This is a genomic window from Acidovorax sp. SUPP3434, from assembly GCF_030159015.1.
GTDB lineage: Bacteria > Pseudomonadota > Gammaproteobacteria > Burkholderiales > Burkholderiaceae_C > Paracidovorax.
Window position 1 is genome coordinate 1 of the sequence record NZ_BQXL01000023.1, and the last position, 57,671, is coordinate 57,671.

At 66.0% G+C, this 57,671-nt stretch carries 46 protein-coding genes and 1 tRNA gene; 25 read left to right on the top strand and 22 right to left on the bottom strand.

Features of this window, described 5'->3' with window-relative positions:
* Positions 1–164 precede the first annotated feature (164 nt).
* From AVKW3434_RS22295 to AVKW3434_RS22320, 6 genes are all read right to left on the bottom strand, one after another.
* Positions 165–2,585, bottom strand: a complete 2,421-nt coding sequence (locus AVKW3434_RS22295) for a TonB-dependent siderophore receptor (RefSeq protein WP_284407564.1) — start codon at positions 2,583–2,585, stop codon at positions 165–167.
* Between the two features lie 173 nt (positions 2,586–2,758).
* On the bottom strand, positions 2,759–3,793 hold the full coding sequence (locus AVKW3434_RS22300; RefSeq protein ID WP_284407565.1) for a FecR family protein: 1,035 nt from the start codon (positions 3,791–3,793) through the stop codon (positions 2,759–2,761).
* Positions 3,794–3,804: 11 nt separating this feature from the next.
* Entirely contained in the window at positions 3,805–4,404 is a 600-nt protein-coding gene (locus AVKW3434_RS22305) for an RNA polymerase sigma factor (RefSeq protein WP_284407566.1), read from the bottom strand.
* A gap of 208 nt (positions 4,405–4,612) precedes the next feature.
* Complete coding sequence (locus AVKW3434_RS22310) at positions 4,613–5,911, bottom strand: lysine N(6)-hydroxylase/L-ornithine N(5)-oxygenase family protein (protein WP_284402374.1); 1,299 nt, start codon at positions 5,909–5,911, stop codon at positions 4,613–4,615.
* 11 nt (positions 5,912–5,922) lie between these two features.
* Entirely contained in the window at positions 5,923–6,972 is a 1,050-nt protein-coding gene (locus AVKW3434_RS22315) for a GNAT family N-acetyltransferase (RefSeq protein ID WP_284402373.1), read from the bottom strand.
* A 161-nt stretch (positions 6,973–7,133) separates the two neighbouring features.
* Positions 7,134–8,075 carry an alpha/beta hydrolase gene (locus AVKW3434_RS22320; protein ID WP_284407567.1) on the bottom strand — a complete coding sequence of 314 codons (942 nt, stop codon included), beginning with the start codon at positions 8,073–8,075 and terminating at the stop codon, positions 7,134–7,136.
* A gap of 424 nt (positions 8,076–8,499) precedes the next feature.
* On the opposite strand from AVKW3434_RS22320, the gene AVKW3434_RS22325 reads away from it, so the two are divergent.
* From AVKW3434_RS22325 to AVKW3434_RS22340, 4 genes are all read left to right on the top strand, one after another.
* On the top strand, positions 8,500–10,224 hold the full coding sequence (locus tag AVKW3434_RS22325; RefSeq protein ID WP_284407568.1) for a cyclic peptide export ABC transporter: 1,725 nt from the start codon (positions 8,500–8,502) through the stop codon (positions 10,222–10,224).
* Between the two features lie 21 nt (positions 10,225–10,245).
* Positions 10,246–11,112, top strand: a complete 867-nt coding sequence (locus AVKW3434_RS22330; RefSeq protein ID WP_284407569.1) for a formyl transferase — start codon at positions 10,246–10,248, stop codon at positions 11,110–11,112.
* A gap of 583 nt (positions 11,113–11,695) precedes the next feature.
* The gene (locus tag AVKW3434_RS22335; protein WP_502869160.1) at positions 11,696–13,270 is read left to right on the top strand and encodes an ABC transporter substrate-binding protein; all 1,575 of its coding nucleotides are present in this window, start codon (positions 11,696–11,698) and stop codon (positions 13,268–13,270) included.
* 100 nt (positions 13,271–13,370) lie between these two features.
* Positions 13,371–14,480: an ABC transporter substrate-binding protein gene (locus AVKW3434_RS22340; RefSeq protein WP_284407571.1), complete on the top strand. Its 1,110-nt coding sequence runs from the start codon at positions 13,371–13,373 to the stop codon at positions 14,478–14,480.
* Between the two features lie 62 nt (positions 14,481–14,542).
* Here the strand turns inward: AVKW3434_RS22340 and AVKW3434_RS22345 are convergent, their stop codons facing one another.
* On the bottom strand, positions 14,543–15,490 hold the full coding sequence (locus AVKW3434_RS22345) for a LysR substrate-binding domain-containing protein (RefSeq protein ID WP_284407572.1): 948 nt from the start codon (positions 15,488–15,490) through the stop codon (positions 14,543–14,545).
* 119 nt (positions 15,491–15,609) lie between these two features.
* Here AVKW3434_RS22345 and AVKW3434_RS22350 point away from each other — a divergent pair, with 119 nt between their 5' ends.
* From AVKW3434_RS22350 to AVKW3434_RS22380, 7 genes are all read left to right on the top strand, one after another.
* Positions 15,610–16,587, top strand: a complete 978-nt coding sequence (locus tag AVKW3434_RS22350; protein WP_284407573.1) for an ABC transporter permease — start codon at positions 15,610–15,612, stop codon at positions 16,585–16,587.
* Between the two features lie 38 nt (positions 16,588–16,625).
* Entirely contained in the window at positions 16,626–17,507 is an 882-nt protein-coding gene (locus tag AVKW3434_RS22355; RefSeq protein WP_284407574.1) for an ABC transporter permease, read from the top strand.
* Positions 17,508–17,521: 14 nt separating this feature from the next.
* A complete protein-coding gene (locus AVKW3434_RS22360) occupies positions 17,522–18,511 on the top strand; it encodes an ABC transporter ATP-binding protein (protein WP_284407575.1) in 990 nt (329 codons plus the stop codon).
* Complete coding sequence (locus tag AVKW3434_RS22365; RefSeq protein ID WP_284407576.1) at positions 18,508–19,560, top strand: ABC transporter ATP-binding protein; 1,053 nt, start codon at positions 18,508–18,510, stop codon at positions 19,558–19,560. The genes AVKW3434_RS22360 and AVKW3434_RS22365 overlap by 4 nt, the downstream gene beginning before the upstream one ends.
* Complete coding sequence (gene argE / locus AVKW3434_RS22370) at positions 19,557–20,753, top strand: acetylornithine deacetylase (RefSeq protein WP_284407577.1); 1,197 nt, start codon at positions 19,557–19,559, stop codon at positions 20,751–20,753. Before AVKW3434_RS22365 ends, argE begins: the two co-directional genes overlap by 4 nt.
* Before the next feature lie 22 nt (positions 20,754–20,775).
* Complete coding sequence (locus AVKW3434_RS22375; protein ID WP_284407578.1) at positions 20,776–22,407, top strand: methyl-accepting chemotaxis protein; 1,632 nt, start codon at positions 20,776–20,778, stop codon at positions 22,405–22,407.
* Positions 22,408–22,522: 115 nt separating this feature from the next.
* On the top strand, positions 22,523–23,431 hold the full coding sequence (locus tag AVKW3434_RS22380) for a glutaminase (RefSeq protein WP_284407579.1): 909 nt from the start codon (positions 22,523–22,525) through the stop codon (positions 23,429–23,431).
* A 218-nt stretch (positions 23,432–23,649) separates the two neighbouring features.
* Here the strand turns inward: AVKW3434_RS22380 and AVKW3434_RS22385 are convergent.
* From AVKW3434_RS22385 to AVKW3434_RS22420, 8 genes are all read right to left on the bottom strand, one after another.
* Positions 23,650–23,737, bottom strand: a tRNA-Ser gene (locus tag AVKW3434_RS22385).
* 48 nt (positions 23,738–23,785) lie between these two features.
* Positions 23,786–24,442, bottom strand: coding sequence for an urease accessory protein UreG (ureG, locus tag AVKW3434_RS22390; RefSeq protein WP_284407580.1), 657 nt, complete (start codon positions 24,440–24,442; stop codon positions 23,786–23,788).
* Positions 24,439–25,179: an urease accessory protein UreF gene (locus AVKW3434_RS22395; protein WP_284407581.1), complete on the bottom strand. Its 741-nt coding sequence runs from the start codon at positions 25,177–25,179 to the stop codon at positions 24,439–24,441. The genes ureG and AVKW3434_RS22395 overlap by 4 nt, the downstream gene beginning before the upstream one ends.
* An 11-nt stretch (positions 25,180–25,190) precedes the next feature.
* A complete protein-coding gene (gene ureE / locus AVKW3434_RS22400; RefSeq protein WP_284407582.1) occupies positions 25,191–25,850 on the bottom strand; it encodes an urease accessory protein UreE in 660 nt (219 codons plus the stop codon).
* A gap of 8 nt (positions 25,851–25,858) precedes the next feature.
* Positions 25,859–27,601 (bottom strand): urease subunit alpha, encoded by a 1,743-nt coding sequence (ureC, locus tag AVKW3434_RS22405; protein WP_284407583.1) that lies wholly within the window; start codon positions 27,599–27,601, stop codon positions 25,859–25,861.
* Positions 27,602–27,651: 50 nt separating this feature from the next.
* Positions 27,652–27,984 (bottom strand): urease subunit beta, encoded by a 333-nt coding sequence (locus tag AVKW3434_RS22410; RefSeq protein ID WP_284407584.1) that lies wholly within the window; start codon positions 27,982–27,984, stop codon positions 27,652–27,654.
* A gap of 48 nt (positions 27,985–28,032) precedes the next feature.
* The gene (locus AVKW3434_RS22415; protein WP_284407585.1) at positions 28,033–28,638 is read right to left on the bottom strand and encodes a HupE/UreJ family protein; all 606 of its coding nucleotides are present in this window, start codon (positions 28,636–28,638) and stop codon (positions 28,033–28,035) included.
* Between the two features lie 54 nt (positions 28,639–28,692).
* Entirely contained in the window at positions 28,693–28,995 is a 303-nt protein-coding gene (locus tag AVKW3434_RS22420) for an urease subunit gamma (RefSeq protein ID WP_092745910.1), read from the bottom strand.
* Between the two features lie 134 nt (positions 28,996–29,129).
* On the opposite strand from AVKW3434_RS22420, the gene AVKW3434_RS22425 reads away from it, so the two are divergent.
* From AVKW3434_RS22425 to AVKW3434_RS22435, 3 genes are all read left to right on the top strand, one after another.
* Complete coding sequence (locus tag AVKW3434_RS22425; protein WP_284407586.1) at positions 29,130–32,792, top strand: hybrid sensor histidine kinase/response regulator; 3,663 nt, start codon at positions 29,130–29,132, stop codon at positions 32,790–32,792.
* An 11-nt stretch (positions 32,793–32,803) separates the two neighbouring features.
* A complete protein-coding gene (locus AVKW3434_RS22430) occupies positions 32,804–33,865 on the top strand; it encodes a response regulator (RefSeq protein ID WP_502869161.1) in 1,062 nt (353 codons plus the stop codon).
* Positions 33,866–34,114: 249 nt separating this feature from the next.
* Complete coding sequence (locus AVKW3434_RS22435; RefSeq protein WP_284407588.1) at positions 34,115–35,602, top strand: hypothetical protein; 1,488 nt, start codon at positions 34,115–34,117, stop codon at positions 35,600–35,602.
* An 84-nt stretch (positions 35,603–35,686) separates the two neighbouring features.
* Here AVKW3434_RS22435 and AVKW3434_RS22440 read toward each other — a convergent pair whose 3' ends face one another.
* The 4 genes from AVKW3434_RS22440 to AVKW3434_RS22455 form a co-directional block, all read right to left on the bottom strand.
* Positions 35,687–36,508, bottom strand: coding sequence for a hypothetical protein (locus AVKW3434_RS22440; RefSeq protein ID WP_284407589.1), 822 nt, complete (start codon positions 36,506–36,508; stop codon positions 35,687–35,689).
* Positions 36,498–38,411 carry a potassium transporter Kup gene (locus AVKW3434_RS22445; protein WP_502869158.1) on the bottom strand — a complete coding sequence of 638 codons (1,914 nt, stop codon included), beginning with the start codon at positions 38,409–38,411 and terminating at the stop codon, positions 36,498–36,500. Before AVKW3434_RS22445 ends, AVKW3434_RS22440 begins: the two co-directional genes overlap by 11 nt.
* Before the next feature lie 221 nt (positions 38,412–38,632).
* Positions 38,633–39,322 (bottom strand): DUF3334 family protein, encoded by a 690-nt coding sequence (locus AVKW3434_RS22450; RefSeq protein ID WP_284402360.1) that lies wholly within the window; start codon positions 39,320–39,322, stop codon positions 38,633–38,635.
* Between the two features lie 61 nt (positions 39,323–39,383).
* A complete protein-coding gene (locus tag AVKW3434_RS22455; protein ID WP_272564733.1) occupies positions 39,384–40,061 on the bottom strand; it encodes a GntR family transcriptional regulator in 678 nt (225 codons plus the stop codon).
* Between the two features lie 464 nt (positions 40,062–40,525).
* On the opposite strand from AVKW3434_RS22455, the gene AVKW3434_RS22460 reads away from it, so the two are divergent.
* The 11 genes from AVKW3434_RS22460 (at position 40,526) to AVKW3434_RS22510 (ending at position 56,033) form a co-directional block, all read left to right on the top strand.
* The gene (locus AVKW3434_RS22460) at positions 40,526–41,293 is read left to right on the top strand and encodes a DUF969 domain-containing protein (protein ID WP_284407590.1); all 768 of its coding nucleotides are present in this window, start codon (positions 40,526–40,528) and stop codon (positions 41,291–41,293) included.
* Between the two features lie 2 nt (positions 41,294–41,295).
* The gene (locus AVKW3434_RS22465) at positions 41,296–42,252 is read left to right on the top strand and encodes a DUF979 domain-containing protein (RefSeq protein WP_272564729.1); all 957 of its coding nucleotides are present in this window, start codon (positions 41,296–41,298) and stop codon (positions 42,250–42,252) included.
* An 18-nt stretch (positions 42,253–42,270) separates the two neighbouring features.
* Positions 42,271–42,966, top strand: coding sequence for a pyroglutamyl-peptidase I (gene pcp / locus AVKW3434_RS22470; RefSeq protein ID WP_284407591.1), 696 nt, complete (start codon positions 42,271–42,273; stop codon positions 42,964–42,966).
* An 85-nt stretch (positions 42,967–43,051) separates the two neighbouring features.
* On the top strand, positions 43,052–43,819 hold the full coding sequence (locus AVKW3434_RS22475) for a LamB/YcsF family protein (RefSeq protein WP_284407592.1): 768 nt from the start codon (positions 43,052–43,054) through the stop codon (positions 43,817–43,819).
* Complete coding sequence (pxpB, locus tag AVKW3434_RS22480) at positions 43,819–45,438, top strand: 5-oxoprolinase subunit PxpB (RefSeq protein WP_284407611.1); 1,620 nt, start codon at positions 43,819–43,821, stop codon at positions 45,436–45,438. The genes AVKW3434_RS22475 and pxpB overlap by 1 nt, the downstream gene beginning before the upstream one ends.
* Positions 45,439–45,489: 51 nt before the next feature.
* Positions 45,490–47,232 (top strand): acetyl/propionyl/methylcrotonyl-CoA carboxylase subunit alpha, encoded by a 1,743-nt coding sequence (locus AVKW3434_RS22485; protein ID WP_284407593.1) that lies wholly within the window; start codon positions 45,490–45,492, stop codon positions 47,230–47,232.
* Positions 47,233–47,699: 467 nt separating this feature from the next.
* Positions 47,700–48,263: a cytochrome b gene (locus tag AVKW3434_RS22490; RefSeq protein WP_284407594.1), complete on the top strand. Its 564-nt coding sequence runs from the start codon at positions 47,700–47,702 to the stop codon at positions 48,261–48,263.
* A 98-nt stretch (positions 48,264–48,361) separates the two neighbouring features.
* A complete protein-coding gene (locus tag AVKW3434_RS22495) occupies positions 48,362–48,937 on the top strand; it encodes a YceI family protein (RefSeq protein WP_284407595.1) in 576 nt (191 codons plus the stop codon).
* A 76-nt stretch (positions 48,938–49,013) separates the two neighbouring features.
* Positions 49,014–49,592 carry a YceI family protein gene (locus AVKW3434_RS22500; RefSeq protein WP_284402352.1) on the top strand — a complete coding sequence of 193 codons (579 nt, stop codon included), beginning with the start codon at positions 49,014–49,016 and terminating at the stop codon, positions 49,590–49,592.
* Positions 49,593–49,739: 147 nt separating this feature from the next.
* The gene (locus AVKW3434_RS22505; RefSeq protein ID WP_284407596.1) at positions 49,740–50,234 is read left to right on the top strand and encodes a cupin domain-containing protein; all 495 of its coding nucleotides are present in this window, start codon (positions 49,740–49,742) and stop codon (positions 50,232–50,234) included.
* A gap of 447 nt (positions 50,235–50,681) precedes the next feature.
* Positions 50,682–56,033 (top strand): amidohydrolase family protein, encoded by a 5,352-nt coding sequence (locus tag AVKW3434_RS22510; protein ID WP_284407597.1) that lies wholly within the window; start codon positions 50,682–50,684, stop codon positions 56,031–56,033.
* Between the two features lie 251 nt (positions 56,034–56,284).
* On the opposite strand, the gene AVKW3434_RS22515 is transcribed toward AVKW3434_RS22510, so the two are convergent.
* The 3 genes from AVKW3434_RS22515 to AVKW3434_RS22525 form a co-directional block, all read right to left on the bottom strand.
* Positions 56,285–56,677, bottom strand: a complete 393-nt coding sequence (locus AVKW3434_RS22515) for a CARDB domain-containing protein (protein ID WP_284407598.1) — start codon at positions 56,675–56,677, stop codon at positions 56,285–56,287.
* Positions 56,678–56,954: 277 nt separating this feature from the next.
* Entirely contained in the window at positions 56,955–57,377 is a 423-nt protein-coding gene (locus tag AVKW3434_RS22520; RefSeq protein ID WP_284407599.1) for a hypothetical protein, read from the bottom strand.
* A complete protein-coding gene (locus tag AVKW3434_RS22525; protein WP_284407600.1) occupies positions 57,311–57,670 on the bottom strand; it encodes a hypothetical protein in 360 nt (119 codons plus the stop codon). The genes AVKW3434_RS22520 and AVKW3434_RS22525 overlap by 67 nt, the downstream gene beginning before the upstream one ends.
* Position 57,671: the final 1 nt, after the last annotated feature.

Sequence of the window (57,671 nt, forward strand, 5' to 3'; positions counted from 1 at the left end):
CGAGCAGCGGCCCCACCTGTCCCTAGAATACAAAACGCCCGATGCGGTGCACCGGGCGTCTCTTGCAAGCCAATTACGGCTAGGGTTCAGTCCCGCATAGGTGTCAACCTATTCCAGGACGGGTCAAGGAGCGGGCACGTAGCTGCTCCTCGATGTCCATCCACTTACCAGCGGTAGGTGGCTGTGGCAATCGCCTTGCGGGGCTCGCCATAGAAGCAGCCCGTGGTGCAGCTGCCGACATAGGTTTTGTCGAAGAGATTGGTGACGTTCAGGGCCAGGCGCCAGGGCCCCGTGGTGTAGCTGACCATCGCGTCGAACAGCGTGAAGGATGGCACATCGAAGGTGCCCACATTGGGCTTGGTCTCGCCCTGGTAGCGCATGCCTGCGCCCACCTTGAGGTTGGGCATTCCAAAGCGGCCGAAGTTGTAGTCACCCCAGAGGGAGAGCTGGTGGTAAGGGATGCCTGGTGACCGCATGCCGACCTGGGACGGCTGCAAAGGGCTGGCCTGCGTGGTGCGCGCATCGGTGTAGGCATAGGCTGCGATCAGGTTAGCGTTGCGGCCCACGCGTGTCCGGGCTTCCAGTTCGAAGCCCCTGGAGCGCACCTCACCAATCTGGGCCGAATACGTGGGGTCCACGGGATCGGCTACCGAAACGTTCTGCCGGGTCAACTGGTACAGGGCCGCGGAAATCAGCGTGCTCGAACCCGGAGGCTGGTAGCGGGTGCCGATTTCGTACTGCGTACCCTTTGATGGGTCGAAGCGTGATCCCAGGCGGTCCCGGCCCGAGGTGGGCTCGAAGGACTGGCTGAAACTGAAGAAAGGCGCCAAGCCGTTGTCCGCCAGGTAGACCAAGCCGGCGCGGCCCGTGAACGCCTTGTTCTTCTCGTTGTCGACGGCTTTTTCTCCCGTGAACAGGTTGCTCTGGTTGTCACTGGCATGGTCGTAGCGACCGCCGATCAGGGCCACCCATTTGTCGGCGATCTTCATCTGGTCCTGCGCATAGACGCCCAATTGCCGGGTGTCGGCGTTATAGGACCACCAGTTGTCACGGGTCGGCTCACCCAGGGCGCTGCCATATACCGGGTTGTAGTAGTCGATGCTGCCCGCCGTCCTGTCGTATCGCTCGGACTGATTCTTGGGCCGGGTGTAGTCGAACCCGACCAGCACCGTGTGCTCGACATTGCCGTGCTTGGCCTGGTATTGCAGCGAGGTGTCGGCGACCAGCGAGGAGGAGCGCTCCCAGCGCAGCGTACCGCCGCGGAAAGCGGAAGTGCGCTGGTCTGCCGCAAGCCCGGAAACCCAGACCTGCGGGAAGTCGCTGTTGGAATGGAAGTAGCGCAGGCTGTTGCGCAGCTTGAGGTTGTCGTTGAACGCATGTTCGAACAGGTAACCGATCGAATAGCGTTCCATATCGAACTTGCTGTAGCCGGGCTCCCCGGTGAAGCGGTTGCGCGGGATCTTGCCGTAGATGGTGGGGAAGATGGTGCCCTGCGCGGGCAGCCAGTAAACGTAGTTGGTCTTGTCTTTCTGGTAGTCGGCCAGCAGCGTCAGCGATGTCGATGCGTTGGGTTGCCACTTCAGTGCCGGGGCAACGAAGGTCCGGTCATCGCGCACATAGTCGACGAAGGTGTCGCTGTCGCGTTGGAGAAAAGTCATCCGATAGGACCATTCACCATCCTTGTCCAGCGGTCCGCCGAAGTCCCCGGAGATCTGCTTGCGGCCGAAGCTTCCCAACTCGAGGTTGAGTTCATGCAGCGGGGTCGACGTGGGCTGCTTGCTGACCATGTTGATGATCCCGCCGGGACCGGCAGACCCGTACAGGACCGAGGCTGCGCCCTTGAGCACCTCAATGCGTTCAAGGCCGTAGATTTCCTGCTTGCCGTTGAAGGCATTCACCGTGTACTTCGTGCCATCGCGGTAGACACTGCCCGTGCCGGCCTGCGCCTGAAAGCCGCGGATATAGATGGTGTCCTGGACCCGCGACAGGCCTTCGAAGCGGCTGACGCCAGCCACGTAACCGAGCGCATCCTGGATACTTTGAGACTTCAGCGTGTCGATCTCCTCGGCGCCGACCACCGAGATGGACTGCGGAGTCTCGATAAGGGGCGTGTCGGTCTTGGTGCCCGTCGCACTGCGGCTGGCGACGTAGCCCTGCACGGGGCCGGTGGCGGATTCGCGGAATGCGTCGTCCCGCACCAGCACGGTGGGAAGTGTTGAATCCTGGGCCGACGGGGGCGGACTGCGACGGATGGAAAAACCCCCACTTGCCATGTGCACAGCCTCCAGAGGGGTGCCCGAAAGCATCTGGTGCAGCGCCTGATCCAGCGGCAGTCGGGCGGCGACGGTGCGGGACTGCAGTCCGCTCACCAACTCGCCTGCGGCGAAGATGGGCAAGCCTGTCTGGCGCGAGAACTCGTTGAGTGCGCCCGCCAGGGGTTGTGCGGGCACATTGATGTCAAACACCTGTGCCGTCGCCTGTATCGGCGCTTGGGCGCTGGCGAAGGGGCTGTGGAGCGCCAGGGTGGACCCGAAGGCCGTGGCAAGGGCTGTACTGAGCAGAGGGTGGCGAGGCAGAGAACGCATGGTTGGAGGTCCGAGTGCATTGAATGAGAGCTATTCCTAAAGAGGCGCGGGCTCCCGTTCTCTATCGGTTGCCACATGCCGCACTGCGAAGACGTATGGGCCTGGAAAATGGAGACAGGCTGCCCCCATTTTTTTGGAAACTGGAAACTGCAGGATGGTCTCGGAGAAGCCGTTCAGAGCGCTTGTAACTGCACCTTGCCATCGGCCTGCATCCGCACCTTCAGCGGCAGGATCGAGGGCAGCACGGCCAGCAGGCCGGCGGAATCCTTGGCACGAAAACGCCCGGTGAGGCGCAGCGCCGCCACACGAGCGTCGGCCGCCTCGATGGGCTGTATGCGATAGGCGTTGACCGTGGCCAGGGCTTCGGCCAACACGGTGTCTTCGAAGACCAGCCAGCCCTCTCTCCAGGCCGACAAAGTCGTGGCATCCGCCTGGCGCACGGCTCCGGGCTGGCCATTGCGGATGTCCAGGATCTGCCCGGGCAGCATGTCGAGCACCGGTGCGGTTGCGGCAGCCGAATCCTGTGCGTCCTTGCCCATCACCCGCACCCTCACGTGGCCATGCTCGACGCCCACGGTGACCTGGCTGCCGCGGTCGCGCACGTTGAACACCGTGCCTATGACCTCGATGCGGGCCTCACGTGTCACGACCTCAAAGGGCCGTCCGGGATCGGGGGCCACGTCGAAACGCACCTCGCCCTCCGACATGGACACGCTGCGGCGCTGGCGGTACAGGGTGACGGCGATGGCACTTCTGGGCGCGAGCTCGACGCGGCTGGCTTCGCGAGAAACCTCGCCGTCGGCCAGCGTGACCTTGAGAAGCTGGGAGTTGCGAGTGGTGTAGGACGCCGTGTGCACGGGCTGATGCCAGTACCAATAGGTTCCGCGGCCTGCCAGTACCCCAGTGCACAGCAGTCCTGCAATGGATCGCAGCAGCTTGCGGCGCTGCCGCAAGCCCGCCGAGCGGGCGGCGTTGCCAGCCAGCATCGCGGACTCCTGGAATTGCTCACGCAGCCCGCTGGACATGCCGCCCAGCATCGTCCAGCGCAGGTGCGCCTCGTGCGCGGCGGCGTCGTGCCGGGCCGATTTCTCGCGCCATTCGCCAAGGATCAGGCGGGCCTGGTCGGCGATCGGGATGGGCGCAATTTCGCTTTGAACGATCAGCGTCAGCGCATGCTCGACCATGCGCTCGCTAGGTGCATTCGCCATGGGAAAGGGTGTCAGAAGGCATCGTCGCTCAGTGTACTGTTGTCGAAATCCATGGCACTGGCCATGCTTTGATCCTCCAACAGTTCCAAACGCAGCTGGGCGAGCACACGCGAGCAATCGAGCGTGGCACGCACCATGTGCTTGGCGACAGCCATTTCCGTGATGTTGAGCTGCTCGGCGATTTCAGCGCGCGTGTAGCCGTGGGCGCGGAACAGAATGAAAACTTCGCGCCGGCGCGGCGGCAGGCCTTCCAGCACTCCGACAACACGGTTCAGGATCTGACTTTGGGCGGCAAGGTACTCGCTCGAAGGTGCACTGTGCTGCAGCACCATTTGCTGGCGCGTCCATTCCTGAGCGGTCTTGCGCTTTCGCGCATCGTCGATGCACAGATTGCGGGCCACGCGAAAGAGCAGGGCGCGCGGGGATTCGATGCCTGCATTCGGCCTCGTTTTGGCCTGTCTGCCACTGCGCAGGCCCATGGCGTGGACATAGACCCGCTCGAAGCTCGATTGCGCAATGTCGGCTGCATAGTGCGGATCCCTGAGATCGCGCGTGAGCTGGCGGCGCAGATCGCCATAGTGAACCACGAGTTCCTGGATCAGGTCACGCATCCGGATACCTGCCTTTCTGCAAGGACGATGGGTTGGAACCCCTGGGTCCGTGCAGAGAAGGGCCTATCGGATTCTGCAGCTCCGGGCGAGCCGGAGGCATGCAGCAACGGATATGGAATTCAGCGGCGCAGGCGATTCAAATGCAAATGGTTTGCATTCAAATTATGGCATGGGAGATTCGTGCGCCCATCATGCCCCATGTGATCTTTCAGTCCTGCAGCGCCAGCTGTTCTTTGCGCGCAACATCTGGTCGTTCTGCTTGTGCCGCCAGCAGGGCTTCACCGATCTCTCCGGTGCGCACCGAGGTGACCGACAAAAGGGTGTCACTGAGCCCGTGGGAGCCTTCGCAGGCGCCCTGCAGGAAGATGGCCGGGCGAAAGTCCGGCGTGGTCTTGAGCTGGTAGTCACGGCTGACGGAAAAATCTCCCAGGTACGGTGCCAGCGGGTCCAGCAACGTCTTGTGGTGATCGCGCGCATAACCGGTGGCAAGCACCACCACGTCATAGCGTGACGCATGGTGGATGCCGCTGTTGAGGTCCCGTAGCCCGAGATGGATGCCATCGCTGGCGGCCCGTACGTCCTGCACCTCATTGCGGCGCAGGAAGCGGTGGCGCGTATCGCCTGTGACCTTCTGTTCGTAGAACACTTTGAAGATGTTCTCGATCAGTTCCAGATCGGGGCAGGCATAGTTGGTGTGCCAGAACTCACGCAGCAAGGCGCCGCGTTCGTCATGGGGGCGGCTGTAGACATGGTCCACGAAGTCGGCATTGAAGATTTCGTTGACGAAGGGGCTGTCGTCCGACGGACGGATGGAGCGGGCCCGCATGACGAGGTCGATCTCGGCGGTGGCGTAGCGGCCATGCAGATCCATGAAGATCTCGGCGGCGCTCTGTCCGGCGCCAACGACAGCGATGCGCAGTGGTTTGGGATGCTCGGCAATGCTGCGCAGGTAGGCGCTGGAGTGAAAGACGCGAGGGTTCCCGCGCAGGGGCTTGAACTGCTCGGGAATGCTGGGCGTGCCACCAATGCTCATGACCAGGTTCTGGCCCAGTCGCTCGTGCACATTGCCGGCCGCATCGCGTGAGCGTACGCGCAGCAGTTCGACCCTGCCGTCGCGCTTTTCGGGCAGCACTTCGATGACTTCCTGGCCGTAGACGCAGCGGTCCTCGAACTTGGAGGCAGCCCAGCCCAGGTAATCGTTGAACTCGTGGCGGCTGGGGAAGAAGGTCTTGAGGTTGATGAAGTCCTGCAACCGGCCCTTCTCATGAAGGTAGTTGATGAAGGTGAAGCGGCTGGTGGGATTGCGCAACGTGGCCAGATCCTTGAGAAAGGAGACCTGCATGTGGGCCTGCTCCAGCAGCATGTCCCTGTGCCAGGCAAAGCGCGGCTGCTTTTCGATGAAGAGAGGATGCATGGCATGCGTGGCGGATTCGCGCTCCTTGAGGGCGATGGCCAGTGCAATGTTGGAGGGGCCGAAGCCGATGCCGATCAGCGGGTGGATTTGCATGGAAAGTCCTTTCATTGGGTCGATGCGTCCGGCGCGGCTGCGTCAGACTGAGGTATCCATAAGGCGTCTGCGAAAAAGCGTTCTCTGAGCAGGACTCCCAGCACGGCACGTTTGTGCGGAAAGTCGAATTCCTTGAGCAGCGCATAGCCGCAGCGCGGCAGGTTCTTTCGCATCTTCAAGTTGTCGGAGCGTGGCTCGACGACGATGCGCTGCGTGCGGCAGTCGTCGAGGAACAGGTAGTGCGAAAGCGACGGCAGCCAAGCCGTGAGATAAGGCTGACCGCGAAACTCGGCCTCGCCCACCAGTGCATGCCAGCCGCGGTCGTGGTCGCCGGCGTCATAGAACGGCGCGATGCGGTCTTCCTTGGCCCAGTAGGCCTCGAAGTAGCCGAAGGGCTGGCCGTCGAAGCAGCCGATGAGGCCTACCGCATGCGGGTCACCGGCAATGCGCTGCAGATATGCGCGGTGATGGCCGAGGTCGCCGCTTTCCTCCCAGAAATGGGCTACCGTGGGATCGTTCATCCAGCGGTGGAAGGTGGGAAGGTCGGCGTCGGGATCCACGGTGCGCAGGCTCAAGGTTCGGCCCAGCCAGGGAATGAAGCGCCGATATACCGTGTTCTGGGGATGGGCTGGCCGCACCGGATGTCGCCGCTCTCCGGTCATCGTGTAATGCAGTGCATACGGTGGCCGAGGTTGCGGCAGCCATAGCCGTTGCTGCTGCCAAAGCACCGACCTGGCGACCCGGGGAGGGCGGCTGGGGCTCAAATCCACGATGCCATCACGCAGACCCGGTGCCAACTGTGGCATGGACAGCCTGAATTCGATGGCCTCGGGATGGAGTTGGAAGGCCGCCTCCAGAGCTGCCAGCGACTCGGTGGCGTTCGGAGCGGCGGAGCATGACCCCATCCATTGCAGGCACGGGGGGTGGGTTGTCGGGTTCAGTTTCCAGAGGCTTGGCGCGTGCCCATCCTTGAAATCCAGGCGCAGCTTATCGTCCTCGCATTGCACGATGGCCGTTTTTCCATCGGCATAGGCGATGTGCCGTTGGCTGGTCTGGCGCATTGGAGCTAGGGATGGAATGGATGGAGCTTCGACTGGATGCACATGGACTCTTTCAGGTGGAGTACTCCGATCGGGGTGAAACTGCTGCCTCATAAAGGACGAGACGCGCAAGGCTGCGAAACGTTCATGCCGCCGGCTGCTCCAGGCGGCGGACTGGATGGTTACCGAAAGGCCTGTGCGAGCGCTTGGCACAGGTCATGCCGCAGCGTGTCGGCCTCTTCAGTGATGCACCCCAGACGCGCGAAATCGTGGACCATGCCGTTATAGATATGAAGGCTCACACCGACGCCCGCGGCCTCTAGTCGCTCGGCATAGAGCTTGCCTTCATCCATCAGCGGGTCGTATTCGGCAAGGACCAGGTGCACTGGTGCCAACCGGTCCAGGTCTTCGGCCTCAAGCGGCGCGAAGCGCCAGTCCCGTCTGTCCGTATCGCTGCGCAGGTATTGGCCGAACATCCAGTCCAAGGTTTCGCGTTCCAGCAGGTAGCCGGACGCCAGGCGTTCATGGGAAGCGCTGTCTTGCCGGGCGGCCGTACAGGGGTAGAGCAGCATTTGGAGTATGGGCTGTGGGCGCTGTGCATTCCGCTCGGCAATGCACAGTGCGGTCGCCAGCGTGCCGCCCACGCTGTCGCCTCCGATGGTCAGCTTCCGGGCGTCGAGTCCATGTTCGGGGCCATGAACTCTCAACCATGCCAGGGCGTCCTGGGCATCAAAAAAGGCCGTGGGAAAGCGGTGCTCTGGAGCCAGTCGGTAATCGACCGCTATCACGTTGCAAGGGGTGCCATGCGCTAGATCGCGGCAAAGGCTGTCGTGGGAATCGAGGCCGCCCAGCACATAGCCACCGCCATGGAAGAACAACAGTGTTGGCGCTGGGGAGTCGGCCGCGCATCCGCGGTACAGCCTGGCAGGAAGCTCCGAGCCGTCGCGGGTCGGCAGCTCGAGCATCTCGATCGGCAGTTCATTGCCGGGTTGGTCCAGTGCGAGCGTGGAGCGGTCATAGGCTGCGCGCGCTTGTTCCGCCGTCATCTGGTGCATTTTTGGCCGTCCGGAGGATGGCGCATTGGCCAGTTCGAGGAATGCTTCGAGATCGGGATGCAGGGGCATGGTGTCCTTGGTCAAGCAGGCAAAGCCGAGGGCATTGCTTTCAGCCCTGATGACGCATCAGGGCTGGATTTGTTCAAGGTTCAAGGAGTTCTCGGTGCGGAGAGGGGCAGTTCGCAGATGGCCAAAAAGGGGCCGCTGTGAGTGGTGGTGAGATCGAAGCTCCTGTGCCGCACAACGCCTGCCAGGACTGCATAGCCTTGCCGTTCCATTGGCGGCAGATCGTGCGTCCGCAATGGCGTGCCGCTGTTCCTGCGGGGGCGGCTGAACATTCTTCGATCTCGAACGTCTTGCAGGAATGGGTTGCTCTGCGCTGCCGAGCGCTTGGCAGTCAGCCGTCAGTAGTTACCTGTGCATACCCGAGAACCGGTCCGTCGGAGGCTGGAGTCGCCAATCGATGCGTCCGTGAGGCGCCAAGGAAAACCGTATGGAAAACTCAACCAGCCGGACAGCGGAGATTACCCGCCTGCTCAAGCCATTCCTGCCATGGATCGCCTTGTCGGCGATCGCGGGCATTCTCGCGGGTGCTGCGACGGTTGCATTGCTGGCAACCATCAACCAGGTCCTCAATCGCCCAGGAGGGATGGCGGGCGGGCTGTTGCTGACATTCATTGCCTTGTGCGCCACTGCGCTGGCGGGCCGTGCCGCCTCTGATATCTCCACCAATCTGGTGGGGCAGCGCTTGGTGGCTCAAGTGCGCAAGAGCTTGGCACAGAAGATCCTGGCCGCACCGATCGATGCGCTGGAGCGCTATCGCACCCACCGCCTCATGCCTGTCCTCACGCAGGACGTGGACATGATCAGCGACGTCGCCTTCGCGCTGGCCTCTACCGTGATCTCCATGGCCATCGCACTGGGCTGCCTGATTTATTTGGCCGTGCTGTCCTTGCCGCTGTTCGGCATGCTGGTGATTGCCCTGGTTTTTGGCATCACCATTCAAGTCATGGCGCAATCGCGCGGGGTCGCCGGCTTCTGGAAGGCGCGTGATCATGAGGAACAACTGCATAAGGCCTACCGGGGAATCAGCGAGGGTGCGAAAGAACTGCGCATGCACCGCGCTCGGCGTCGCCGAATCTTCGGCGAACAGATCGAGCGTACTGTCGATGCGATCAGGGACATCAATCGGCGCGCTATCAATACCTATGTGTTGGCGACCGCTTTCGGCTCGGCACTGTTCTTCCTGTTGATCGCCTTGATCCTTGGCTGGGCGGCCTTTCGCACCATGGAGCCCGCGGTGCTCAGCGGGTTCGTGCTGGTGCTGCTCTTTCTCAAAGGGCCGATGGACCAGATCGCAGGCTCCCTTCCGGGCATAGGGCGGGCCAAGGTGGCGTTTCAACGGATTGCAGACCTGTCGGCGCGCTTCGCGAGTCCGGAGCCGCATTTGCACCTGGACCGAGATCCCAGTGAAGTCGATTTGAAGGCGGGGATCGAACTGCGCGGCGTGCGCTACGCCTTTGACGCAGCCGAGGGAGGCGAGCCCTTTGAGTTGGGCCCGATCGATCTGCAACTGCGCAAAGGCGAACTGGTATTCGTTGTCGGGGATAACGGCTCTGGCAAGACGACATTGATCAAGCTGCTGCTCGGGCTATACGCACCGCAGGCTGGCGAGATATTGCTCGATGGGCAGGCGGTCACGCCGCAGACGCGCGACGACTATCGGCAACTGTTCACCACGGTGTTTTCCGATTTCTACCTGTTCGAGGACCTGGTGGCAGGTGGGGATGGAGCTCAGGTGGAGGCGCTGCCGCAGGCCGCGCTGCCGTATCTGGAGCGGCTGGAGATTGCTCACAAGCTCAGCGTCAAGGACGGTTCTTTCAGCACGATCGACTTGTCCACTGGACAGCGCAAGCGGCTGGCGCTGGTGCATGCTTACCTGGAGGGCCGGCCGGTGCTGGTGTTCGATGAATGGGCCGCTGATCAGGACCCTACCTTCCGCCATCTGTTCTATACCGAACTGTTGCCGGAGTTGCGCGCCAAGGGGCATTTGCTGGTGGTGATTTCGCACGACGACCGCTACTTTCATCTGGCCGATCGACTCGTGTGCATGCGAGCGGGGCAGGTCAAGGAAGAAAAAATCCAGAAGATCAAGGGGACAGAAGAGGCCAGTGAGACCGATGAGCATGTGGGCGATGACGCCCTCATTACCGTCTAAGTTGCTTCTGATCGCATGAACATGCCCAAGACCAAGCTTGTCTATATCTGGTCCCTGAGAAACGCCGCCGCCGATCAGGCTGGACAGCATGTCCCCTACAAAGGCGGCCTCAGGTATATGAAGTCACCACTGGAGTATCTGGGGGAGGCGCTCGAAAAGACCGCACTGGGAGATGCATACAGCCTGGAAGCCGTGATTTACGACGATGACGAGGAATCGCCACGCGACCGAGAGAAACTTCGGGACTATGGTTTTGCGTATCGGCCTGACAGGCGCTGGTTCTATCCCCCAGAGCTATCGATCCAGGGGCGCAGAGTGAACGATCTCCTCCACGCGATCCCTTCTTCTTATCGACGGGAGCCACTGCATGCCCCGGAACGCGGGACTGGCAAACAGGCGTTCGAGAAAAACCTGCAGGACAAGCTGATTGACCTGGGGGCTGAACTGGTGTTGCTCGATGGTCTGCTGGTCATTCTCGATCGGCTGGTGCGTCCTGGTGCACCGTTCCATCGCAAGATCGTCAATATCCACCCGGGCATCACCCGGCTGGAATCTCCGTATGAGCGCCGTGGTGCATGTGCGACGCTCGATGCGTTGTACGGTGCTCGTGGTCTTGAAGTCGTGGATTGGACCTCGATGGAAACGCGGGCAGTGCCCCCACTTCTGATGACTGGTGCTTCGTGTCACTACGTGGACAACGGCATTGATTCAGGCGAGGTCATTGCCGACGTTCTGAAGACTGATATTGACCCAGCTGACACCATCCTTGAGCTTCGCTGGAACAATTTCACGAACAGCTTGTTTCCTGCGCTTCAGCAGGGGCTGGAAGTATTGGCTGGGCAGCATCGCAAAGGCCATGCAAGGCATTCAGAGATTGAGAACGCCTGACATCACGCGTGGAGCACTCGCGCACGCGCATCAAAAGGGCGTTCAAGCCCCGTGCCTGCTGAATAGCTTTGCTATCGAATCAGGAGAGCAGTCTCAGGGAGATGGTCATTGCGGCCGTCGAGGCCGATAAGAAAAAACGAACTGGCAGCAAGGTGTGACTTGAACCATTTCCAGGCGCTTCGAGGGTGGCCGGGATCTGAGGAAAACGAGGGGTCGGTATTGCAGTGCGTGGCAGCGCGCTGCACAGCCGAGCACAGTGATGCCATGGTGGTCCTGCCGAATCCCACACCATGTGACGAATATGCGTTCGTCCATTCCCGAATTTCATGCTGGGCGGCGCGACCCCTCTGAGCGCGTGCCACGACTCTGAACCACGGGAGCGGATCGCGCTCACTAGTCAGGGTACTTGCGGCGGAAGCGTTCGTGCCCCCACCCAGCACGGCAAGGACCATGGCGAAGGTTGTTCCGCACGGGTTTTCACGGGGCATTCCTCCGCGGAATGCCCCGTGTCCTATTTCTCGTTTGAATAAACGAAAGGGGAAATCGACACTGCATCGTCACAACACTTTGACATGGAGTAGACATCTTGAATCGATTGGCCCACACCGTTCTCGCCGCATTTCTCGTCGCGGCATCTCCCTTCACTTCGGCCCAGACCGTGACCGTGGGTTTCGGTTCAGACGTGACTTCGCTGGATCCGCACTATCACATCTTCTCGCCCAACCAGAACATCGCCGACCATGTTTTCAACCGGCTGATCGAGCGCAACGACCAATTGCGCATGGTTCCCGGCCTGGCGCTGTCGTGGAAGGCCATCGACGACACCACGTGGGAATTCAAGCTGCGCCCCAATGTGAAATTCCACGATGGCACGCCCTTCACGGCAGAGGACGTGGCCTTTTCGATCGAGCGTGTCCCCACCGTCAAGGGCAGCCCCGGACCTTTCACGCTCTACACCAAGGAGATCCAGTCCGTCACCGTGATGGACCCCTTGACAGTGAGGTTCAAGACCAGGGCGCCGCACCCCCTCCTGCCCAACGACATGGCCGTGGTGCCCATGGTCTCCAAGAGCGCCGCGTCCACCGCCAGCACGGCCGACTTCAACAGCGGCAAGGCCGCCATCGGGACCGGGCCCTACAAGCTGTCGCGGTACGTGCGTGGCGAGCGCATCGAGCTGGCGCGCAACGATGCCTACTGGGGCAAGAAGCCGCAGGCAGAGACCCTCGTGTTCAAGATCATGACCAACGACTCAGCGCGCGTGGCGGCGCTGATGTCGGGTGATGTCCAGGCCATCGACGCCGTACCGGTGGCGCACTTCAAGCGGCTGTCCTCCGATGCCAACCTGTCGCTGGTGCAGCGCACCGGCACTCGGCTGATGTACTTGTACCTGGACCAAGCCCGGGATGTCTCTCCATTCCTCTCGGACAAGGACGGCAAGCCACTGGCCGCGAACCCGCTCAAGGATCTGCGCGTGCGCCAGGCGATCTCCAAGGCTATTGATCGCGAAGCCATCCGCGACAAGGTCATGGAAGGCGCGTCCAAGCCCACGGGGCAACTGATGATTCCCGGGCTTTCGGGCTACAGCGAAGCGCTCAAGGTGGAGCCGGTCGATGTAGCCGGCGCGAAGAAGCTGCTGGCGGATGCGGGCTACCCCAACGGTTTCAACCTCACGTTGCATGGCACGAACAACCGCTATGTCCAGGACGACCAGATCTTGCAAGCGGTCGCGCAGATGCTCAACCGGATCGGCGTCGGCGTGAAGGTGGAGGCCATGCCATCGGCGGTCTTCTTCCCGCGCAACAACAAGGGTGACTTCTCGGTGTCGATGTCCGGGTGGTCTCCCGACAGCGGCGAGGCTTCGTCCCCACTGCGCTCCTTCATTGCAACGCCCAACAAGGACAAAGGGTATGGCACGCTCAACGCTGGCGGCTACAGCAATCCCAAAGTGGACGCGCTGCTGGAAAAAGCGCTGGCCACCATCGACGACGCCGCACGCGACAAGCTCTTGCAGCAGGCCACCGAAGTGGCGATGAACGACAAAGCCGTGATCGTGCTGCACCACCAGGTGAACCTGTGGGCAACGCGCAAGGGCCTCAAGTACGGCGGCCGCTCCGACGAGCGGACCTACGGCTTCGACTTCCAGACCAACGCGCCCTGACCACACCGGACCCATCGCGGCCGCGGCTGGATGGGCTTGTCGGGCCACCCACGGCCACACGCGCACCGGAGCAACCATGGACATTTTTCGAAGGCGGGTCATGACCGCCGGTCTCATTGCGGGACCGCTGGGAACGACCCTCTCATCCATGGCGTCGTCTCAGGAGGTCGTGTTTGGCCAATCAGCCCCGCTGACCGGTCCCTTTGCATCGCTGGGGGAGGGCTACCGAAACGGTGCGCTGCTGGCCTTCGACGAGGCCAACAAGTCGGGCGAACTGGGCGTGCGTCGTGTGCGTCTGGTCACGCTGGACGATGCCTATACCGTGAACAAGGCCGTCGTGAACGCCAAGGCCTTGATGGAAGAGCATCGCGTGACGTGCTTCTTCAATCACATGTTCACCAACACGGTCCGGGCGACCCTTCCGTTGGCGGTCGATGCGGGCATTCCCTTTGTGGGGGCCTATTCGGGACACCCCGACCTGTACCGCAACGACCAGCCGTTGCTCTTCATGACGCGCGCCAGCTTTGCGCAAGAGCTCCATCGAATCCTCGACTATTTGGTGTCCGTCGGCTACCAGCGCACGGCGTTGGTGTACTACGACAACGCGGTGGGCGAGGAACTCCGGCAGGAAGTGGAGTCAGGCCTGGTCCAACGGGGGAGACCACTTTTCGCCAGCGCGAAGATGCCCGTGGGCGGGAGCGCCGTGCCGGCAGCGAGGGGCACGGCGGACAAGGACATCGACGCGGTGGTACTGGGCGTATCGGGCAGCGACGCGGTCGCCTACTTGCGCATGCAGCAGGCCGGCGGACGTCGGCCCGCCTACTTTGCTCGCAGTCTCGTGGGAAGTGCCCAACTGCACCAGGAGCTCGGCGCCGATGCCGCCGGGATCATCATTTCCCAACTGGTTCCTTCGCCATTCAAGCCCACGCTGCCGGTCGCGCGTTCCTACCTGAGGCTGCTGGCGCAGCGCGATCCGAGGGCGCTTCCCACCTTTGTGGAACTCGAAGGGTTCATCAATGCGCGGCTGATGGTCACCGCCTTGCGCAAGATCGAGGGCGCCGTGTCCAGAGAGTCCTTGCTGCGGGCCCTGTCTGCCGTGGGACGGACGGAGATTGGCGGGTTTGCAGTCGACTTCGAAGGCAGCAATCGCAATGGCTCGCAGTACGTGGAGCTCACGATGCTGCGCAGGGACGGAACCTTCGCGCAATAGGCAGGGCGCATGAAAAGTGCCATGACGGCCTGCATGGCGTGCGCAAAGCCTGGGCTGCCGGCTCAGTACGTGTCGATAAAGACGGCGTCGTGGGCAATGCCAGGCCCGGCCAAGGCCGACCGCGTCTCCTGAGCCTCCTGCAAAAGCCACGAGCGGAACACGGCCAGCGCAGGGTCGTTTTGCCGACGCTCCGGCAGCACGAAGTAGTAGCCGTACCTGCTGGTGCAACCCAGCTGCAGTGGATTCACCAGTTCACCCCGGTGCAGTTCCTCCTGCGCGTACACGATGGGCACGAGCGCCATCCCCATTCCCGCAGTGGCTGCCTTGAGCATGGTCGAGTAGAACTCATAACGAATGAAATGGGTCTGCTGGGGCAAGGCGACGCCGTGCTCGCTGCAGAACTCATCCCACGCATAGGGCGTTTCGAAATGCTTGAACAAGGGGAAGTGCTTGATCGCGTCGAGCGATGTGAACGGCGTGCGCTCCAGCAGCGCTGGCGACGCGACCAGCACCATCCTGCGCCCGAACAAATAGTCGCTGATGCATCCGGGCCAGGCGCCCTCTCCGAACTGGAAAGCGCCGTCGGCCTCGGTCTCCTGCGCTCGGTCGCGCGATAGCAGGCTGGTGAACTGCACGTCCACGTCGGGATGGTTCTGCGCAAACCGCGAAAAGCGCGGCAGCAGCCATCGGTCGCCCAGGATGGCCAGGATGCGCAGGGTCAGCGACGACGGAGCCGTGCTGAGCGTGGACAGCTTGCCGGACGCTATCGCCAATTGCGTGAGGAGCGGGCGCACTTCATCCAGGTATATACGGCCCAGTTGCGTCAGCACGAGGCCCCGGTTCACGCGGACGAACAGCGTGACGCCCAGGCTTTCTTCAAGCGTCCTGATCTGCTTGCTCACCGCGCTCTGGGTGAGGAACAACTCGTCGGCTGCTCCGGTGAATGTCAGGTGCCGCGCGGCCGCCACAAAGGTGCGCAGTGCCGTGGTGGAGGGAATGACATTTCGCATCGGGGCACCTGTTTTTGCCGTCGCCAGGACGGCGAGGAATGGTCGAACGAATATAAGTCACTTCACTGTCACAGACAAGATTCGTAGCATCCGATGCATCTCTTTCACACAGGTGCGACATGTCTGTTTATCTGGTTCGAAGGCTCCTGCAGAGCGTTCTGGTGCTCGCGGTGATGTCGCTGTTGGTGTTCATCGGAGTGTTCGCCATCGGCAACCCTGTGGACATGCTCATCAGCCCTGAAGCAGACCAGGCAGAGATCGCTCGCGTGACCGCTGCAATGGGGCTGGACCAGCCCCTGTGGTCGCAATACCTGCATTTTTCCGGCCAGGCACTGAAGGGAGATTTGGGCACCTCTTTCGTGCACAACGTGTCCGCGATGGGGCTCATCCTGGAGCGCCTTCCCGCCACGTTGGAGCTCGCCGTCGTGGCGATGGGCCTGGCGGTGCTGATCGGGATTCCGTTGGGATTGTGGGCGGGCGTGCGGCCCCATTCGCTGGCTGGCAAATCGATCATGACGGGCTCGATCATCGGCTTCTCGCTGCCCACGTTCTGGGTCGGCCTGATGCTCATCATGGTGCTGTCGGTGTTGTGGGGGCTGCTGCCTTCCAGTGGCCGTGGGGCCACCGTCAACGTGGCGGGTGTGCCGCTGTCGATCTTCACGGCCGACGGCTGGAAGCACCTGTTGCTGCCCGCGCTCAACCTGGCTCTGTTCAAGCTCTCGCTGGTGATCCGCTTGACCAATGCGGGCACGCGTGAGGCGCTGCTGCAGGACTACGTGAAGTTCGCACGCGCCAAGGGCCTGCCGATGCGGCGCGTCATCGGCGTGCATGTGCTCAAGAACATCATGATTCCCATCGTCACCGTGGTGGGGCTGGAGTTCGGCTCCGTGATTGCGTTCTCGGTGGTGACGGAGTCGGTGTTTTCCTGGCCCGGCATCGGGAAGCTCCTCATCGAGTCCATCAATCTGCTGGACCGCCCCGTCGTGGTGGCCTACCTGCTGATCGTGGTGACGATGTTCATCGCCATCAACCTGGTGGTGGACATCCTGTACTCGGTGCTCGACCCCCGCGTGCGCCTGGCGGATTCCGCCAAGTAGTTGCCGGATTGCGCAACCCCTGTCCCAGAAAGCCTCCCATGAACTCCTCATTTCAGCAGCTGCTGCATACCTTCGCGCGCAGTCGCATCGCGCTCGCCGGCTTCACCCTTTTGGCTGCCATGCTGCTGTGCGCATTGCTCGCGCCGTGGATCACGCCCCAGATGCCATACGACCTGTCGCAGCTCAACCTCCAGGATGCGCGCCAGCCGCCCGGGGGAGCATGGTCTGAAAAGCCGGGGCACACCTATGTCCTCGGCACGGACGACCAGGGCCGCGACATGGTGTCCGCCATCGCCTTCGGCCTTCGCATCAGCCTCTTCGTCGGGATCGTCAGCACCTTGATCGCGCTGCTGATCGGCGCCGTCCTGGGGCTCATTGCAGGGTACGCAGGGGGGCGCACGGAGACCGTGATCATGCGCATCGCGGACATCCAGCTATCGTTTCCTGCCATCCTCATCGCGCTCATCCTGCTGGCGGCGTTGGGGCAGGGCGTCTGGAAGATCATCGCCGCCCTGGTGGCCGTGCAGTGGGCCTACTACGCACGCACCACGCGCAGCGCAGCCCTGGTCGAACGCAGGAAGGAATACGTCGAAGCGGCCATTCTCCAGGGCCTCTCGCGCACCCGCATCGTGCTGCGGCACCTGCTGCCCAACTGCCTTCCTCCACTCATCGTGGTCGCGGCGCTCCAGGTGGCGGGAGCCATCTCGCTGGAGGCAACCCTGTCCTTCCTTGGCATCGGGTTGCCGATCACGGAGCCCTCGTTGGGGCTGCTGATCGCCAATGGCTTTCAGCACATGCTGTCCGGCAAATACTGGATCAGCCTGTTCCCGGGACTGGCCCTGGTGGCGCTCATCGTCAGTATCAATCTGGTCGCCGATCAGCTCAGAGACGTTCTCAACCCCCGTCTGCAACAGAACTAGAAAGGATTGCGATGATGATGTTCAGCCCAACCATTCCCACGTTGGAGGTGGAAGACCTCAAGACCTACTTCTTCACCGAAGCGGGCGTCGCCAAGGCGGTCGATGGCGTGAGCTTTTCCATTGCTCCCGGCCAGGTCATGGGCCTGGTGGGAGAGTCGGGATCGGGGAAGTCCATGACAGGCTATTCGATCGTCGGGCTCATCGACAAGCCCGGTGAGATCGTTGGCGGCAAGGTCCTGTTCAAGGGACAGGACCTGCGCACCCTGCCGCAGGACCAGTTGCGAAAGCTGCGCGGCAAGAGCATCGCGATGATCTTCCAGGACCCGATGATGACCCTCAACCCGGTGCTCACGGTCGGCACCCAGATGGTGGAAACCGTGCTGGCGCACGAGCGCATCAGCCGGGAGGGGGCGCGGCAACGCGCCTGCGAGGCCCTGGCGCGCGTTGGCATCGCTTCGCCCCATGAGCGGCTGGCCGCGTATCCCCACCAGTTCTCGGGCGGCATGCGGCAGCGCGTGGCCATCGCGATCGCCTTGTTGCACAAGCCCGATCTGATCATTGCGGACGAGCCGACCACCGCGCTGGACGTCACCATCCAGGCGCAGATCCTGTGCGAGATGCAAAAGCTCTGCAGGGAGTCCGGGACATCGCTCATCTGGATCACCCACGATCTCTCCGTGGTGGCGGGCCTGGCGGACACGGTCTCGGTGATGTACACCGGAAAGATCGTCGAGTTCGGAACCGTCCAGGACGTGCTGCTGCGTCCGATGCACCCGTACACGCGCGGCTTGATCAACTCGCTGCCGTCGCGCAATCCAAGGGGTGCTCCCTTGCGCCAGATCGACGGGTCGGCGCCGCCTTTGCTGTCGCTTCCCAAAGGATGCACTTTCCGCGAGCGCTGTCCCGCGGCCGGGGCGGAGTGCACTTTGCCTCCCCCGGTCCGCAAGCTGAACCAATCCACGGTGAGCTGCTGGTCCCCCTTCACTGCGCAGGTGATGTCATGAGCATTCTTTCCCCTTCTGAAATCGGCCTCGCGCCGGTGTCCGGCGCGCTGGCCAAGCCGCCGTTGCTGGAGTTGAAGAACATCAGCAAAAGGTTCTCTCCACCCTCGGACATCGCGCAACGCATCGCGATGCGCATGGGCCTGGCCAAGCCGGTGCCCACGGTGCATGCGGTCAACGACGTGTCGCTGGCCGTACGCGCCGGAGAGGTCGTGGGGCTGGTGGGTGAATCGGGTTGCGGCAAGTCCACGCTCGGGCGACTGGCAGTCGGTTTGTATTCGCCGTCGGAGGGCACCAGGTCCTGGCAGGGGCGTCCGATGGACACCCTGTCCGCGCAGGAGCACCGGCGCGCGCGCCTGGACATCCAGATGGTGTTTCAGGACCCCTATGCCAGCCTCAATCCGCGGATGCGGGTGCAAGACCTGGTGGGCGAAGCGGCCCGTGTGCACGGTCTCGTGTCGCGCGGGCAGCAACGGGAGATGGTGTCCGCGCTCCTGGAGAAGGTGGGCTTGCCGACGACGGTGCTGCGCCGCTTTCCCCATCAGTTCTCCGGCGGGCAGAGGGCACGCGTGGGTATCGCACGCGCTCTGGCCCTTCAGCCCAAGTTCCTCGTGTGCGACGAGGCGGTGGCTGCACTCGATGTGTCCATCCAGGCCCAGGTGATCAATCTCTTCATGAAGCTGCGAGAAGAGTTGAACTTGACGTACCTGTTCATCAGCCACGATCTCAGCGTGGTGCGGCACATCAGCGACCGGGTGGTGATCATGTACCTGGGCCGGGTGGTGGAGGAGGCCCCGGTGGAGGCCTTGTTCAGCCGCCCCAACCACCCCTACTCGCAAGCCCTGCTGGCTGAGACGCCAACGCTGGAAGTGCGCAAGAAGACCTTCGTCGCCGTGCAGGGCGAGATTCCTTCGCCGCTAGCGCCTCCGTCGGGCTGCCACTTCCATCCCCGTTGCCCCCATGCGGTCGCACGGTGCAAGGTGGAGCAGCCCGTGCTGCGGGCCATCGACACCGCGCACCGTTCCGCCTGCCATCTGAATGATCTGAAATGAACGACCGCATCCCCATGCCGAGCCTGGCAACCCTCGATATGGCCAGGACCCTCATCGGCTTCGACACCACGAGCCGCGAATCCAACCTGGGGCTCATCGAATGGGTCCGGGATGAATTGCGCCACCTGGGCGTGGCCACGCGGCTGACGTACGACGCGGGCCGCACCAAGGCCAACCTGTTCGCGACGCTGGGCGAGGAGGGGCCGTCGGGCGGCATCGTGCTGTCCGGTCACACCGACGTCGTGCCGGTGGATGGGCAGGACTGGCTGACCGATCCGTTCAAAGCAGAGATCGCAAACGGCCGCCTTTTCGGGCGGGGCAGTTGCGACATGAAGGGCTTCATTGCGTGCGCCCTTGCCGCTGCACCGCAGATGCTTTCGCGCCAACTGGCGCGGCCACTGCACCTGGCGCTCTCGTACGACGAAGAGGTGGGTTGCATCGGCGTGCGCGGGCTGCTGGCAGACCTCGCAGACCAGGGCATCCGGCCCGCCGCCTGCGTGGTGGGCGAGCCCACGCTGATGCAATTGGTCATTGCGCACAAGGGCTACCGCTCCATGCGGTGCTGCCTGCAGGGCCGGGAGGCCCATTCTTCCCTCACCCCCAGCGGCCTCAACGCCATCGAGTACGGTGCCCAGATCATCGTGCAGCTGCAGAAGATGGCCGAAAAGGAAGAAAAGTACGGCCACCGCGATGGCGACTTCAACGTTCCGTTTTCAACGCTCAATTGCGGCACCATCCAGGGCGGCATCGCGCCCAATGTGGTGGCGAAGGACTGCGAATTTTCCGTGGAACTGCGCTACCTGCCCGATGGCAGCGGCGAGCGGCTGCTCGACGACCTGAAGGCCTTTGCCGAAACGCAGGTGCTCACGCAGATGCGCGCACGCTATCCCTCGGCCACGCTGCGCTGGACCACCCTGAGCGACACACCGGGATTGAGCATGTCGCCCTCGTCGCCCTTCGTGCAGTGGCTGCGCGGGCTGTCGGGCAACCCGTCCCGGCTGGGGCGCGTGGCCTACAGCACAGAGGCGGGCCTGTTCCAGCGCGCGGGAATCCCGACGGTGATCTGTGGCCCGGGCAGCATCGAGCAGGCCCACCGCCCCAATGAATACGTCGAGCTGAGCCAGCTCGCCGCGTGCGAGGACTTCCTGCAAACGATCGCATTGCATGCGGGCGATTGCCCGCCTGGGCACTGACTGCGGCCACCGAGGTACCTCCATGAAATTCCCTCTGGCGCTTTCCATCGGCCAACGCATGGCGCTTGGTTTCGTGTTCGTGCTCGGCCTGTTGATCGCGGTGGCGGGCTTGCACGTCGTGGAGTCGCGTGCCACGGGCTCGCGGCTGCGGACCATCGTGGAAAACAACAACCCCAAGAGCAGCCTGGCGCAGTCGATGCTCAACCACATCAACGAACTGGCCGTGCAGGCGCGCACCATCACGCTCCTGACCGATACCAAGGACATCGCGCTCGAGGTGCAGGCGCTCGAAGCCGCCCTGGCCGCCTACGGCCGGATCGAAACGCATCTGGAGGGCCGGATCGGCGAATCGTCGATGTCGCCGCAGGAAGATGTGCTGCTGCGGGAAATCGCCCAAGCCGCTCGCGCAACCGTACCCCTGGTGCGGCGCGCCGCCAAGGAAGGGCAGGAGGGCGCCAACATCGAAGCCACGATGACCTTGATGGAAAAAGTGCGGCCCCAGGAAGCGGTGTGGCGGCGCAAGGTGGCAGAGCTGGTGGCCCTGGAGGAAGAGCTCAATCGGTCGGGGTACGAGCAGGCCCAGGCCGCACAGTCGCGGGCTGGCTGGCTCATGGGCGGGCTGGTGGTGCTGGCCCTCGTGGTCGGTGCGCTGGTGGCTTGGCGCATCACCCGCAGCGTGACGCGCCCGGTGGCGAAGGTGGTTGCAGTGGCTGAGCGCATCGCCCAGGGAGACCTCACCTCCGCCATCGAACTCGATGCGCGGGATGAGATCGGGCGCCTTTTGCTGGCGATCCTGTCGATGCAGGATCGGCTTCGCGACCTGGTCGGGCAGATCCGCGTGTCGGTGGATTCCATCGAGATCGCGAGCAAGGAAGTGGCCGACGGCAACATGGACCTTTCGCGCCGCACCGAAACAACCGCGTCGAGCCTGCAGCAGACGGCCGCCTCCATGGCGCACCTCATGGGCACGGTGCAGCAGAACGCACAGGCAGCGGGGCATGCGAACCAACTGGCGTCCGATGCTTCCCAGGTCGCGTTGCGGGGTGGGGCGGTGGTCAGCCAGGTGGTTGCAACCATGCAGGAGATCCATGAGAGCTCGCGCAGGATTGCGGACATCATCGGCGTGATTGACGGTATCGCCTTCCAGACCAACATCCTGGCGCTCAACGCGGCCGTGGAAGCCGCACGGGCCGGCGAGCAAGGCCGGGGATTTGCGGTGGTGGCATCCGAAGTGAGAACGCTTGCCCAGCGAAGCGCCCAGGCTGCGAAGGAAATCAAGTCCCTGATCGGAAGCTCGGTGGACCGCGTCGGGGTCGGCGGGCGGCTCGTCGGCGAAGCCGGCGCCACCATGACCGACATCGTGGAAAGCGTACAACGCTTCACCAACATCATGCGGGAGATCTCCAGCGCGGCGCATGAACAATCGAGCGGGATTGGCGAAATCAACCGGGCGATCACCCAGCTGGACCACATGACCCAGCAAAACGCCGCCCTGGTCGAAGAATCCTCGGCGACCGCAGCGGGCCTGAGAGGGCAGGCCCAGGCGCTGTCGCGCACGGTGACGGTGTTCAAACTCGAGCCTGGCGTTCTTCCCGTGGCCCTGGCGCCCCCGTATCCACCCCCTGCGCTGAACCGCCTCACCCTGGCGCCTTGAGCGGCGGGACAGTCCGGACCTGCGGGGCCCGCCACCGCGCGCTTATCCGTCTGCGCAATGCCTGCCGGTGTGGGGGCTTTGCACCGGGGGGCGCCGCACTTTTCAAATTGTCCGAATGCAGAATCTTCTCGAGCGCATCGCCAGCGCGGTGCGTCCATTGGCCCGCACGGGCCGCGTGGCCAGCTACATCCCCGGTTTGGCCGATGTAGAACCTTCGCAGTTCGGCATCGCCATTGCCACGCTGGAGGGCGACATCTACGCAGCCGGCGACTCTGACCAGCCATTCTCGATCCAGAGCATTTCCAAGGTGTTTGCGCTCACCCTGGCGATGCGTCTGAAGGACGATGAACTCTGGGCGCGTGTGGGGAGACTGCCTAGTTCGAACCAGTTCAATTCGCTCATCGAACTGGAACTGGAGGAAGGCAAGCCGCGCAACCCGTTTCTCAATCCCGGGGCGCTGGCGGTGTCCGACATGCTCAGCAGCCGCAACACCCAGATGGAACTGGCCGTGCTGTCGCTCCTGCGCGATCTTTCGGGCAATGCGGCGCTGCAGTACGACCTCGATGTGGCAAGGGGCGAGTTCGCCTGCGCGCACAGGAACCTGGCGGCCGCGCACCTGATGAAGAGTTTTGGCAATTTCCGCAACCCGGTCGAGGACGTCGTGAAGGCGTATTGCGCCCAATGCGCGATCGCAGCCAGCTGCAAGGACCTGGCGGTGGCCGCGCTGTTTCTTGCCAATGGCGGTGCTGACCTGCGCATGCGCAAGGTCCTGGAAGCCCGCCAGGCGCAGCAGGTGTGCGCGCTCATGATGAGCAGCGGGACCTACGAAGCCTCCGGTGAAACCGCCTTCAGCATAGGGTTGCCGATCAAGAGCGGAGTCGGTGGTGGCGTCCTCGCCGTGATTCCCCGGTTTGGCACGGTGTGCTCCTGGTCGCCGCCATTGGACGAGAAGGGGAACTCTGTCGCCGGGTTGAAAGCCATCGAGCTCGTTGCTGCCGAACTGGACAGAACGGTTTTTTCATGAAGAGAACCGCAAGCCAACGGGTTGAACCTTCGCTTGGTTCATCCCTGCGCCATGGATGGCGAGCTGCATCGCACCGGCCGTGCCAGACCATGTTTGATCCGATCACCCTACGAAGATGAGTGGTCCCTCACCAGGCCGTTGACCTTGAAGTTTGCACCCGCGCGCTGAGTGCAAGTCATGCTTCAAGTCCCAATGCATGGGGTGCTGCTTTTTCGTTGTGGCGGAGACTGTGAGATTCGAACTCACGGACGGTTGCCCGTCGGCAGTTTTCAAGACTGCTGGTTTAAACCGCTCACCCAAGTCTCCGCAAACTGGCGCGTATTCTAGCCGGCCTCTAAACCCCGCCCCCGCGCATCAGGTCGCCTGCAGCAGGCCTTTCTTTTCGATGAAGGCCACCACCTCGTCCAGTCCCTGCAGGGTCTTCAAATTGGTCATCACGAAGGGCTTGGTGCCGCGCATGCGCGTGGTGTCGGCGGCCATCACGTCCAGGTTGGCGCCCACGTGCGGGGCCAGGTCGGTCTTGTTGATGACGAACAGGTCGCTCTTGGTGATGCCGGGGCCGCCCTTGCGGGGGATCTTCTCGCCCGCGGCCACGTCGATCACGTAGAGCGTGAGGTCGCTCAACTCGGGGCTGAACGTGGCCGCGAGGTTGTCGCCGCCGCTTTCGATGAAGACCACGTCGGCGTTCGGAAACTGCGCCAGCATGCGGTCGATGGCCTCCAGGTTGATGGAGGCGTCTTCGCGGATGGCGGTGTGGGGGCAGCCGCCGGTTTCGACGCCCAGGATGCGTTCCGCGGGCAGGGCGCCGCTCACCGTCAGCAGGCGCTGGTCTTCCTTGGTGTAGATGTCGTTGGTGATGGCGATGAGGTCGTGCTTGTCGCGCATGGCCTTGCACAGCATTTCCAGCAGGGTGGTCTTGCCCGAGCCGACGGGGCCGCCGATGCCCACGCGCAGCGGGGGCAGGGGCTTGGTGCGGTGGGGGATGTGGTGCAGCGCGGTGGTGGTGTTCATGATCGGAAGAGGCGGGAGTATTGGGTTTCATGCTGCGCCGACAGGATGGCGAGCATGGGCGAGAAGGCCTGGCGGTCCGCGTCGCCGGTGTGCAGCGCGGCATCGGCGGCGGCCGGAATGGCGGCGGCCAGTCGGGCCAGGATGCGCTGGCCCGCGCTCTGGCCCAGGGGCACGGCCTTGAGCGCGGCCTGCACCATGTTCTCAGCCCAGCCGAAGGTGTAGGCCAGCAGCACGTCGCGCGCGCCGGCTTCGGTGCCGGCGGCGGCCAGGGCGAAGGCGACAGGGTAGGTGGGGGTGGGCGGCAGGGCGGCGAGCGCGGCCACGTCGTGCAGCCGGGCGGCGTCGCCCGCGTGCTGGTTGCGCAGCCAGTCGGCGAGCGACCGGCCCATCTGCTCGGTCTGCAGGCGCATTTCGCTGGTCTCGCGCGTTTGCAGCACCCAGTCGTTCAATTGGCGCACGCGGGCGTGGTCGGCGGCGCGCCAGGCGGCCAGGGCCTGCTGCAGCACGGCCATGTCGCCGCGCGCCTGGGTGAGCTGCAGTTGCGCGGCCAGCCATTCGGCGGCGGCGGCTTCGGTGGTGACGCCGGCGCGCTCCACCGCCACTTCCAGCCCTTCGGAGTACGAGAACCCGCCCACCGGCAGCGCCGGCGAGGCCAGCCAGATGAGCTGCAGCAGGCTGGCGGCGGGCAGGGCCGTGGGGGCTTGGGGGGGAGGTGCGTTGCAGTCGGGGGCCGTCATCCCGGCGTCAATCAATGGTTGTGGTGCGGGTGATCGCACTTCGCATGGTCATGGTCGTGGCCATGGGCGTGCGCATCGCCGTGATCGTGGCCATGGCTTGCATGGCGGTGCCCATGGTCATGCCCATCGCCGTGCGCGGGGCCGGCGGCGTCGTGCGAAGGGGCTGCATGGTCGTGGCCATGGTCATGGCCGTGGTGCCCGTGCCCATGGTGCCCGCCCGCCGCATAGGCGCCGCCCTCGGGCTCGAAGGGGGCATCGATGGCGTTCACGATCAGGTGCATGGCGCGCAGCATGTCGGCCAGCACGTGGTCGGGCTCGATCTGCAGGTGGGTGGGCGTGAGTTCGATGGGCACGTGCCGGTTGCCCAGGTGGTAGGCGGCGCGGGTCAGATCGAAGGGGGTGCCGTGGTGGGCGCAATGGGTGATGCGCAGCACCGCCTGGGGCGCGGCGATCACGCGGACCAGGGCGCCGTCCTCGGCCACCAGCACGTCGCCGCCGCGCACGGCGGTGCCCCGGGGCAGGAAGATGCCCAGTTCCCGCCCGGTGGAGTCGGTGGCGGCGAAGCGGCTTTTCTGGCGCGTGTCCCAGTCGAGTTCGAGGGTGGCGGCGCGCTTGACGAGCACGGGCGCGAGGCCCTTGCCCTGGGCGATGAGTTTGGAGACTTGAAGCATGCGTGCGATCAGAACAGAAAGTAGCGTTGCGCCATGGGCAGCACGGTCGCGGGCTCGCAGGTGAGCAGTTGGCCGTCGGCGCGCACGGTGTAGGTCTGCGCGTCGATCTCCATGCGCGGCGTGTAGTGGTTGTGCACCATGTGCTGCTTGCGCACGCTGCGCACGCCGCGCACGGCGCTGAGTTGCTTGGCCAGGCCGAAGCGCTCGCCGATGCCCGCGGCCAGTCCGGCCTGCGACACGAAGGTGAGCGAGGTGCGGGCCAGCGCACCGCCGAAGGCGCCGAACATGGGCCGGTAGTGCACGGGCTGCGGCGTGGGGATGGAGGCGTTGGGGTCGCCCATGGCGGCCATGGCGATGAAGCCGCCCTTCAGGATCATGGCGGGCTTGACGCCAAAGAAGGCGGGCTTCCAGATCACGATGTCGGCCCACTTGCCCACCTCCAGGCTGCCCACCTCGTGGCTGATGCCGTGGGCGATGGCGGGGTTGATGGTGTACTTGGCCACGTAGCGCTTGATGCGCGTGTTGTCGTTGCGCGCGGTGTCGCCGTCCAGCGTGCCGCGCTGGGCCTTCATCTTGTGGGCCGTCTGCCAGGTGCGCAGGATGACCTCGCCCACGCGGCCCATGGCCTGGCTGTCGCTGCTCATCATGCTGATGGCGCCCAGGTCGTGCAGCACGTCTTCGGCCGCGATGGTTTCCTTGCGGATGCGGCTCTCCGCGAAGGCCAGGTCTTCGGCGATGGAGGCGTCCAGGTGGTGGCACACCATCAGCATGTCCACATGCTCGTCCAGCGTGTTCACCGTGTAGGGCATGGTGGGGTTGGTGGAAGACGGCAGGAAGTTCGCCTCGCCCACCACGCGCAGGATGTCGGGCGCATGCCCGCCGCCTGCGCCTTCGGTGTGGAAGGCGCAGATGCCGCGGCCCGCCACGGCGGCGATGGTGTTCTCGACGAAGCCGCTCTCGTTGAGCGTGTCGGAGTGGATGGCGACCTGCGTGTCGGTGGCGTCGGCCACGTCCAGGCAGTTGCTGATGGCCGCCGGCGTGGTGCCCCAGTCCTCGTGCAGCTTGAGGCCGATCACGCCCGCGTCGATCTGCTCGTGCAGCGCGTCGGGCAGGCTGGCGTTGCCCTTGCCGAGAAAGCCGAGGTTCATGGGAAAGGCGTCGGCCGCCTGCAGCATGCGCTCGATGTTCCAGGGGCCCGAGGTGCAGGTGGTGGCCAGCGTGCCGGTGGCCGGGCCGGTGCCGCCGCCCAGCATGGTGGTGACGCCGGAGGCCAGGGCCTCTTCGATCTGCTGCGGGCAGATGAAGTGGATGTGGCTGTCGATGCCGCCCGCCGTGACGATGTTGCCCTCGCAGCTGATGATCTCGGTGCCGGGGCCGATGACGATGTCCACGCCGGGCTGCGTGTCGGGGTTGCCGGCCTTGCCGATGGCTGCGATGCGCCCGCCCTTCAGGCCGATGTCGGCCTTGACGATGCCCCAGTGGTCCAGGATGAGCGCGTTGGTCAGCACCGTGTCCATGGCGCCCCCGGCCGTGGGGCCGGTGCCCTGGCCGTCGCGCGTGCGCTGGCCCTGCGCCATGCCGTCGCGGATGGTCTTGCCGCCGCCGAACTTCACCTCTTCGCCATAGGCGCCGGCGCGCAGCGTGTAGTCCTGCTCCACCTCGGCGATGAGCCCGGTGTCGGCCAGGCGCACGCGGTCTCCGACGGTGGGGCCGAACATCTCGGCATAGGCGCGTTTGGACACAGTGGCCATGGGAATGCTCTCCAGCTCTCGGGCGGTTCGAAAAGGGATGGGGTCGGTGTTCAGGCGGCGGCCGGGGCCGGCGGGTCGCCCAGCGGCCCCTGCGTGAGGCCCCGAAAGCCATACACCGTGCGGTCGCCCGCGTAGTCCACCAGCTCCACGGTGCGCTGCTGGCCGGGCTCGAAGCGCACGGCCGTGCCGCTGGCGATGTTCAGCCGCATGCCGCGCGCGGCGTCGCGGTCGAAGCCGAGCGCGCCGTTGGTCTCGGCGAAGTGGTAGTGCGAGCCGACCTGGATCGGCCGGTCGGCGGTGTTGCGCACCACCAGGGTGAGGGTGCGGCGGCCGGTGTTGAGCGCGTGCTCGCCGTCGTCGATGAGGAGTTCGCCGGGGATCATGGGGTGGGCTCGCAGTGGGATGGTGCAGTGGTCGATGCGTTGGGCCGCTCAGGCCATGCGCACGAGCAGCGTAGCGCCCAGCAGCGCGGTCGAGGCGCCCGCCGCCACGGCCAGCCAGCGGTGGCGCGCCACCACGGCATGGCCCAGGGCGATGCCGGCGGCGTGCAGCGCGGCGGTGGAGATCACCATGCCGGCCAGGGCCAGCCACTGGCCGCTGCCGCCCAGTTCGGTGCCGTGCGCCGCGCCATGGAAGAACGCGAACGCACCCGCCAGCCCCGCAGCCAGCGGCAGGGCCAACTGGCGGCGCCAGGCGACCAGCAGGCCCAGCACCAGCAGCGAGGCGGCGATCATCGGCTCCACCGCCGGCACCGCCACGCCCAGGAAGCCGGCCATGGCCCCTGCCACCAGCAGCGCCACGAAGGCGGCGGGCGCCAGCCACACGGGGCGCACGGCCAGTGCGCTCCACACGCCCACGGCCAGCATGGCGGCCAGGTGGTCCAGGCCGGTGAACGGGTGGACCAGGCCGTCGAGGAAGCCGGCGTCGGCATGCAGCGCGTCCTCCGCGCCATGGCCCGGGTGGGCGAAGGCGAGGGCGGGCAACAGCAGCAGCGCGGCGGCGGAGACGAAGGAACGGGTATTTGCTTCTTTTTTCATAGCATCAAGGGCAATGGGTACTAGGGCATGAAAGGGATTTGGTTCAAAAACCCGTCACACGATGGGCTGGTGCACGGTGACCAGCTTGGTGCCGTCGGGGAAGGTGGCCTCCACCTGGATGTCGGGAATCATCTCGGGCACGCCCTCCATCACGTCGGCCCGCGTGAGCACCGTGCGGCCCTCGCTCATGAGCTGGGCGACGGTCTTGCCGTCGCGCGCACCCTCCATCACGGCGGCGCTGATGAGGGCCATGGATTCGGGGTAGTTGAGCTTGAGTCCGCGCGCGCGGCGCCGCTCGGCGAGCAGCGCGGCGGTGAAGATCAGGAGCTTGTCTTTTTCGCGGGGGGTGAGTTCCATGGCGCAGCGGGCGGTGGGAGGGCAAAGGGGATGGAATGCCGCATGGTAGTCAGCAATCGCCATGCCCGTCCATACGCCGGATGGCGGTGGTGGCCCCGCGTGGCATGGAACCTGCACCCCGCGCCCCTGCCCCCATGACGCCCGCCAGCCCCGCCACCGCCCCCGCGGCCCCTTCCCCGGCCCCTTCGTCGCCAGCGCCCGCCGACCACCTGGCCGCCGTGCCGCAGCAGGTGGTGAAGGTGCGCCGCGACTACAACAGCTGGGTCGCCACCGAGACGATGGAGGACTACGCGCTGCGCTTCACGCCGCAGCGCTTTCGGCGCTGGTCCGAATGGCGGGTGGCCAACACGGCGTTCGGCGCGGCCTCGTTCCTGGTGCTGGAGGCGGTGGGCGCCACGCTGCTGGTGCAGTACGGCTTTTTGAACGCCTTCTGGGCCATCGTGGCCACGGGGCTCATCATCTTCCTGGCGGGCCTGCCGATCAGCGTGTATGCCGCGCGCTACGGCGTGGACATGGACCTGCTCACGCGCGGGGCGGGCTTCGGCTACATCGGCTCGACCATCACCTCGCTGATCTACGCCACCTTCACCTTCATCTTCTTCGCGCTGGAGGCGGCCGTGATGGCCTATGCGCTGGAGCTGGCGCTGGACATCCCGCCGCGCTGGGGCTACCTCATCTGCGCGCTGGCGGTGATCCCGCTGGTCACGCACGGGGTGTCGGCCATCAGCCGGCTGCAGGTGTGGACGCAGCCGCTGTGGCTGGTGATGCTGGTGGTGCCGTTCGTGTACGTGCTGGCGCGCGATCCTGGTGCATTTACCGGGGTGATGCACTACGGCGGGGAATCCGGTGCGGTCTCCACGTTCAATCTGCCCTTGTTTGGTGCGGCGCTCACCGTGGGCATCGCCCTCATCACCCAGATGGGCGAGCAGGCCGACTACCTGCGCTTCATGCCCGCGCGCACGCCGGCCAACCGCTGGCGCTGGTGGCTGGGGGTGCTGGCCGGCGGGCCGGGCTGGGTGGTGCTGGGCGTGGTCAAGATGCTGGGCGGCGCGCTGCTGGCGTACCTGGCGATCAGCCACATGGTGCCCGTGGAGCGCGCGGTGGACCCGAACCAGATGTACCTGGCGGCGTACGAATACGTGTTCCCGCACTACGGCTGGGCGGTGGCGGCCACGGCGCTGTTCGTCGTCGTCTCGCAGATCAAGATCAACGTGACCAACGCCTACGCCGGCTCGCTGGCGTGGAGCAACTTCTTCTCGCGCCTGACGCACAGCCACCCGGGGCGGGTGGTGTGGGTGGTGTTCAACACGCTCATCGCGTTCATGCTCATGGAGATGAACGTGTTCAAGGCGCTGGGACAGGTGCTGGGGCTGTATTCCAACCTCGCCATCGCCTGGATGATGGCGGTGGTGGCCGACCTGGTGGTGAACAAGCCGCTGGGCCTGTCGCCCCGGGGCATCGAGTTCAAGCGCGCGCACCTGTACGACATCAACCCGGTGGGCGTGGGGGCCATGGCGCTGGCTTCGGGGCTGTCCATCGTGGCACACCTGGGGCTGTTCGGGCCGCTGGCGCAGGCGTTCTCGGCCGTGATCGCCATGGTGACGGCCTTCGTCGCGGCGCCGCTCATCGCCTGGGCCACGCGCGGGCGCTACTACCTGGCCCGGCCCGCCGGTGCCCAGGCGCCGGCCGTCGGCACGCCCGGGGCCTGGGCGGTGCAGCGCTGCGTGGTGTGCGAGCGCGAGTACGAGGCGCCCGACATGGCGCAATGCCCCGCCTACCGCGGCACCATCTGCTCGCTGTGCTGCACGCTGGATGCGCGCTGCGGCGACATGTGCAAGCCCCACGCGCACCTGGCCGTGCAGTGGAGCGCGGCCCTGCGCTGGGTGCTGCCGCGGCGGGTGTGGCGCATGCTCGACACGGGCCTGGGCCACTTCCTGCTGCTGATGCTGGTGATTGCCCCGCTGCTGGCCGCGGTGTTCGGGCTGTTCTACCACCAGGAGCTGCAGACGCTCACGCCCCTGGCGCCCGACAGCGGCCCGGGCACCGCCGCCGTGCCGGGCACGCATGCCGCGCTGCGCTCGGGGCTGCTCAAGGCCTATCTGGCGCTGCTCGTCATCTCGGGCATCGTGGCGTGGTGGCTGGTGCTGGCGCACAAGAGCCGCAAGGTCGCGCAGGAAGAATCCAACCGGCAAACGCACCTGCTGCAGCGCGAGATCCACCTGCACCGCCAGACCGACCAAGCCCTGCAGGAGGCCCGCCGCATCGCCGAGCACGCGCGCTCCCAGGCCGAGCAGGCACGTGGCGTGGCCGAGGAAGCGCGCGAGGAGGCCGAGGGCGCCCGGCTGCTGGCCGACCAGGCCAACCAGGCCAAGAGCCGCTACATCAGCGCCATCAGCCACGAGCTGCGCACGCCGCTCAACAGCATCCTGGGCTATGCCCAGCTCATGGGCGAGGACGCCGCCGTGCCGCCGCACCGCCAGCAGGCCGTGAGCGTGATCCGCCGCGGCGGCGAGCATTTGCTGTCGCTCATCGAAGGCACGCTGGACATCGCCCGCATCGAAAGCGGCAAGCTCACGCTGCAGGTGCGCCCCATGCGCTTTGCCGACTGCCTGCACGAGATGTGCGACATGTTCGAGCCGCAGGCGCGCGCCAAGGGGCTGGCGTTCCGCTTCGAGCCGCAGGGCACCTGGCCCGAGTGGGTGCGCGGCGACGACAAGCGCGTGCGCCAGATCCTCATCAACCTCATCGGCAACGCCATCAAATTCACCGCCAGCGGCCATGTGCGGCTGGCGGTGCGGCACGCGCGCGAGCTGGCCCTGATCGAGATCGAGGACAGCGGCCCGGGCCTCACCGAGGCCGAGCGCGCCAGCATCTTCGAGCCCTTCGCGCGCGGCGCGGCCAGCAGCCAGGGCGCCGCGCCTGGCGCGGGCCTGGGGCTCACCATCGCCAAGATGCTCACCGAACTGATGGGCGGGGAAATGACGGTGACCAGCACGCCGGGCGCTGGCGCACTGTTCCGCATCCGCCTGTTCCTGCCCGAGGTGCACCCGGGCGCGGTGGGCGAGGCCCTGGGCCCCGCGCGCCTGCGCGCGCCGCGCCGGGGCTACGCCGGCCCGCGCCGCCGCCTGCTGGTGGTGGACAACGAAGAGGCCGACCGCGAGCTGCTGGTGCAATTGCTCGCGCCGCTGGGCTTCACCCTGCGCACCGCCGCCAGCGGCCACGACGCGCTGGACCTGATCGCGGCCGGCTACCGGCCCGATGCGGTGTTCATGGACCTCGCCATGCCGGGCATCGACGGCTGGGAGACCATCCGCCGCCTGCGCCAGCTCGAAGCCGCCGTGCAAGGCGCGCAGGCGCCCGCGCACATCGCCGTGGTCTCCGCCAACGCCTTCGACAAGGGGCTGGAGAATGACGTGGGCATCCGCCCCGAGGATTTCATCGTCAAGCCCGTGCGCCACAGCGAACTGCTGGACTGGCTGGAGCGGCGCCTGGGCCTGGCCTGGATCGAGGAGGTGCCGGCACCGTCCGCGCCATCCGCTCCGGGCCCGACCTCGGAGCCGCCCCGGGTCCCCACCGCTGATGTGCTGCCCGACCCGTCCCGCCTGCCGGCCCTGTCCGAAGCCGTCGAGCTGGGCTACTACCGCGGCGTGCTCAACCAGCTGGGCGCCATCGAGGCCGCGCAGCCCGGCTGCGCGGCCTGGGTGGGCGAGGCGCGCGACCATGCGCGGCAGTTCCGTTTCGAGGCCATCGCCCGCATGGTGGCCGAGGCCGCCGCATCCCATCCTCCTTCCCCATGACCGCGACCGCCATGCTCCCCACCGATGCGCTGCCCCTGGATGCCACCGCGCAGGCGCTCGACCGCACCCGCGCCGACGTGGTGCTGATCGTGGACGACGTGCCCGACAACCTCGCCGTGCTGCACGACGCGCTCGACGAGTCCGGCTACACCGTGCTCGTGGCCACCAATGGCGAGACCGCGCTGTCGCGCGCGGCGCAGGCGCTGCCCGACGTGGTGCTGCTCGACGCGATGATGCCGGGCATGGACGGCTTCGAGGTCGCGCGGCGGCTGAAAGGCCTGCCGGCCACCGCGCACATCCCCATCATCTTCATGACCGGCCTGACCGAGACCGAGCATCTGGTCGCCGCGCTGGACGCGGGCGGCGTGGACTACGTGACCAAGCCCATCAAGCCCAAGGAGGTGCTCGCGCGCATGAACGTGCACCTGCAGGGCGCGCGCCGTGCCCGCCAGGAGATCCGCCAGGCCGGCCAGGCGCGCAACGCGCTCGACGCCTTCGGCTACGCCAGCATCACCGTGCGCGCGAGCGACGGCCGGCTCATGTGGCAGACCGCCCTGGCGCGCGAGCTGCTGCACGGCTACTTCGGTGGCGGTGCGGCCACTGGCGCGGCGGGCGGGGCCGTGCCGGTGCCGGCCTTCGCGCCCGCGCCGGTCACCGAGTGGCTGCAGGCGCAATTGCCCCGCCTGGCCGATCTGGCCACGCAGCAGCTGGAGCCGCCGCGCCTGGTGGTGGAGCAGGGCGCGCGCCGCCTGTCGTTCAGCCTGCACCAGCAGACCGGCGACAGCGAAGGCGGCGGCGACTGGCTGATCGTGATGCGCGAGGTGTCCGACGCCGCCGTGATCGAAGCCATGGGCCTGTCGTTCAAGCTCACCGCCCGCGAGGCCGAGGTGCTGTACTGGCTCGTCAAGGGCAAGACCAACCGCGACATCGGCGACATCCTGGGCGCCAGCCCCGCCACGGTCAAGAAGCACCTGGAGCGCGTGTACGTGAAGCTGGGCGTGGAAACGCGCACCGCCGCGGCCGGCATCGCCATGGCGCGCATCCGGCAGACGCACCCGCAGTTCGAGGGCTGAGCGGGGAGGCCGGCTGAATTCGTGTAGCTGGAGACGGCTTCGTTCTGCGCGCGACGGGGTGTTGCGTTTCGCTGGTCAATAGAGGCAATCTTTCTTTTGCAGGCCATGACCCTCTCCAAAATTTTCCGCCCCTCCGTGTCCATCGCATGGAATCTTGGGAAACCGGCTGGGTCACATGCTGCTGCTGTTCCCGCTGCTCCCGCACGGCCTCCATCGGCCGCACCCTTGCAGCCACGAGGGCGCCGGTCCTTGCCCGAACGGGAAGACGTGCGACCGCGGCAGGTCACGATCCGGGCAGTGGATGAAGCCGCCTTGTCCCGCATGAGCCGACTGGTGGGTGCCACCATCGATCCGCGCGTTGCCACCGCGCTCTTGCCGGAATCCGATCCGGATGCCGGGCCTGTCCGGTTCGACGGTCACGGACAGATTCTTGGCTTCAACACGCGCCCTGGCCGCCCTGTCCCTGCCGCGCTGATCGACCGCCTGGAAACGGCGGTGATTCGCCCTCTGACCCAGACCAACGCTCACGCATCTGCACAAGCGCCCAGACCGGAGCGAGACCTCCTCGTGCGAGCCATGCACGTACTTCGCCTGTACGACAGTGAGACCAACGCAGCACTGCGCCAGGAGGCCAAGGCCCTGTTTCTGTCTTCGTCTTTCAGCCGCGACACGGTGGCCGCGTTCTTGCAGGGGGCCGCACAACGCCTGGTGGCCGATCCGCTGCTTCAAGACCAATTCGACAAACTGGCCACGGAGGCCGCCAAAGCCGTCTCCGTCGCTCAACAGGCCGACAACCTTTACGGTCGCACTTTTGAAACGTTTCTTGCGGAGGACCTGATCGAGAACCCACCCCAGGGTTTGCTGGATATGGCGGCGGCTTTGGGGCGTGGAATGTTCGACACGGTGCTGGAGCTGCATACCGCCGATCGTGCCGCGCTGATGAAAGAGCTGATCAACAAGCTCTCGACGGGCGCTCGGCCGTGGTTCGGCCATTCCGCATCGCTGCTGGAGTTTGCGAAATCCCCCTCCATGACCACCCTCGCGGCTTGCCTGTCCGATGCGTCCACCGGCATCGAGGCCGTCAAGGTGATGCACATGGCCCAGCGTTTCGTGCATTCCATCAACGATGTTTCCGAACGCGGTGAGATGGAGCGTCCCGACTGGTACAGACGGTGCCTGGACTACTACTCGGACTTCATGTCAACGCAAAAGCCCGCTGGAACGAGTCCGCTGGACCTGACTTCGCAGAGCCCTGGCATCTGGCTTCACTATCACCCTAAGGCATCCAGCATCCAAAATCCCGGAACGGGAAGGGACAACACCCATTCGCGCATACCGCAGGCCGATGCACTGAGTCTGTTCGAACAAGATGCTTTTTCCCGGGGGCAGACGGTGGTCAACGGCCTGTCTGGCCAGACAGGCATGGTGTCCTTCTTTGCGCAGCACTTGTCTGAGGCAGACCCGTCGGTGTCGATGAAAAACGTTCACCTCGGCATGCTGATGACGCTGGTCTTCAATGGCGGGCACTCCACGGAGGAAGTGCTGGCCACCGCCCATGCTCTGCAACCCATGCACACGCCGGGCCGCACGGATGAACGCGCCAATGCGGCATTCATCGGCGGCTACGAGGCGCTTCTGGATCTGGCCGAGGATGAAGCGTCAAAGAAGGATCTCGCCGCGCGGCTGGAGCGGGCCGTGGATCGGACGGTGCAGTACTGCGCGGATCATGTGGCATGAGGGACACAGCGGGCCAAGGCGTTCGCCGAGTTGCAGCGACGGTGCCTTTTTGGGTATTGCCCTCACGGCGTGAGGAGCATCACATCAAAACCGCACTCCCGTGGACAGCCGCAGCATGTTCTGCGGCGTGAAGTTGACCTGCGGGTCCCACGCGGCGCGCACGAACCACTCGGGCCAGTCGTAGCCCACCGACAGGCCGGCGCGGCGGATGAACCGGCCGTCCACCGTGCCCTGCTTGGCCAGCAGGTCCACGGTGAGCCGCTGGCCGCCCGGCCGCGGGCTGCGCCACACGAGGTGCAGGTTCTGCTGGTCGGGGTTCTGCCGGTTGTCGCGCACCAGTTGCAGCGCCAGGGTGTCGCCGCTGGTGAAGCGGTGGCTGCCGTACACGGTGTACGCGTCGTTGGGGTCGAAGTTGAGGTTGGCGTAGTTGCGCAGGTTGGTGCGCCCCAGGCCCGCGCCCACCACCCAGGTGGTGCCGGTCTCCACGGCCAGGCTGCCGCCGACGAAGCCGCCCGAGGCGATCTGCACCGAAGGCAGCACCCGCCAGTCGCCGAAGGCCACGGTGCTGTCCCACCCCGCGCGCGGCATGGAAAAGCCGAGCGCGGGCGAGCGGAACGCGCCCACCCACCAGTGGTCGTCGCCGCGGGTGTAGCGCAGGTTCACGTCCAGCCCGGGGCCCGAGGGCAGTCCGCCGCCGGACACCTGGTAGAGGCCCGTGGTCAGCTTGAAGGGCAGCGGCGTGTCGGGATCGGTGTCGGTGGCCGCGTGGACGGCCGGCGCGGCGAGGGCCGCGGTGCCGAGGGCCGCCAGCACGGCGGCGCGCGCCAGGCGGCGCAGCGGGGCGGACAGCCGAGTGGAGGGCCGGGTGGGGGGCCGCCGAGGGGAGGGCAGGGCGTCAGCTCGCACGGCGGCCGATCTCGATCAGGCGGTTGTCCGGCAGCCGGAAGTAGTCGGACGCGCGCGCCGCGTTGCGCTGCAGCGATCCGAACACGGCCTTGCGCAGGGCGCCCAGCCCATCGAGCCGGCCCGTGCCCAGCGAGGCGCGCGAGGTGAAGTACGAGGTGGACATGGACTCGATGTGCAGGCCCTTCTGGTAGGCCAGCAGGCGCAGGGTCTCGGGCACGTCGGGCCGCTCCATGAAGCCGTGGCTGGCGGTCACGCACCACACGCCGTGGCCCAGTTCCTGGGCGTGCAGGCGCTCTGCGGCCGGCACGCGCGGCACCGGGCGGGTGCGCATGGCCAGCACCACCACGCGTTCGTGCAGCACCTGGTTGTGCTTGAGGTTGTGCAGCAGCGCGTGCGGCACGCTGTCGGCATCGGCGGTCATGAACACGGCGGTGCCGCGCACGCGGTGCGGCATGCCGTGCGCCAGGGCCTCGATGAAGGGCGCGAGCGGCATGCGCTCCTGCGCCGCCGCCTGCTCGGCCACGCGCCGGCCCTTGGCCCAGGTGGTGAAGACGAACATGACCAGCGCCGCCACCGCCAGGGTCAGCCAGCCGCCGTCGGCGATCTTCAGGCTGTTGGCCACGATGAAGGTCACGTCCACCAGCGCGAAGCAGCCCACGCCCAGCCCCACGGCCAGCGGGTTCCAGCGCCACAGCCGCAGCGCGACCACGCCGGCCAGCAAGGTGGTGGTAAGCATGGTGAGCGACACCGCGATGCCGTAGGCCGCCGACAGCGCGCTGGAGCTGCGAAAGGCCAGCACCAGCAGCAGCACGCCGGCCATGAGCAGCCAGTTCATCGTGGGCAGGTAGATCTGGCCGATGGCGGTGCCCGAGGTCTGCACGATGCGCATGCGCGGCAGGTAGCCCATGCGGATGGCGTGCGCCGTCATGGAGAACGCGCCCGAGATCACGGCCTGCGAGGCGATGACGGTGGCGCAGGCGGCCAGCACCACCACGGGCACGGTGGCCCATGGGGGAAAGAGCCGGAAGAACGGGTTGTCGATGGCCGCGGGGTTGGCCAGCACCAGCGCGCCCTGTCCGAAATAGTTGAGCACCAGCGACGGCAGCGCGATGAACAGCCACGCCAGCCGGATGGGCGTGGCGCCGAAATGGCCCATGTCGGCATACAGCGCCTCGCCGCCCGTGAATGCGAGGAACACCGCGCCCAGCACCGCCAGCGACTGCGCCGGGTGCGTGGCCAGGAACTGCACCGCCCAGCGCGGGTCGATGGCCTCCAGCACATGCGGGTTCTGCGTGATCTGCCAGAGGCCGGACACCGCCAGCACGCCGAACCACAGCACCATCACCGGCCCGAACACGCGGCCCACCGATTCGGTGCCCCGGCGCTGCACGAGGAACAGGCCGATCAGCACCAGCAGCGTGATGGGCACCACGTAAGGCTTGAACACCGGCGTGGCCACCTCCAGCCCCTCGACCGCCGACAGCACCGAGATGGCCGGCGTGATGAGGCTGTCGCCATAGAACATGGCCGCGCCGACCAGGCCCAGCCCGGCGACGGCCTTCCACGCCCACGGGCGGGCGCCGCCGCGCTCCAGCGCCTGCGCGGCCAGGCCCTGCAGCGCCAGGATGCCGCCCTCGCCGTCGTGGTCGGCGCGCAGCACGAACACCACGTACTTGAGGGTGACCACCAGCATCAGGCCCCAAAGCACCAGCGACAGCAGGCCCAGCACCGCGGCGCGGTCCAGCGCCACGCCGTGTTCGGGGTTCAGGCATTCCTTGAAGGCGTAGAGCGGTGAGGTGCCGATGTCGCCGAACACCACCCCGAGTGCGGCGATCATCAGGGCGGATCGGGCGGCGAAGCCGCGGGCAGCGGGCGCGTGGCCGGGCGCCGGAGTGGAGGTCATTGCGGAGTGCGGGGCAGTGAAGGGTCGGCGCATTGTGCGCCGGCGGCTGCGCGCGGTCACGGGCGGCGCGAACCGGGTGATGCCGGCGCGCAACGCTGTGGGAAGGCTTGGGGCCGAAAAGGCCTCCAGCGCAATTTCAACTAAGGCGTATTGCTATCAATTAAAGAGCATTGCGGCAGCGGTGCCTTCGTGGCCCGCCACCGCATCGGCCCGCCCCGCCGTCACATGCCCAGCGACTTGAGCAGGTCGTCCGTGTCGCTGGACGACGCGGCGGCCGGCACCGGGGCCGCGGCCTTGGGCTCGCCGGCCTGGGCGATCAGCGCGTCGGGATCGGGGGCTTCCTGCGGCTCGAAATCGACGAGCTTGATGAACTCGGTGCGGTCGATCGCCAGCTCCAGGTAGAAGATGTGGTTGCTGGCCGTGTAGAAGGTCACGCGGCGCGCCTCGGGCTTGTCCAGGTTGGCGTCCACGCTCAGCATCACCTGCTTGTTCAGCGCCAGCATCTTGGGTTGGTTCTGCGTGATGTGCGTCTGCAGTTCGCGGCGCACCTTGCCGGTGAAGTCGCCCACCACCTGGTTCATCAGCTCGCCCATCACGTTCGACACCTCGTCCGAGGTGTAGGAGCTGGCCAGGTCGTCCTTGGACATGCCCATGCTCAGCAGGTAGCTCTGGTAGAGCTCCATCGCCGCTTCCTTCGAGAAATTGATGATCACCAGGCCCGAGAACCCGCCGTCGAACAGCACGAAGCAGCCGATGTCGGGGCGCAGGCAGGTCTTGGTGATGCGCTGGACCATGCCGGAGTAGTGGATGGGGCTCTGCGTGGCCACGCTGAGCACCCGGGTCACCGAGTTGCAGAGGCTGATCAGCAGGTCTTCGGTGCCGTAGACGATGGAGGGGGTTTGTGCGCTCATGGTGTGCAAGGGGAAAGGGGAGGGGACGAAAAAAGGGCTCTGAAAAAAAGGCCGGGGCGGTTCAGCGCTCCGGGGTGTCGGAGATGCGCCGGGCATACACCGCCAGCACGATGCGCTCCGAATGCACGAGGTACTCGTTGAGCTGGTCCGAGGCCTCGCGCAGTTTGCCCGCCTCGAACAGATCGACGATCCTGACGTTCATGTCCACGTACGGCGCGTGCAGGAACTCGGGGTCGTTCAGCAGCCCGAAGGCCAGCCGCAGTTCGGCCAGGATGTGCGAGAACATCACGTTCAGGCGCTCGCTGTCGGCCAGCTCCACGATGGCCATGTGGAACTCCATGTTGGCCGTGCCCACGCCCTGCCAGTCGGCCGCCTCGCGGCAGCGCACCGCCGAATCCACCGCCTCGCGCAGGTGCTTCTTGGCGGGGTGGCGCGGGTAGGCCTGGGCGATGGCCTGGCATTCGATGAGCCGGCGCACGCGGTAGATGTCGATGATCGAGGCGATGCTCGGGATGGCCACCGAGACGCCGCGGTTGGGCTCGTACTTGACCAGGCCTTCCTTGGTCAGCAGGCGGAAGACCTCGCGCAGGGTGTTGCGCGAAATCTCCAGGCTTTCGCTCAGGGCGGCCTCGGACAGCCGCTGGCCGGGCGAGAACTCGCCCTTCACGATCTTCTGGCGGATCAGCTCCGCCGTGCGTTCGTTCAGGGTCTGGGCGTTCGTGGGGGTTTCGATGGTCATGCCTGGCGGTTCGGGTGGGCGTGCGGCACGGCGTGCGCAGGCCGGGATCGGGTTCCACACTTTGTAGCAGATCGGCCTGCTTCGCAAGAATCCACTCTGTGGAATACCTTTTTCTAACTGCTTTTCCTAGGGTTTGTCCGGGTCGGTTGTGCGCCCTGTTGTTGGGCAAAATCGACCAATCGTGAAACAAATTGGTGCTGGTTGTCTCTTCATAGTGCATCGATTGTTCAACAACTTGAAGTTTTTCAAGGGTTGATCCCTGATTTGTTGTTCATGGATTGGCATGCAATTTGCGTTGTGTGTCGTGCCGGTCCAGACCGCGCTCGGGCAGCAACCTCCCATTGCCCGCGCGCTGCCAGGCCGGCAATGGGGCCCTACGGTTGTCCGCACCTCTTCGCCAACGGCGGCGGGGCGCACGCGAAGACCGGACCGGCCAGGGCTGTACGTATTCAAGGAAGTTCAAGATGCAAAACGTAGTCAATCTGTGGCCGCTCATCGGGGTGGCGGTCATCATCGTGGGGTTCATCCTGCGGTTCAACCCGATGCTGGTGGTGATCGTCACGGCCATCGCGACGGCGTTTGCCGCCGGATTTCCGATCGACAAGATCCTGGCCACCATCGGCACCGGCTTCATCAAGACGCGCAACCTGCCGCTCATCATCCTGCTGCCCCTGGCGGTGATCGGGCTGCTGGAGCGCCATGGCCTGCGCCAGCATGCGCAGAACTGGATCAGCAGCATCAAATCGGCCACTGCCGGCCGCCTGCTCATCGTGTACCTGGGCGCCCGCCAGATCACGGCCGCCATCGGCCTGACCAGCCTGGGCGGCCACCCCCAGATGGTGCGCCCGCTGCTCGCCCCCATGGCCGAAGGCGCCACCGAGGCGCGCTACGGCAAGCTGCCCGACCGCATCCGCCACAAGCTGCGCGCCTTCTCGGCGGCCACCGACAACGTGGGCCTGTTCTTCGGCGAAGACATCTTCGTGGCATTCGGTGCCATCGTGCTGATGTCCACCTTCCTGCACGAGGCCGGCATCGACGTCGAACCGATCCACATCGCGCTGTGGGGCATTCCGACCGCGATCTGCGCGTTCGCCATCCACGCCTGGCGCCTGCACCGCCTGGACGGCGTGCTGGCCCGTGAACTGGCCGCGCACGCCGCCGAAACCGCTGCCCGCAATGGCAACGGGAACGGCAATGGCGACGGCACCCTCTCCAGCGCCAAGGGAGCATGAACATGACACTGACCATCCAACACCTGTACTACCTCGTCGGCGCCATCCTGGCCATCACCGCGGTGATGACCGTGGCCGATCGTGACAACCCCAAGCGCTTTTCCAGCGGACTGTTCTGGGCCCTGTATTCCCTGGTCTTCCTCATCGGCGACCTGCTGCCGCCCATCTGGGTGGGCGCCGGCGCCGTGGTGATGGCGCTCATCGCCGGCTTCGGCGGCGTGGGCGCGGGCAAGCACACCCCCCGCACCCCGGCCGAGTACCAGACCAGCGCCAAGCGCCTGGGCAACCGCCTGTTCATTCCTGCGCTGGCGATTCCGCTCATCACGATGATCGGTACGCTGTCGGCCAAGCACCTGACCGTGGGCGGCGTGCCGCTGATCGACCCCAAGAACACCACCCTGGTGAGCCTGGGCGTGGGCTGCGTGCTGTCGCTGGCGCTGGCCTGCTGGCTGACCCGCGAGAGCCCCGTGCAGGGCCTGCGCGAATCGCGCCGCCTGACCGACGCGCTGGGCTGGGCCCTGGTGCTGCCGCAGATGCTGGGCATGCTCGGCCTGGTGTTCTCCGATGCCGGCGTGGGCAAGGCCGTGGCGTACATCACCACCAGCTACATCAACATGGACATCCGCTTCGTGGCCTGTGCCGTGTACGTGATCGGCATGGCGCTGTTCACCATCATCATGGGCAACGGCTTCGCCGCCTTCCCCGTCATGACGGGCGGCGTGGGCGTGCCGATCCTGCTGGGCGTGTACCACGGCGACCCCGCCGTGATGGCCGCGATCGGCATGCTCTCGGGCTACTGCGGCACGCTGCTGACCCCGATGGCCGCCAACTTCAACATCGTGCCCGCCGCGCTGCTGGAGCTTCCGGACAAGAATGCGGTGATCCGCGCACAGGTGCCGACGGCCCTCGCGCTGCTCACCTGCAACGTGTTCCTGATGTACTTCCTGATGTTCCGATAGTCCGAAGAAAGGCCGCCCGTGTCCGACGCCGCCCCCCACACTGTGCTGCTCACCGGCTTCGAGCCCTTCGAGCGCGATCCGGTCAACCCCTCGTGGGAGGTGGCGCGGGCGCTCGACGGCTGGCAGCATGCGGGCGCCACGGTGCGCTCCGTGCAGCTGCCCTGCGTGTTCGGCAAGGCCGCGCAGTCGCTCGACGCGGCGCTGGCGCAGTGGCGGCCCTCGCTAGTGATCTGCCTGGGCCTGGCCGGTGGCCGCGCCGAGGTGTCGCTGGAGCGCGTGGCCATCAACCTGGACGATGCGCGCATCGCCGACAACGCCGGGCAGCAGCCGGTGGACACCGCCGTGGTGCCGGGCGCCCCGGCGGCGTACTTTTCCACGCTGCCCATCAAGGCGATCGTGCGCGACCTGCGCGCCGAAGGGCTGCCGGCCGCGGTGTCCAACACCGCGGGCACCTTCGTGTGCAACCACATCTTCTACGCGCTGATGCACCGCCTGGCGCAGCAGGCCGCGGGCGCCGCCACGCTGCCGGGCACCGCGGCGCCTGCGCGCGGCGGCTTCATCCACGTGCCGTACCTGCCCGAGCAGGCCGCGCGCGTGGGTGGCGGCGCGCCCAGCGTGGCGCTGGACACGCAGGCACAGGCCCTGCGCGCCGTCATCCGCACGGCGCTGGCCGTGCGCGAGGACGTTCGCGAAACCGCCGGGCAATTGCATTGACCGGCATGGTCATATAGACGGGGCGCTGCGCGCAGCGCTCCGCGGGTTTGAGATATCGGCGGCACCGACCGCCAGGAGAACGACGATGAAAATGGATCTGAACAGCGACCTGGGCGAGAGCCTCGGCGCATGGCGCATGGGCGATGACGCGGCCATGCTGGGCATCGTGAGCAGCGCCAACGTGGCCTGCGGCTTCCACGCCGGCGATGCCGCCGGCATCCTGCGCACGCTGCGCGAGGCCCAGGCCCGCGGCGTGGTGGTGGGGGCGCACGTGGCCTATCGCGATCTGGTCGGTTTCGGTCGCCGCAACATGGACGTGGAAAGCGCCGACCTCGTGGCCGACGTGATCTACCAGATCGGCGCGCTGCAGGGCCTGGCCAAGGCCGCCGGCACCGAGGTGCGCTACGTGAAGCCCCACGGCGCGCTCTACAACACCATCGCCCACGACGCCCGCCAGGCGCGCGACGTGATCACGGCGCTGCGCGAGATCGACGACCGCCTGGTGCTGGTGGCGCTGGCCGGCTCGCCGCTGATCGGCTGGGCGCGCGACGCCGGCCTGCGCGTGGTGGCCGAAGCCTTTGCCGACCGCGCCTACACCCCGGCCGGCACGCTGGTGTCGCGCCGCGAAAAGGGCGCCGTGCTGCACGACGCCGCGCTGATCGCCGAGCGCATGCTGCGCCTGGTGTCCGACGGCGTGATCGAGGCCATCGACGGCAGCCAGGTGCGCATCGGGGCCGACTCGATCTGCGTGCACGGCGACAGCCCCGACGCCGTCGCGATCGCGCAGCAGGTGCGCCAGCGCTTTGAGCAGGCCGGCGTGACCATCACGTCGTTCGCAGGGCAGCCCGCATGATGCGCTTTCTGCCCGTCAACCTGAATGCGGTCATGGTCGAGCTGGACGACCTCGACCAGACGCTGGCGCTGTTGGCCTCGCTGCGGCGCGAGCCCATCGACGGCATCGAGGAAATGGTGCCCGCCGCGCGCACCATCCTCATCCACTTCCGCCCCGCCGTGCAGTCGCTGCCCGCGCTGGTGGACGCCATCGCCCGGCGCGACGTGAGCGCGCAGGCCGAGCGCAGCACCACGCTGATCGAGATCCCCGTGCACTACGACGGGGAAGACCTGGCCGAAGTGGCGCACATGCTGGGCATCACCCCCGAAGAGGTGATCGCGCGCCACACGGGCAGCGAATACACCGTGGCGTTCACCGGCTTCGCGCCGGGCTTCGGCTACCTCACCGGCGGCCACCCCAGCCTGAACGTGCCGCGCCGCACCACGCCGCGCACCCGCATTCCGGCCGGCGCGGTGGGGCTGGCGGGCACCTTCAGCGGCGTCTATCCGCAGGCCAGCCCGGGCGGCTGGCAGATCATCGGCACCACGCCCACGGCCATGTGGGACCTGGGGCGCCCCGTGCCGGCGCTGCTGCAGCCCGGCGACCGCGTGCGCTTCGTGGATATTGCTACTAAAAATGTAGCAGAACGCCCTAGTGAAACATGTGCTGAGGGCCAAAAAAGTGCTGAACCCGCACCGGCACCCGCCGCGCCCCCTGCGGCCACCGCGCTCGAAGTGGTCTCGGCCGGCCTGCAGACCCTGTTCCAGGACGTGGGCCGCCACGGTCAGGCGGGCCAGGGCGTGTCGGCCTCGGGCGCCATGGACCAGGCCGCCTGCAAGGCCGCCAACCGCCTGGCCGGCAATGCCTCCGATGGCGCCTGCCTGGAGACGGTCAACGGCGGCCTGCAGCTGCGCAGCCGCGGCGACACCGTCGTGGCCGTGACCGGTGCCGATGCGCCGCTGACCCTCACCAACGCGGCCGGCCTGCGCTGGCCCGTGCCGAACTACCAGCCCATCGCCCTGGGCGACGGCGACACGCTCACCGTGGGCGAGCCGGTGGCCGGCACGCGTTGCTACGTGGCGGTGCGCGGCGGCTTCGCCGTGCAGCCGGTGCTGGGCAGCTGCGCCACCGACACGCTGGCCCGCGTGGGCCCGGTGGCGGTGGCCGGCGGCGACGTGCTCGGCGTGCGGCCCGTGGTGGGCAGCGCCGTGGTCGGCGCGCCCGAGGTGCCGCCGGCCGGTCTGCCCACGGTGCATGAAGACATCACGCTCGACGTGGTGCTCGGCCCGCGCACCGACTGGTTCACGCCCGATGCCGTCGCCCTGCTGGCAGCGCAGCGCTGGCGCGTCACGCCGCAGTCCAACCGCGTGGGCATCCGTCTGGCGGGCGACGAGCCGCTGGCGCGCGCCGTGGGCGGAGAGCTGCCCAGCGAAGGCACCTGCATCGGCGCCATCCAGGTGCCGCCGAGCGGCCAGCCCGTGCTGTTCCTGGCCGACCACCCGCTCACGGGCGGCTATCCGGTCATCGGCACCGTCGCGCCCCACCACCTGGACCGCGCGGGCCAGATCCCGGTCAACGCCTGGGTGCGTTTCAACCCGATCCGCGAATTCGAAGCCATCACGCGCGGCGCTGCCGCCTGACGGGCCTGAACGAGCACCCCCTTACCGAACACCGATTACCGAGCCCCTGACATGAAAAAAGTCCTCATTGCCAACCGTGGCGAGATCGCCGTCCGCATCGCCCGCGCCTGCGCCGACTACGGCGTGGCCTCCGTGGCCGTCTATGCCAATGCCGACATCGACGCCGTGCACGCCCGCATGGCGGGCGAGGCCTACGGCCTGGACGGCGACCGGCCGGCCGACACCTACCTGAACATCGAAAAGCTGCTGGCCGTCGCCCAACGCAGCGGCGCCGACGCGGTGCACCCGGGCTACGGCTTCCTGTCGGAAAGCGCCGCGTTCGCGCAGGCGGTGATCGACGCGGGCCTGACCTGGATCGGCCCCTCGCCCGAGGCCATCGCGCGCCTGGGCGACAAGGTCGAGGCCCGCAAGATCGCGCTCAAGGTCGGCGCGCCGCTGGTGGCCGGCACCTCCGAGCCCGTCAAGGACGCCAGCGAAGTCATCGCCTTCGCCGAGCAGCACGGCCTGCCCATCATCATCAAGGCCGCGTTCGGCGGCGGCGGCCGCGGCATGAAGGTCGCCTGGCGCATGGACGAAGTGGCCGAGCTGTACGACTCCGCCGTGCGCGAGGCCGTCACCGCCTTCGGGCGCGGCGAGTGTTTCGTCGAGCAATTCCTCGACCGGCCCCGCCACATCGAGGCGCAAGTGCTGGCCGACACCCACGGCAACGTGCTGGTGCTGGGCACGCGCGACTGCTCGCTGCAGCGGCGCAACCAGAAGCTGGTGGAAGAGGCGCCCGCGCCCTTCCTCTCCGACGACCAGCGCGCGCGCATCCACCAGGCCGCGCACGACATCTGCGCCGAGGCGGGCTACGCCAGCGCGGGCACGGTGGAGTTTCTGCTCAGCGGCAGCGGCGCCATCTCGTTCCTCGAAGTGAACACGCGCCTGCAGGTGGAGCACCCCGTGACCGAGCAGACGACGGGCATCGACCTCGTGGTGGAGCAGTTGCGCATCGCCGACGGCCACCCCCTGGCCGTCACCGAAACGCCGCGCCCGCTGGGCCATTCCATCGAGTTCCGCATCAACGCCGAGGACGTGGGCCGGGGCTTCCTGCCCACGCCCGGCCCGGTCGTTGCGTTCTCCGCACCGTCCGGCCCTGGCGTGCGGGTGGACAGCGGCGTGCAGTCCGGCTCCACGGTGCCGGGCACGTTCGATTCGCTGATGGCCAAGCTCATCGTCTCGGGCGCCACGCGCGAGCAGGCGATCGCCCGCGCACAGCGCGCGCTGCGCGAGTTCAAGATCGAAGGCGTGGCCTCGGTGCTGCCGTTCCACCGCGCGGTCATCGGCCACCCGGATTTCGTGGGCGGCGACGGCTTCAAGGTCCACACCCGCTGGATCGAGACCGACTTCGCACCCGACCTGGCCGCCGCCCTGCGCGCCGAGCCCGTGGCCGACACCACCCTGATCCGCACCGCGATGGAGATCGACGGACGCCGTGTCTCCCTGGGCCTGCCGCCCGAGCTGCTGCGCGGCCTGCAGTCCGTGCCGGGCGGCGCCCCGGCTGCACCGGGCGCGGGCGGCGGCGACAAGGCGGAACAGGACCCCAATGCCGTCGGCGCCCCCATCGCCGGCACGCTGCAGACCTGGAAAGTGGCCGAAGGCGACACCGTGGCCAAGGGCGACGTGATCGCCGTGATGGAAGCCATGAAGATGGAAATGCAGGTCACCGCGCACCGCGCGGGCACGATCGCGCTGAGCGCGGCGGCCGGCAGCTACCACGCGGCCGGCACGGCCATCGCGCGCATCCAGGACTGAAGAAGCCCTGGCGCCTGAACGGAGCGGCCTTTGGAGCCTCCCGCCAACAGGGCTTTTCGGCGATCCGTCGCCGGAAAGCCCATCCTTCGATTGCTGCCCGCGCTGGAGGCCCCGGCGTCGGCGGCTATTTTTTTGTCGAAGGGTTCGCGCTGTGTGTGCGCCTCGCTTTCTTTCGCTCGTCCCATCGAGTGCAGTCGGCGCGGCGGGCCGCCATGGCGGCCACTTGTGGAGGGCTTGGCCGATGTCACAGAGGAGGGTAGTCTTCGGGCTCGGCTGCGAGCCCGTGCTGCCCTCGCCGCTCCCTGCGGGCGCTTTCAGCGCTGCGGCCCAGGCGGGGTGAGCATTCACATTTTTTGAATCATTGCGTCAATTCCATTGAAACTTGGCGCACAAAAGGCTATCTACACTGCGCCATGCCTGAGTGTTGCATCGCAGCATTTCACCCCACGAAACCCAGACCACCGCCCATGACGCCTCCTCTGCCACGATCGTCCCGCTACGGGGGCACGGCCATCGCCCTGCACTGGATCCTCGCTCTGGCGCTCATCGGCATCTTCGCGGTGGGGTTGTACATGACGGGCTTGCCGTTCTCGCCCCAGCGCCTGAAGCTCTACAACTGGCACAAGTGGGCCGGCGTGACGATCCTGGCGCTGTCCACCCTGCGGCTGATCTGGCGCCTCACGCACCGCCCCCCCGCGCTGCCGCCGGCCGTGCAGGCGGCCATGCCCCGCTGGCAGCACATCGCGCACCACGGCACGCACCACCTGATGTACGCGCTCTTTTTCATCGTGCCGCTGGTCGGCTGGGCCTACAGCTCGGCGGCCGGCTTTCCCATCGTGTTCCTCGGCGTGCTGCCGCTGCCCAGCTTCGTGCCCGTGAGCCCCGAGCTGGCCGAGGCCATCAAGCCCTGGCATGAAATCACCGCCTATGCCCTGGCCGCGCTGGTCGTGCTGCACGTGGCGGCCGTGGTCAAGCACCAGGTCATCGACCGTGACGGCCTGCTGTCGCGCATGCTGCCGGGCCGGGGCTGATCGATCGCTTCGCTGGCCGCGCAGGCGCCGGGGTTCCCGGCCTCTCGGCCGGTTCTTCCTGAATTTTTGGTTTGTTGTTGACTGACGGAGTCCTGTCCATGAAATATTCGATGACGCTGGCTGGCCTCGCGCTGGCATCCACCACGCTGCTGGCGGCCGCACCGGCATTCGCCCAGCAAAAGCTCGTGCCCGAGCAAAGCGAGATCACCTTCGTGAGCAAGCAGATGGGCGTGCCGGTGGAAGGCAAGTTCAAAAAGTTTGATGCCCAGGTCGCGTTCGATCCGGCCAAGCTGGCCACCAGCAAGATCGCCTTCACCGTCGATACCGGCAGCGCCACCCTGGGCGTGAAGGAGTCCGACGCCGAACTGCCCAAGGCCACGTGGTTCAACGTGCCCAAGTTCCCGCAGGCCACGTTCCAGTCCACCACCATCAAGGCCGTGGGCGCCGGCAAATACGAAGTGGCGGGCAAGCTCAGCATCAAGGGCGCCACGCAGGACGTCACCGTGCCCGTCACGCTGGCCCAGAGCGGCGCGACCACCACGGCCACCGGTGCCTTCGCCATCAAGCGCCTGGCCTTCAAGATCGGCGAGAACGAATGGGCCGATACGTCCATGGTGGCCGACGACGTGCAGGTCAAGTTCAAGCTCGCGCTGACCGGCGTGGGCAAGCTCTGAACCTCGGCTTTCGCCCGCTGAACCCCGTTTCTTGTTTCTTGTTCCGTTTCTGTTTTTTCAACCCGGAGATATCGACATGCGCAAATCCCTCTTCGCCCTCGCCGCCGTGGCTGCAACCCTGGCCGCCGGCGCCGTGCAGGCCCAGACCGCCACGTATGCCGTGGACCCGACCCACACCTTCGCCACGTTCGAGATCAGCCACTTCGGCGCCAGCGTGAACCGCGGCCGCTTCGACAAGAAGGAAGGCACCGTGCAACTGGACAAGGCCGCCAAGACCGGCAAGGTGGAACTGACGATCGACATCACCTCGATCAACACGGGCGTGGCACCGTTCGACAAGCACTTGCAAAGCGCCGACATCTTCGACGCCGCCAAGCACCCCACGGCCAAGTTCGTGGGCGACAAGTTCACGTTCGACGGCGACAAGCTGGTGTCCGTGGCCGGCGACCTGACCATCAAGGGCAAGACCCAGCCCGTGACCTTCAAGGCCAACCAGTTCGCCTGCTACCAAAGCCCCATGCTCAAGCGTGAAGTGTGCGGCGGCGACTTCGAAACCACCATCGACCGCACGGCCTTCGGCGCCGACTACGGCGTGCAGTACGGCTTCCCCAAGAACGTGCGCATCGTGGCGCAGATCGAAGCCGTCAAGCAGTAAACCTTTCCCCCATGGCCTTCGGGCCGTGGGCGGCCAGGGCCGGGCCCCGCGTGCACACCGCTGCGCGGGACCGGCCCTTTTTCGTGGCCGCGCACCCGCGGCGCCTGCCGGCAAAGCGGGGGTTGTGTGCCTTGGTTTCTTTTCCGAATGAACGAGGATGAAACAGGTTTTATGAGTCCCCTGATGAAACGATGCGTGCCGGCCGCCCGCCAGGCCCTGGCCATGGCGGTGATGGCGGGCGCCGTCACCGGTGCCGGCGCTTGGGCGGGCGAGGAGGCGACACGGATTCCCGCCATCAAGCTGTACTCCACCCCGGACCACCACGCCGCCTTCGTCCGCGGCACGGTGCCGGCGCTGCACAAGATTTCCAGCCAGCAGTTCTGGCTGAGCAACTCGGTGGAGCCGTGGGAGCAAAACACCCACCCGGCGCCCCGCCGGCAATACGTGGTGCCGCTGCAGGGCGTGCTGGAGTTTCGCGTGAGCGATGGCTCCACCTTCCGCCTGGCCCCCGGCACGGTCTTGCTGGCTGAGGACACCCAGGGCGAAGGCCACAGTTGGAAAATCGTGTCGAACGATAAGGAATGGGTGCGCGCCTATATCCCGATGGTGTCCGAAAATGATGAATTCGAAGCGGACAAGTAGCCTGGAATTTCTTCGCTAAGTGCCTTTCCTCTCGCCATTTTCGAATGGCCTCGCATATTGAGAGATGCTAAAAATGCCGTTATCTGGTCGGCCAGATAATGGCATTTTTCTTCACAAATAGCATATAAACCATTGGTAAGTCGGGAGTTCCATGTGCGAAGGCAAAGGTTCGTTTCGCTGTCTTTTCTTTCGGTTGCCAAGCAAGGCTCGGGTAGCAAGGGGGAAAATCATATCAATCGGATAGTCTTTGTTAACTACTGAAAGATATATATGGTCTTTGGCAAATCCTCATTGTCGAAAGCGTCCCTCACCTCCCCTACTTTGCAACAGGCGACGTCAAAAAAAAGTAGTGGGGCTTCGTCCACGCATAAGTCTTCCAAGTTCAGTGGAAGTGGCGTGCTCGACGGCCTGCGCACCGCATTCACCAGATCGGGTAAATCGGCTTCCGTGCCTACTTCCACTGACAGCATGGTGGTCAGCAAGCCTCAGCGCTTCAGCGACGGCAGCGTGCGCCCCGACGCGTTGGTAGGCAAGCGGCTCTCCAACGGGGGCGTCACATATATTCCAAAAAACTCCGTTGATGGCCAGCCGATCGAGGTCGGCAACCACTTCGATGTGCCGGGCTTCGTCATGTCGAGCGGGCTGGATGCGCACAGCGATAGCCACATGCACCCCACCAACTACGTGCAGCGTGGCTTGAACCCCGGGCAATTGCTGAAGATGATGGACGAGATCGGCGTGCGCAACACCACGTTGATGCCCATTCCCACCTCGCTGCTGCAAGCCAAGCTGCCGGGTGACGATGGCGCGACCACGGCCCTCAACCCCCACGAAATCTCCGAACAGATCGGCGGCGGCGAACACGCGCACCATTGCGGCCCGCTCGAGTTCTATTACGTGCCCAAGAAGATCGAAGACCGCGTGCTCGCCGGCCGCACGAGCGAAGAACTGGCCAGCCGTCCCAAGCTGGACATCGACGACTTCCGCAAGGACCCGGGCCTGATCAAGGAGATCGTCGATGCGTCCATTCTGTACGTGGACACCGCCGTCAACACCGACCTGGCCACGGCCATCAAGAATTCCGGCATGAGCGAGGCGCAGCGCAGCCGCCTGGACCCCATGATCACCGGCCTGCACCTGGGCGACCCGCGCGTGAGCGACCGTCTGCTGCACGAGCTGTACAAGACCAAGGGCACCTTCACCGGCATCGGTGAAATCACGGTTCACAAGGAACTGGTGGAAGACATGTTCGCGGGTGGCCGGTTGCAGGCCAGCACCCAGACTCCGCGCATGGAGCCGCTCACGAAGCTGATGGAAGTGGCCGGGGTCATCGGCACGCCCGTGGTGCTGCACTGCGACATCGACAACCTGCACGATCAGGTCGAAGAGTTCAACAGCAAGGGCAAGGGCAAGGCCTCCGAAGCGCGCCTGCCGGCCAATCTGGAAGGCCTGCGCAAGATGTTCAGCGATCCGCGGGTGCAGGACACCAAGATCGTCTGGGCGCACGGCGGCGGCCTGGGCCGTTTCGTGCAGCAGGGCGAGGGCCATCTGGACGCGCTGGAGAAGCTGCTGGCGGACTGCCCCAACCTGAACCTGGACATCTCGTGGAGCGAAGTGGCCAAGCAGATCGGCAAGGACGACCAGTCGCTCACCGCCTGGCGCGGCTTCATCGAGAAGCACAGCGAGCGCATCTGCTTCGGCTCCGACACGCTGGCGCCCAAGGAAACCGGCACCTGGGAAGCCACCAAGAAGATGTACGACGAAGGCCTGTTCCAGGGCATGAGCGCTAAAGCCAAGCACGACGTGCTCAACGGCACCTACGACCGCGTGTTCGTGGCATCGCGCAAGCAGGTGCGCGACTTCGAGCAGAACGTCCTGACCAAGGAGTTCATGGACACCCACGTCACCAACAACGGTGGTGACCCCGTCACGGCCCAGACGCTGAAGGACCTGAAGGCCGCAGCAGCCGACAAGAATATGCCGAAAGCGGATGAAGAATCTGCAGTCCTCGGTCAGGCCAAACCCCGCAAATCGTTCAAGGCCAAGCTCGCCAGCAACATCAAGAAAGCGGTAGGCATCAAATCCTCGAAGGCGGAGGCACCCAAGCCTTCGGGTCCGACCGAAGCACTCCAGACGCCCAGACCTTCCGGCAGGGTGACCGGCGGCGCGTCTGGGTTGGAGGCGTCCGGTTCGGGCTGGCCTCTGCGCAAGCCGTCCATTGCGCAGTTGCTGAATGCATCGAGTTCCGGTGCGCCGCCCGACCTTTCGGCGGATGTCTCAAACCCCGAGCAGGGGCCGGAGACCTCTGGCAGGCCCGAGGGCGGTGCAAAGCAGCCGGTGCAGGCGCACGTGCGTTTTGAGAGCGGGGGGAGCCAATCCGGCAGCGCGGACTCGGAGATCGTCTTCGACGAAGGCCATTCCGACATCGAGATCGAGTCGCAGCATGTGCAAAGCGAGGACGACGGAGGCGGTGACGGCGGCGACAGCATCAGCGTCAACAGCCGGCCCAGTTCGGCCTCGTCGGTGGCCGACGAACCTGTCGCGAGCGAGATCCCGGCGCAGGACCTGCGGCGCCAGGATGGCTTGTCCAAGCTCAAGAAGGTCACCGAGGGCCTCAAGGAAGGTGCGTTCAAGCACGGCTTCGGCGTATCGAGTACCACGGTATCGCCTCCCTGGAATCCGTTCCAGAGCAAGGTGTCATCTGCAGCGCCGAAATTCGGCAGCTTCGTCGGCCAGGAAGGCGCGTCGGCCGTCAAGGTGCCCAAAACGCTGCAGCAGGCGGCGCCCCGCGTCGGCCGCACCTTGCCCAAGGAGGGCGCGGTCACAGAGTCCCTTCGGAAAGACGCCACCATCTTCGGCTCCATTGCGAAGCACTTCAATGGTCCGGCCAACCTCAAGAAGGCGTTGGAAGCCAGCGTCCTGCAACTGAAGGCCGCCACGGGCCTGTCGACCGGCGAGTCCGTCGTCCTGGTCAAGGCCCTTGCCGCCCACAGCAAGGACACAGCGCAAGCCGAGCGCCTCCTGCAGGCCCTGCCGCAAGTGCGCCTGGTGGCTGACCTGTTGGCTCCGCCCGCAGATGGCGTCAGAGCCGAGGTGCAGCTGGCCTGGAAATTCGCGGCCGAGATCGAAAGCATGCGGGGGGGCAAGGGGCTGGACCTGCTGAGCAAGATCACCGCGAAGCCCGAGGGTGCGGCGGATGGCGCGCCGGCCCTGGACGCGGCGCAACGCGGCCCGATGCGCGCGTACCTGCGTGCCGCCGCTGAAGTGGCGCGCGCCGCAGGCGACTCCGCCCCGGCGCTTGATCCGGCCAGCATGTTCGCCCACGGCCGGCTGGCCCGCGCCATTCGGGCCACGCCCGATGGATGGCCCGGCCGCGCGGGCGCGCCCATTGCCAATGGATCCTCGCTCTCGCTGGCCGAGAAGGCGCTGCTGGCGGTGCGCGATGAGCTCGACCCAACCATCCAGGAGGTCCATGGCTGCCGTTTCGCGGTGCAGATGGCCCGTGGCGGCATGGTGACCGACAAGCCCCGCAACCCGGACGGCAGCAAGAGCGAGTTCCACAAGACCGAGTCGCGCGCGGCCAAGGGCGTGGGCATGCACCTGAACCGCGCCATCGCATCGCCCACGGGCTTTCAGCGCATCGCGGACACGCTGCGCTACGGCTCGCTGCACCACGGCAAGAGCCCCTTCTACGGCTACGACGCCATCGTTTCCTCGCGCGGCAAGAACTTGGGTTTCGAGCTGTCGCACATCGGCGGCATCCACGAAGGCCGGGCCATGAAGGACATGGTCGATGTGCTGGAGTCCACCATCAAGGCGCGCGGAGGCCTGGAGAACGGCGCGCTGCCCAGTGCACAGGACATGGTGGACGCGCAGGCGCTGCTGGACGACAGCGGTGCGGGCGGTTCTCTGCTGCGCAACATGGTGCGCTCCGAGATCCTTCTGCGCGCCAAGTCCGAGGCGCTGCTGCTGCCCCGCCTGGCGCGCGGCGACAACCTGTCGGAACCTGCCATCGCCCAGGTGCGCCAGGCGGTGATGGCGGCCATCCAGTTGCCGGACGCGGCGCCCGACGACGCCGGCCTGGCCGACCCGATCGGCGCACTGGTGGATGCTGCGCTCGCCGAACAGAACCTGCCCCTCACCCCCGCCCGGCTGCTGGCATGGTCCGGCGATGCGGGTGGGCCGTCCGACGCGCAGTCGGCCCTGGAGATGCAAACCTACCGGCACGAAGCCGGCCAACCCGACTGGAAGGCCTTTTCGACCGCATTCGCCCGCGTGTCGCAAGACACTCAGGTGAGCGTGCCGCCCAATACCGCGATGAAGGGCAAGACCCGCGTCGAAGCGGCGGAAATCCTCGCGTCGATGATTCGCGGCGAAGAACTGGGATCGGGGTTCTCGCTGGCCAACGCGGGCAACACCCAGGGCACCACGCGGAACGTGACCGAGGTCATCTCGGGCCTCCTGTCCGCCGGCACCGTGTCCCTCCGTGCCGACCTGGGCGGCGGGCGCACCCGCATCGTTTCCTTCGAGTCCGGCGTCTCCACCGACCGCAGCTCGCTGCGCATGAGCGTCTCCACCGTCAAGCGGGTGCAGGAAGGGGCGGGCGCCTCGCTGGGCTTCAGCGTCGGCAAGACCGAGGCTGCATCGTTTTCTGCCTTTGTCGGTGGCGACGTGGGCCACAGCTATGAGTTGCTGGACCAGGAAGGCGCGGTGTTCGGATTTCCCCGCCACAAGTCCGGCGGCGTGGGCGGGGACCGGGACCTGGCGCAGCAGAAGGCCCGCCTGATCAAGCTGCTGATCGGCGTGCCCGATGAAGCCGGCCCCTACCAAGCCCCGGGCAACAAGGAAGACCAGTCTTCGCTCGTCAAGCGCGCCTACCAGGAGTTCGGCGACACGATCTCCATCGGCGCATTCGAAGTGCGGCAAAAGGACCACCGCCTCACCGGCAGCACGTCCGGAGGCGTCGGCGCGACGCTGGGCGATTTGCGCGTGGGGATGCCCCAGGCAAGCGTCGGCGGGGAGATGCGGCTGGGCACCCTCGAGTATCGTGACACCTCGGGCACGCTCAAGGTCATTCGCGAGTCCGAGTCCAAGGCGTTCAAAGCCACCGTGACAGGCGCGCTGGCATCGCTGAGCGGGCTGATCGAAGGCGCCACCGCGCCGGCGGCCGTGCCGGGGCAACCTCCCGTGGATGCCGTCACCAGCATGACATTGCTGGGGGCGGCCACCTTCGGCTCCGCTTCCGCCGATCTCTTCCGGGATGGCGAGACGCGCACCACCACCCGCATCCTGTACGACGACCAGGAGCTGCCCACCAGCTTTGCCACGCAGACCTTGGTCACCAGCAAGGACTTCGTGAACAACCTGGCGGCGGACGTGGAAAACTTCGCCGAAGACAAGGCCAAGAAGTTCTTCCCCGCCCGGCACGGGGCGGACCGCGACCACGCCGTGCAGACCGAAAAGAAGATCCTCGGCGAATTCGCGGGCCAGCTGCGCGAGCACCGCGACCTGACCGGCACGTCGCAGCTGTATTGGGAGTGGGGCCCCAACCATGTGGAGACCAGCAACCTGCTGGAGGCGGACCGCGCACTCTCCGAAAAGCTGGGCGACAAGGAAGCCGCCAAGCATGCCGAGCGCGAGATCGACACCATCCACAAGGACCCGGGCTACCGCGAGGCGCGCTTCTTGATCAACGCCAACGAACAGTCGGCCAGCGATATCCGGGGCGTGAACGGGATGATGGGCATCCGCCACGACGTGAGAACCAGCGCCAGCGTCCGGTCGTTGAACTTCACCTGAGTCGGTGTGCGCGGGAGCGGTGGGGGGCGAGGCATCGGCCATGCCACCCACCGCTCCGGGCTGAACCCCATCCATCGCCGGGCGGATGAATGGAGGCGCCGACGCGGGCGCCTCTTTCCGAGGTACACATGCAGCGCGCGTGGCATCGGTGCCCCGGTCAAGTACGCGAGGCCACCTGTCGCGGCCAAGCCAAGCACGCTGTCGCCATGGCCTGATCAACAGGCTGCATGCACCCCTTTCGCGTCAGGGGGTCAGGGCTTGCCGCCGAACTGCCCTTTGTTGCGGTTGTTGGCCTCGTTGGTCTCCTGGACCGTGTTGGAGCGGTCCGCAATCGCCTCGTATTCGGCTTGCGACAGCAGGAACCCGGTCTGAACCGACAGCGCCACCTGCTGACCGGGTTGAAGCGCCGGGATCTTGGGGCTGAACACCTTCAAGCTGCCGCCGGGCGGCACGACGCGCAGCGCCAGGTAGCACGCAGCCGAGGGCCCTGCCCCCTGGTTCTTGACCTGCACCCTGATGACACCGCCGTCGAGGTTGGGCGAATCGACGCTGGGCACCACCAAATCAGGCAAGGCCTGTGCCGAAGCGGCCCAGGCCAGCGTGAGCGATGCACAGAGAAATACGTACTTCGAAGAGGGCTTCATGGTTCGGACTCCTGGTGTGTGTGCCGCACTGGGGAGCGGGCCGCGGCTGGTGCGGCGGCAGCTGCGCGATGGAAATACTGTGGCTTTTTATGCGACCTTGGTTGGTCACAGAAATTGGCGTGCTTAAAGGCATACGCCCAATGACCAAGAGTTTTTCAATCTTTAATCTGCAAGCACTAATATGGAAGAATGCATTCTTCTATGTCTGTGAGTGGTATGGATTTATAAATAAATCTCTTAATTTTCATAGTCCATGGGCTGCATAGAACGCCTCAAGTCATATAGAAAATTGATCTCTTCGATCTGTTCGCACTGATACCAATAGGTGTGCCGGCTTTCCTCTGTACCTTGGATGCTGGCCAGCGGCACGAAGCTGTCGGGCTCGTGCACGAAAAGGCTTTTCCCTGCCACCGCGTTGGCTATGCACCATCAGGTCGCCATCCCACAGGAAATGCGTGGCGCCGAACGAGTCCGCCTTGGACACTCGCCGCCCCAGCGCATCGTAGGCATAGTGGGTCGTCTGCGTCACGCCATGGCGTTCGGTGATGGCTTCGACCAATTGATGGTTCGCGTTCCATCGCAGTGTGGTGATGCTGGCGTTGCCACCTTTTTGATTACCCCGCGTGCGCTTCGTCACATTGCCGTGCACGTCGTACTCGAAGTGCAGGTCCTGGTAGAAGCGCAGGCGGTTGTCACCCACCACGCCCCGGTCGGCCCTGGCTTCGCTGCTGTGTTGCCCCCGACCTGCGCCTCGCCGCCATCCAGCAGATTGCCCGCCGGATCGAACGCGAACAGTTCGCGCGGCTGGTGGCTGCCAGCCCCGGGCAGGGCGGCCAGGATGCGGCCCGTGGGGTCGTAGCGGAAGTTCTGGCGCCCGCGCAGGGTGTCGCCCCAGGCCACCAGTTGGCCCGAGAGGTCGTAGGCATAGGCCCGCTCCAGCAAGGGCTGAGCGGCGATGTTGCCGCTGGCGCGATGACCGATTCGATGGTGCATC

Excerpts from the sequence above, each read along its gene's own strand:
- AVKW3434_RS22295 (WP_284407564.1), bottom strand. The coding sequence starts at position 2,585 with ATGCGTTCTCTGCCTCGCCACCCTCTGCTCAGTACAGCCCTTGCCACG.
- AVKW3434_RS22300 (WP_284407565.1), bottom strand. The coding sequence starts at position 3,793 with ATGGCGAATGCACCTAGCGAGCGCATGGTCGAGCATGCGCTGACGCTG.
- AVKW3434_RS22305 (WP_284407566.1), bottom strand. The coding sequence starts at position 4,404 with ATGCGTGACCTGATCCAGGAACTCGTGGTTCACTATGGCGATCTGCGC.
- AVKW3434_RS22310 (WP_284402374.1), bottom strand. The coding sequence starts at position 5,911 with ATGCAAATCCACCCGCTGATCGGCATCGGCTTCGGCCCCTCCAACATT.
- AVKW3434_RS22315 (WP_284402373.1), bottom strand. The coding sequence starts at position 6,972 with ATGCGCCAGACCAGCCAACGGCACATCGCCTATGCCGATGGAAAAACG.
- AVKW3434_RS22320 (WP_284407567.1), bottom strand. The coding sequence starts at position 8,075 with ATGCCCCTGCATCCCGATCTCGAAGCATTCCTCGAACTGGCCAATGCG.
- AVKW3434_RS22325 (WP_284407568.1), top strand. The coding sequence starts at position 8,500 with ATGGAAAACTCAACCAGCCGGACAGCGGAGATTACCCGCCTGCTCAAG.
- AVKW3434_RS22330 (WP_284407569.1), top strand. The coding sequence starts at position 10,246 with ATGCCCAAGACCAAGCTTGTCTATATCTGGTCCCTGAGAAACGCCGCC.
- AVKW3434_RS22340 (WP_284407571.1), top strand. The coding sequence starts at position 13,371 with ATGACCGCCGGTCTCATTGCGGGACCGCTGGGAACGACCCTCTCATCC.
- AVKW3434_RS22345 (WP_284407572.1), bottom strand. The coding sequence starts at position 15,490 with ATGCGAAATGTCATTCCCTCCACCACGGCACTGCGCACCTTTGTGGCG.
- AVKW3434_RS22350 (WP_284407573.1), top strand. The coding sequence starts at position 15,610 with ATGTCTGTTTATCTGGTTCGAAGGCTCCTGCAGAGCGTTCTGGTGCTC.
- AVKW3434_RS22355 (WP_284407574.1), top strand. The coding sequence starts at position 16,626 with ATGAACTCCTCATTTCAGCAGCTGCTGCATACCTTCGCGCGCAGTCGC.
- AVKW3434_RS22360 (WP_284407575.1), top strand. The coding sequence starts at position 17,522 with ATGATGTTCAGCCCAACCATTCCCACGTTGGAGGTGGAAGACCTCAAG.
- AVKW3434_RS22365 (WP_284407576.1), top strand. The coding sequence starts at position 18,508 with ATGAGCATTCTTTCCCCTTCTGAAATCGGCCTCGCGCCGGTGTCCGGC.
- argE (WP_284407577.1), top strand. The coding sequence starts at position 19,557 with ATGAACGACCGCATCCCCATGCCGAGCCTGGCAACCCTCGATATGGCC.
- AVKW3434_RS22375 (WP_284407578.1), top strand. The coding sequence starts at position 20,776 with ATGAAATTCCCTCTGGCGCTTTCCATCGGCCAACGCATGGCGCTTGGT.
- AVKW3434_RS22380 (WP_284407579.1), top strand. The coding sequence starts at position 22,523 with ATGCAGAATCTTCTCGAGCGCATCGCCAGCGCGGTGCGTCCATTGGCC.
- ureG (WP_284407580.1), bottom strand. The coding sequence starts at position 24,442 with ATGAACACCACCACCGCGCTGCACCACATCCCCCACCGCACCAAGCCC.
- AVKW3434_RS22395 (WP_284407581.1), bottom strand. The coding sequence starts at position 25,179 with ATGACGGCCCCCGACTGCAACGCACCTCCCCCCCAAGCCCCCACGGCC.
- ureE (WP_284407582.1), bottom strand. The coding sequence starts at position 25,850 with ATGCTTCAAGTCTCCAAACTCATCGCCCAGGGCAAGGGCCTCGCGCCC.
- ureC (WP_284407583.1), bottom strand. The coding sequence starts at position 27,601 with ATGGCCACTGTGTCCAAACGCGCCTATGCCGAGATGTTCGGCCCCACC.
- AVKW3434_RS22410 (WP_284407584.1), bottom strand. The coding sequence starts at position 27,984 with ATGATCCCCGGCGAACTCCTCATCGACGACGGCGAGCACGCGCTCAAC.
- AVKW3434_RS22415 (WP_284407585.1), bottom strand. The coding sequence starts at position 28,638 with ATGAAAAAAGAAGCAAATACCCGTTCCTTCGTCTCCGCCGCCGCGCTG.
- AVKW3434_RS22420 (WP_092745910.1), bottom strand. The coding sequence starts at position 28,995 with ATGGAACTCACCCCCCGCGAAAAAGACAAGCTCCTGATCTTCACCGCC.
- AVKW3434_RS22425 (WP_284407586.1), top strand. The coding sequence starts at position 29,130 with ATGACGCCCGCCAGCCCCGCCACCGCCCCCGCGGCCCCTTCCCCGGCC.
- AVKW3434_RS22430 (WP_502869161.1), top strand. The coding sequence starts at position 32,804 with ATGCTCCCCACCGATGCGCTGCCCCTGGATGCCACCGCGCAGGCGCTC.
- AVKW3434_RS22445 (WP_502869158.1), bottom strand. The coding sequence starts at position 38,411 with ATGACCTCCACTCCGGCGCCCGGCCACGCGCCCGCTGCCCGCGGCTTC.
- AVKW3434_RS22450 (WP_284402360.1), bottom strand. The coding sequence starts at position 39,322 with ATGAGCGCACAAACCCCCTCCATCGTCTACGGCACCGAAGACCTGCTG.
- AVKW3434_RS22455 (WP_272564733.1), bottom strand. The coding sequence starts at position 40,061 with ATGACCATCGAAACCCCCACGAACGCCCAGACCCTGAACGAACGCACG.
- AVKW3434_RS22460 (WP_284407590.1), top strand. The coding sequence starts at position 40,526 with ATGCAAAACGTAGTCAATCTGTGGCCGCTCATCGGGGTGGCGGTCATC.
- AVKW3434_RS22465 (WP_272564729.1), top strand. The coding sequence starts at position 41,296 with ATGACACTGACCATCCAACACCTGTACTACCTCGTCGGCGCCATCCTG.
- AVKW3434_RS22475 (WP_284407592.1), top strand. The coding sequence starts at position 43,052 with ATGAAAATGGATCTGAACAGCGACCTGGGCGAGAGCCTCGGCGCATGG.
- pxpB (WP_284407611.1), top strand. The coding sequence starts at position 43,819 with ATGCGCTTTCTGCCCGTCAACCTGAATGCGGTCATGGTCGAGCTGGAC.
- AVKW3434_RS22485 (WP_284407593.1), top strand. The coding sequence starts at position 45,490 with ATGAAAAAAGTCCTCATTGCCAACCGTGGCGAGATCGCCGTCCGCATC.
- AVKW3434_RS22490 (WP_284407594.1), top strand. The coding sequence starts at position 47,700 with ATGACGCCTCCTCTGCCACGATCGTCCCGCTACGGGGGCACGGCCATC.
- AVKW3434_RS22495 (WP_284407595.1), top strand. The coding sequence starts at position 48,362 with ATGAAATATTCGATGACGCTGGCTGGCCTCGCGCTGGCATCCACCACG.
- AVKW3434_RS22500 (WP_284402352.1), top strand. The coding sequence starts at position 49,014 with ATGCGCAAATCCCTCTTCGCCCTCGCCGCCGTGGCTGCAACCCTGGCC.
- AVKW3434_RS22505 (WP_284407596.1), top strand. The coding sequence starts at position 49,740 with ATGAACGAGGATGAAACAGGTTTTATGAGTCCCCTGATGAAACGATGC.
- AVKW3434_RS22515 (WP_284407598.1), bottom strand. The coding sequence starts at position 56,677 with ATGAAGCCCTCTTCGAAGTACGTATTTCTCTGTGCATCGCTCACGCTG.
- AVKW3434_RS22525 (WP_284407600.1), bottom strand. The coding sequence starts at position 57,670 with ATGCACCATCGAATCGGTCATCGCGCCAGCGGCAACATCGCCGCTCAG.